58 protein-coding genes and 1 tRNA gene are annotated in these 55,638 nt (G+C 68.4%); 49 read left to right on the plus strand and 10 right to left on the minus strand.

Going from position 1 to position 55,638, the window contains the following annotated elements; genetic code table 11:
* Positions 1–28: 28 nt before the first annotated feature.
* Positions 29–1,255 carry a pyridoxal phosphate-dependent aminotransferase gene (locus ACIPUC_RS26560; protein ID WP_446592680.1) on the minus strand — a complete coding sequence of 409 codons (1,227 nt, stop codon included), beginning with the start codon at positions 1,253–1,255 and terminating at the stop codon, positions 29–31.
* 215 nt (positions 1,256–1,470) lie between these two features.
* Here ACIPUC_RS26560 and ACIPUC_RS26565 point away from each other — a divergent pair.
* The 9 genes from ACIPUC_RS26565 (at position 1,471) to ACIPUC_RS26605 (ending at position 14,012) form a co-directional block, all read left to right on the plus strand.
* Positions 1,471–1,543 (plus strand) — tRNA-Trp (locus ACIPUC_RS26565).
* A gap of 106 nt (positions 1,544–1,649) precedes the next feature.
* Positions 1,650–1,931: a preprotein translocase subunit SecE gene (gene secE / locus ACIPUC_RS26570; RefSeq protein WP_030298162.1), complete on the plus strand. Its 282-nt coding sequence runs from the start codon at positions 1,650–1,652 to the stop codon at positions 1,929–1,931.
* An 84-nt stretch (positions 1,932–2,015) separates the two neighbouring features.
* Positions 2,016–2,948, plus strand: a complete 933-nt coding sequence (gene nusG, locus ACIPUC_RS26575) for a transcription termination/antitermination protein NusG (RefSeq protein ID WP_446592686.1) — start codon at positions 2,016–2,018, stop codon at positions 2,946–2,948.
* Between the two features lie 165 nt (positions 2,949–3,113).
* Positions 3,114–3,548 carry a 50S ribosomal protein L11 gene (gene rplK / locus ACIPUC_RS26580; RefSeq protein WP_069921505.1) on the plus strand — a complete coding sequence of 145 codons (435 nt, stop codon included), beginning with the start codon at positions 3,114–3,116 and terminating at the stop codon, positions 3,546–3,548.
* An 85-nt stretch (positions 3,549–3,633) separates the two neighbouring features.
* The gene (gene rplA, locus ACIPUC_RS26585; RefSeq protein WP_446592687.1) at positions 3,634–4,362 is read left to right on the plus strand and encodes a 50S ribosomal protein L1; all 729 of its coding nucleotides are present in this window, start codon (positions 3,634–3,636) and stop codon (positions 4,360–4,362) included.
* Positions 4,363–4,911: 549 nt separating this feature from the next.
* Positions 4,912–5,442, plus strand: coding sequence for a 50S ribosomal protein L10 (gene rplJ, locus ACIPUC_RS26590; protein WP_215144029.1), 531 nt, complete (start codon positions 4,912–4,914; stop codon positions 5,440–5,442).
* Between the two features lie 110 nt (positions 5,443–5,552).
* Positions 5,553–5,936: a 50S ribosomal protein L7/L12 gene (gene rplL / locus ACIPUC_RS26595; protein WP_446592688.1), complete on the plus strand. Its 384-nt coding sequence runs from the start codon at positions 5,553–5,555 to the stop codon at positions 5,934–5,936.
* Positions 5,937–6,532: 596 nt separating this feature from the next.
* Positions 6,533–10,015, plus strand: coding sequence for a DNA-directed RNA polymerase subunit beta (rpoB, locus tag ACIPUC_RS26600; protein ID WP_446592690.1), 3,483 nt, complete (start codon positions 6,533–6,535; stop codon positions 10,013–10,015).
* A gap of 97 nt (positions 10,016–10,112) precedes the next feature.
* Positions 10,113–14,012 carry a DNA-directed RNA polymerase subunit beta' gene (locus tag ACIPUC_RS26605; RefSeq protein WP_446592691.1) on the plus strand — a complete coding sequence of 1,300 codons (3,900 nt, stop codon included), beginning with the start codon at positions 10,113–10,115 and terminating at the stop codon, positions 14,010–14,012.
* A gap of 76 nt (positions 14,013–14,088) precedes the next feature.
* On the opposite strand, the gene ACIPUC_RS26610 is transcribed toward ACIPUC_RS26605, so the two are convergent.
* The 7 genes from ACIPUC_RS26610 to ACIPUC_RS26640 all read right to left on the minus strand — a co-directional run bounded on the left by ACIPUC_RS26610 (position 14,089) and on the right by ACIPUC_RS26640 (position 23,563).
* Entirely contained in the window at positions 14,089–15,201 is a 1,113-nt protein-coding gene (locus ACIPUC_RS26610; protein ID WP_446592693.1) for a M48 family metalloprotease, read from the minus strand.
* 234 nt (positions 15,202–15,435) lie between these two features.
* Positions 15,436–15,951, minus strand: coding sequence for a Pycsar system effector family protein (locus ACIPUC_RS26615; RefSeq protein WP_446592695.1), 516 nt, complete (start codon positions 15,949–15,951; stop codon positions 15,436–15,438).
* Positions 15,948–17,276: a hypothetical protein gene (locus ACIPUC_RS26620; RefSeq protein ID WP_446592696.1), complete on the minus strand. Its 1,329-nt coding sequence runs from the start codon at positions 17,274–17,276 to the stop codon at positions 15,948–15,950. Before ACIPUC_RS26620 ends, ACIPUC_RS26615 begins: the two co-directional genes overlap by 4 nt.
* Before the next feature lie 19 nt (positions 17,277–17,295).
* Positions 17,296–19,401 carry a hypothetical protein gene (locus ACIPUC_RS26625; protein WP_446592698.1) on the minus strand — a complete coding sequence of 702 codons (2,106 nt, stop codon included), beginning with the start codon at positions 19,399–19,401 and terminating at the stop codon, positions 17,296–17,298.
* Positions 19,398–20,153 carry a hypothetical protein gene (locus tag ACIPUC_RS26630; RefSeq protein WP_446592699.1) on the minus strand — a complete coding sequence of 252 codons (756 nt, stop codon included), beginning with the start codon at positions 20,151–20,153 and terminating at the stop codon, positions 19,398–19,400. Before ACIPUC_RS26630 ends, ACIPUC_RS26625 begins: the two co-directional genes overlap by 4 nt.
* Before the next feature lie 125 nt (positions 20,154–20,278).
* Positions 20,279–20,998 carry a Crp/Fnr family transcriptional regulator gene (locus tag ACIPUC_RS26635; RefSeq protein WP_446592700.1) on the minus strand — a complete coding sequence of 240 codons (720 nt, stop codon included), beginning with the start codon at positions 20,996–20,998 and terminating at the stop codon, positions 20,279–20,281.
* 99 nt (positions 20,999–21,097) lie between these two features.
* Positions 21,098–23,563 carry a YfhO family protein gene (locus tag ACIPUC_RS26640; protein ID WP_446592702.1) on the minus strand — a complete coding sequence of 822 codons (2,466 nt, stop codon included), beginning with the start codon at positions 23,561–23,563 and terminating at the stop codon, positions 21,098–21,100.
* 524 nt (positions 23,564–24,087) lie between these two features.
* Between ACIPUC_RS26640 and rpsL the strand changes: the two genes are divergently transcribed.
* The 5 genes from rpsL (at position 24,088) to ACIPUC_RS26665 (ending at position 29,005) form a co-directional block, all read left to right on the plus strand.
* Complete coding sequence (rpsL, locus tag ACIPUC_RS26645) at positions 24,088–24,459, plus strand: 30S ribosomal protein S12 (protein ID WP_007265893.1); 372 nt, start codon at positions 24,088–24,090, stop codon at positions 24,457–24,459.
* Positions 24,460–24,461: 2 nt separating this feature from the next.
* Complete coding sequence (gene rpsG, locus ACIPUC_RS26650) at positions 24,462–24,932, plus strand: 30S ribosomal protein S7 (protein ID WP_007265894.1); 471 nt, start codon at positions 24,462–24,464, stop codon at positions 24,930–24,932.
* Positions 24,933–24,971: 39 nt separating this feature from the next.
* The gene (fusA, locus tag ACIPUC_RS26655; protein WP_446592704.1) at positions 24,972–27,104 is read left to right on the plus strand and encodes an elongation factor G; all 2,133 of its coding nucleotides are present in this window, start codon (positions 24,972–24,974) and stop codon (positions 27,102–27,104) included.
* Positions 27,105–27,251: 147 nt separating this feature from the next.
* The gene (gene tuf / locus ACIPUC_RS26660) at positions 27,252–28,445 is read left to right on the plus strand and encodes an elongation factor Tu (protein ID WP_362301459.1); all 1,194 of its coding nucleotides are present in this window, start codon (positions 27,252–27,254) and stop codon (positions 28,443–28,445) included.
* A gap of 194 nt (positions 28,446–28,639) precedes the next feature.
* Positions 28,640–29,005, plus strand: coding sequence for a hypothetical protein (locus ACIPUC_RS26665; protein WP_446592705.1), 366 nt, complete (start codon positions 28,640–28,642; stop codon positions 29,003–29,005).
* Positions 29,006–29,079: 74 nt separating this feature from the next.
* On the opposite strand, the gene rfbC is transcribed toward ACIPUC_RS26665, so the two are convergent.
* Complete coding sequence (gene rfbC / locus ACIPUC_RS26670; protein ID WP_446592706.1) at positions 29,080–29,679, minus strand: dTDP-4-dehydrorhamnose 3,5-epimerase; 600 nt, start codon at positions 29,677–29,679, stop codon at positions 29,080–29,082.
* Positions 29,676–30,551, minus strand: a complete 876-nt coding sequence (gene rfbA, locus ACIPUC_RS26675; protein WP_446592708.1) for a glucose-1-phosphate thymidylyltransferase RfbA — start codon at positions 30,549–30,551, stop codon at positions 29,676–29,678. The genes rfbC and rfbA overlap by 4 nt, the downstream gene beginning before the upstream one ends.
* Positions 30,552–30,632: 81 nt before the next feature.
* Between rfbA and rfbB the strand changes: the two genes are divergently transcribed.
* The 35 genes from rfbB to rpmJ all read left to right on the plus strand — a co-directional run bounded on the left by rfbB (position 30,633) and on the right by rpmJ (position 55,597).
* Entirely contained in the window at positions 30,633–31,610 is a 978-nt protein-coding gene (gene rfbB, locus ACIPUC_RS26680) for a dTDP-glucose 4,6-dehydratase (RefSeq protein ID WP_446592709.1), read from the plus strand.
* 47 nt (positions 31,611–31,657) lie between these two features.
* A complete protein-coding gene (gene rfbD / locus ACIPUC_RS26685) occupies positions 31,658–32,527 on the plus strand; it encodes a dTDP-4-dehydrorhamnose reductase (RefSeq protein WP_446593047.1) in 870 nt (289 codons plus the stop codon).
* Positions 32,524–33,858, plus strand: a complete 1,335-nt coding sequence (locus ACIPUC_RS26690) for a hypothetical protein (protein WP_446592711.1) — start codon at positions 32,524–32,526, stop codon at positions 33,856–33,858. The genes rfbD and ACIPUC_RS26690 overlap by 4 nt, the downstream gene beginning before the upstream one ends.
* A gap of 68 nt (positions 33,859–33,926) precedes the next feature.
* Positions 33,927–34,616: a glycosyltransferase family 2 protein gene (locus ACIPUC_RS26695; protein WP_446592712.1), complete on the plus strand. Its 690-nt coding sequence runs from the start codon at positions 33,927–33,929 to the stop codon at positions 34,614–34,616.
* On the plus strand, positions 34,613–35,029 hold the full coding sequence (locus ACIPUC_RS26700) for a DUF2304 family protein (protein ID WP_446592713.1): 417 nt from the start codon (positions 34,613–34,615) through the stop codon (positions 35,027–35,029). The genes ACIPUC_RS26695 and ACIPUC_RS26700 overlap by 4 nt, the downstream gene beginning before the upstream one ends.
* A gap of 6 nt (positions 35,030–35,035) precedes the next feature.
* A complete protein-coding gene (locus ACIPUC_RS26705) occupies positions 35,036–35,938 on the plus strand; it encodes a glycosyltransferase family 2 protein (protein ID WP_446592715.1) in 903 nt (300 codons plus the stop codon).
* A 45-nt stretch (positions 35,939–35,983) separates the two neighbouring features.
* Positions 35,984–37,822 (plus strand): hypothetical protein, encoded by a 1,839-nt coding sequence (locus tag ACIPUC_RS26710; RefSeq protein WP_446592716.1) that lies wholly within the window; start codon positions 35,984–35,986, stop codon positions 37,820–37,822.
* A 193-nt stretch (positions 37,823–38,015) separates the two neighbouring features.
* Positions 38,016–40,607, plus strand: a complete 2,592-nt coding sequence (locus tag ACIPUC_RS26715; RefSeq protein ID WP_446592718.1) for a peptidoglycan recognition protein family protein — start codon at positions 38,016–38,018, stop codon at positions 40,605–40,607.
* A gap of 122 nt (positions 40,608–40,729) precedes the next feature.
* Positions 40,730–41,824 (plus strand): hypothetical protein, encoded by a 1,095-nt coding sequence (locus tag ACIPUC_RS26720; protein ID WP_446592719.1) that lies wholly within the window; start codon positions 40,730–40,732, stop codon positions 41,822–41,824.
* Between the two features lie 468 nt (positions 41,825–42,292).
* Positions 42,293–42,601, plus strand: coding sequence for a 30S ribosomal protein S10 (rpsJ, locus tag ACIPUC_RS26725; RefSeq protein WP_003948644.1), 309 nt, complete (start codon positions 42,293–42,295; stop codon positions 42,599–42,601).
* A 14-nt stretch (positions 42,602–42,615) separates the two neighbouring features.
* On the plus strand, positions 42,616–43,260 hold the full coding sequence (gene rplC, locus ACIPUC_RS26730; protein WP_007265899.1) for a 50S ribosomal protein L3: 645 nt from the start codon (positions 42,616–42,618) through the stop codon (positions 43,258–43,260).
* A 4-nt stretch (positions 43,261–43,264) separates the two neighbouring features.
* The gene (gene rplD / locus ACIPUC_RS26735; protein ID WP_030298210.1) at positions 43,265–43,915 is read left to right on the plus strand and encodes a 50S ribosomal protein L4; all 651 of its coding nucleotides are present in this window, start codon (positions 43,265–43,267) and stop codon (positions 43,913–43,915) included.
* Complete coding sequence (rplW, locus tag ACIPUC_RS26740) at positions 43,915–44,238, plus strand: 50S ribosomal protein L23 (protein ID WP_007265901.1); 324 nt, start codon at positions 43,915–43,917, stop codon at positions 44,236–44,238. Before rplD ends, rplW begins: the two co-directional genes overlap by 1 nt.
* A 39-nt stretch (positions 44,239–44,277) precedes the next feature.
* Entirely contained in the window at positions 44,278–45,114 is an 837-nt protein-coding gene (rplB, locus tag ACIPUC_RS26745) for a 50S ribosomal protein L2 (RefSeq protein WP_030388860.1), read from the plus strand.
* A 12-nt stretch (positions 45,115–45,126) separates the two neighbouring features.
* A complete protein-coding gene (gene rpsS, locus ACIPUC_RS26750; protein ID WP_008739713.1) occupies positions 45,127–45,408 on the plus strand; it encodes a 30S ribosomal protein S19 in 282 nt (93 codons plus the stop codon).
* A 43-nt stretch (positions 45,409–45,451) separates the two neighbouring features.
* Positions 45,452–45,799 carry a 50S ribosomal protein L22 gene (gene rplV / locus ACIPUC_RS26755; RefSeq protein ID WP_007265904.1) on the plus strand — a complete coding sequence of 116 codons (348 nt, stop codon included), beginning with the start codon at positions 45,452–45,454 and terminating at the stop codon, positions 45,797–45,799.
* Entirely contained in the window at positions 45,799–46,638 is an 840-nt protein-coding gene (gene rpsC / locus ACIPUC_RS26760) for a 30S ribosomal protein S3 (protein ID WP_007265905.1), read from the plus strand. Before rplV ends, rpsC begins: the two co-directional genes overlap by 1 nt.
* A gap of 5 nt (positions 46,639–46,643) precedes the next feature.
* Positions 46,644–47,063: a 50S ribosomal protein L16 gene (gene rplP / locus ACIPUC_RS26765; protein WP_030026326.1), complete on the plus strand. Its 420-nt coding sequence runs from the start codon at positions 46,644–46,646 to the stop codon at positions 47,061–47,063.
* Positions 47,063–47,287: a 50S ribosomal protein L29 gene (rpmC, locus tag ACIPUC_RS26770; protein ID WP_008739703.1), complete on the plus strand. Its 225-nt coding sequence runs from the start codon at positions 47,063–47,065 to the stop codon at positions 47,285–47,287. The genes rplP and rpmC overlap by 1 nt, the downstream gene beginning before the upstream one ends.
* Positions 47,287–47,568 carry a 30S ribosomal protein S17 gene (gene rpsQ / locus ACIPUC_RS26775; protein WP_030008467.1) on the plus strand — a complete coding sequence of 94 codons (282 nt, stop codon included), beginning with the start codon at positions 47,287–47,289 and terminating at the stop codon, positions 47,566–47,568. Before rpmC ends, rpsQ begins: the two co-directional genes overlap by 1 nt.
* Before the next feature lie 108 nt (positions 47,569–47,676).
* On the plus strand, positions 47,677–48,045 hold the full coding sequence (gene rplN / locus ACIPUC_RS26780) for a 50S ribosomal protein L14 (protein ID WP_003956455.1): 369 nt from the start codon (positions 47,677–47,679) through the stop codon (positions 48,043–48,045).
* A 2-nt stretch (positions 48,046–48,047) separates the two neighbouring features.
* Complete coding sequence (gene rplX, locus ACIPUC_RS26785) at positions 48,048–48,359, plus strand: 50S ribosomal protein L24 (protein WP_150258782.1); 312 nt, start codon at positions 48,048–48,050, stop codon at positions 48,357–48,359.
* Entirely contained in the window at positions 48,359–48,910 is a 552-nt protein-coding gene (rplE, locus tag ACIPUC_RS26790; protein ID WP_030154702.1) for a 50S ribosomal protein L5, read from the plus strand. Before rplX ends, rplE begins: the two co-directional genes overlap by 1 nt.
* Before the next feature lie 5 nt (positions 48,911–48,915).
* Positions 48,916–49,101: a type Z 30S ribosomal protein S14 gene (locus ACIPUC_RS26795; RefSeq protein WP_003956452.1), complete on the plus strand. Its 186-nt coding sequence runs from the start codon at positions 48,916–48,918 to the stop codon at positions 49,099–49,101.
* Between the two features lie 220 nt (positions 49,102–49,321).
* Entirely contained in the window at positions 49,322–49,720 is a 399-nt protein-coding gene (gene rpsH, locus ACIPUC_RS26800; RefSeq protein ID WP_007265911.1) for a 30S ribosomal protein S8, read from the plus strand.
* A gap of 20 nt (positions 49,721–49,740) precedes the next feature.
* Positions 49,741–50,280, plus strand: coding sequence for a 50S ribosomal protein L6 (gene rplF, locus ACIPUC_RS26805; protein ID WP_446592724.1), 540 nt, complete (start codon positions 49,741–49,743; stop codon positions 50,278–50,280).
* 2 nt (positions 50,281–50,282) lie between these two features.
* On the plus strand, positions 50,283–50,666 hold the full coding sequence (gene rplR / locus ACIPUC_RS26810) for a 50S ribosomal protein L18 (protein WP_030026334.1): 384 nt from the start codon (positions 50,283–50,285) through the stop codon (positions 50,664–50,666).
* A gap of 45 nt (positions 50,667–50,711) precedes the next feature.
* Positions 50,712–51,314 carry a 30S ribosomal protein S5 gene (gene rpsE / locus ACIPUC_RS26815; RefSeq protein WP_030864431.1) on the plus strand — a complete coding sequence of 201 codons (603 nt, stop codon included), beginning with the start codon at positions 50,712–50,714 and terminating at the stop codon, positions 51,312–51,314.
* Positions 51,314–51,496 carry a 50S ribosomal protein L30 gene (gene rpmD, locus ACIPUC_RS26820; protein WP_005313525.1) on the plus strand — a complete coding sequence of 61 codons (183 nt, stop codon included), beginning with the start codon at positions 51,314–51,316 and terminating at the stop codon, positions 51,494–51,496. Before rpsE ends, rpmD begins: the two co-directional genes overlap by 1 nt.
* A gap of 2 nt (positions 51,497–51,498) precedes the next feature.
* A complete protein-coding gene (rplO, locus tag ACIPUC_RS26825) occupies positions 51,499–51,954 on the plus strand; it encodes a 50S ribosomal protein L15 (RefSeq protein WP_030008473.1) in 456 nt (151 codons plus the stop codon).
* 187 nt (positions 51,955–52,141) lie between these two features.
* Positions 52,142–53,455: a preprotein translocase subunit SecY gene (gene secY / locus ACIPUC_RS26830; RefSeq protein WP_446592726.1), complete on the plus strand. Its 1,314-nt coding sequence runs from the start codon at positions 52,142–52,144 to the stop codon at positions 53,453–53,455.
* Positions 53,455–54,102 (plus strand): adenylate kinase, encoded by a 648-nt coding sequence (locus ACIPUC_RS26835; protein WP_446592727.1) that lies wholly within the window; start codon positions 53,455–53,457, stop codon positions 54,100–54,102. The genes secY and ACIPUC_RS26835 overlap by 1 nt, the downstream gene beginning before the upstream one ends.
* 95 nt (positions 54,103–54,197) lie before the next feature.
* Positions 54,198–55,049, plus strand: coding sequence for a type I methionyl aminopeptidase (gene map / locus ACIPUC_RS26840; protein WP_446592728.1), 852 nt, complete (start codon positions 54,198–54,200; stop codon positions 55,047–55,049).
* Between the two features lie 138 nt (positions 55,050–55,187).
* Positions 55,188–55,409: a translation initiation factor IF-1 gene (gene infA, locus ACIPUC_RS26845; protein WP_003956442.1), complete on the plus strand. Its 222-nt coding sequence runs from the start codon at positions 55,188–55,190 to the stop codon at positions 55,407–55,409.
* 74 nt (positions 55,410–55,483) lie between these two features.
* Complete coding sequence (gene rpmJ, locus ACIPUC_RS26850; RefSeq protein ID WP_003956441.1) at positions 55,484–55,597, plus strand: 50S ribosomal protein L36; 114 nt, start codon at positions 55,484–55,486, stop codon at positions 55,595–55,597.
* Positions 55,598–55,638 lie beyond the last annotated feature (41 nt).

The following is a 55,638-nucleotide window of genomic DNA, read 5'->3' on the forward strand; positions in this document are numbered from 1 at the left end:
GGGGGGGGGGCCGCCGCTCAGGGGTGTCCTAGGCCTTGGCCTCGGAGAGGAGCTTCTGGACGCGGGAGATGCCCTCCACCAGGTCCTCGTCGCCCAGGGCGTAGGACAGGCGCAGGTAGCCCGGGGTGCCGAAGGCCTCGCCGGGGACGACCGCGACCTCGACCTCGTCCAGGATCAGGGCGGCGAGCTCGACGGAGGTCTGCGGGCGCTTGCCGCGGATCTCCTTGCCGAGGAGCGCCTTGACCGAGGGGTACACGTAGAACGCGCCCTCGGGGGTGGGGCAGAGCACGCCCTCGATCTCGTTGAGCATCCGCACGATCGTCTGGCGGCGGCGGTCGAAGGCGCGCCCCATGTCCGCGACCGCGTCCAGGCTGCCCGAGACGGCCGCGAGCGCGGCCACCTGCGCCACGTTGCTCACGTTGGACGTGGCGTGCGACTGCAGGTTGGTCGCGGCCTTCACCACGTCCTTCGGGCCGATGATCCACCCCACGCGCCAGCCGGTCATCGCGTACGTCTTGGCGACGCCGTTGACCACGATGCACTTGTCGCGCAGCTCGGGCAGGACCGCCGGGAGCGAGGCGGCGGACGCGCCGCCGTAGACCAGGTGCTCGTAGATCTCGTCCGTCAGCACCCACAGGCCGTGCTCGACGGCCCAGCGGCCGATCGCCTCGGTCTCGGCCTCGCTGTAGACAGCGCCCGTCGGGTTGGACGGGGAGACGAACAGGACGACCTTCGTGCGCTCGGTGCGGGCCGCTTCGAGCTGGTCGACGGAGACCCGGTAACCGGTGGTCTCGTCGGCGACGACCTCGACCGGGACACCGCCGGCGAGACGGATGGACTCCGGGTAGGTGGTCCAGTACGGAGCCGGGACGATGACCTCGTCGCCCGGGTCCAGGATCGCCGCGAACGCCTCGTAGATCGCCTGCTTGCCACCGTTGGTCACCAGTACCTGCGACGCGTCGACCTCGTAGCCGGAGTCGCGCAGGGTCTTGGCGGCGATCGCGGCCTTGAGCTCGGGCAGACCGCCGGCCGGCGTGTAGCGGTGGTACTTCGGGTTGCGGCAGGCCTCGACCGCGGCCTCGACGATGTAGTCCGGGGTCGGGAAGTCGGGCTCGCCCGCGCCGAAGCCGATCACCGGGCGTCCGGCGGCCTTGAGGGCCTTGGCCTTGGCGTCCACGGCGAGGGTGGCGGACTCGGAAATGGCGCCGATACGGGCGGACACCCGGCGCTCGGAAGAAGGCGTTGCAGAGGTCATGCGGGCAATCGTCCCAGACGGCAAAGAGCTGCCGCACAACGTTTCAGTTACCGGACCGGGGGACGGCCCGCGGTCGGCTCAGGGCCGGCCGGATGGGATCCTGTTCGACGTCAGGGCGTGGTTCACGTACACTCACCTGTCGTTGGACCTCGCCGACCGCCCAAAGCGTGAGCACTCCGTGCACTCGCTCGGATGCGGTAGGTTGGGGGACGCAAAGGGTCGTAGCTCAATTGGTAGAGCACTGGTCTCCAAAACCAGCGGTTGGGGGTTCGAGTCCCTCCGGCCCTGCTCCACACTCCTTCTCGGATGTGTGTGCGCAGGTACGTACTTCGATGCAACGCCGTGCGGCGCAACCGGGCGCGGTACGGCCACGACCCGGATTCAGGTGAGAGACGTGACGGACGCCCTGGGCTCCATCGACATGCCTGACGCCGAGGACGACACCCGCGAGAAGAAGGCCCGCAAGGGCGGCAAGCGCGGCAAGAAGGGTCCTCTGGGCCGGCTCGCGCTGTTCTACCGCCAGATTGTCGCGGAACTCCGCAAGGTTGTATGGCCCACTCGCAACCAGCTCACGACGTACACCACCGTGGTGATTGTCTTCGTGGTCATCATGATCGGTCTGGTGACCGTGATTGACTATGGGTTCCAGGAAGCCATCAAGTTCGTCTTCGGCTGATCCCCGCGGAGGGCGGCGCCTTGATGGGTGCCGCCCGTTTTCGCATGTTCCACCACCTTTTGTATCCAGGAAGAAGCAGCCACCGTGTCTGACCCGAACCTGAACGCGAGCCACGACTCCGTCGAGTCCGTCGAGGACGCGCTCGACATCGTCGAGGCGGCGGACGCTGTGGACCCCGATGAGGCCGAGCGCGCCGACGCCAAGGCGGGTGTCGCCGCCGAGGAGGCCGCGCTGCACGTCCAGGACGAGGTCGACGCTGACGCCGAGATCGAGGACGACGCCGAGGTCGAGGCGGCTGCCGACGACGCCGAGGAAGAGGGCGACGCCGGGGAAGAGGGCGACGCCGAGGTCGCGGCCGAGGCCGGCGAGGAGGCCGAAGAGGCCGCCGAGGCCGAGCCCGTCGACCCCATCCAGGCCCTGCGCGAGGAGCTGCGCCTCCTGCCCGGCGAGTGGTACGTGATCCACACCTACGCCGGTTACGAGAAGCGCGTGAAGGCCAACCTGGAGCAGCGCGCCGTCTCGCTGAACGTCGAGGAGTTCATCTACCAGGCAGAGGTGCCCGAGGAAGAGATCGTCCAGATCAAGAACGGCGAGCGCAAGAACGTCCGGCAGAACAAGCTGCCCGGTTACGTTCTCGTCCGCATGGATCTGACGAACGAGTCCTGGGGTGTCGTCCGCAACACGCCTGGCGTCACCGGCTTCGTCGGCAACGCGTACGACCCGTACCCGCTGACGCTGGACGAGATCGTCAAGATGCTCGCCCCGGAGGCGCAGGAGAAGGCCGCCAAGGCCGCCGCGGAAGAGGCCGGCCTGCCGGCGCCCGCCGTCAAGCGCACCATCGAGGTCCTGGACTTCGAGGTCGGCGACTCGGTCACCGTCACCGACGGTCCGTTCGCCACGCTCCAGGCGACGATCAACGAGATCAACCCGGACTCGAAGAAGGTCAAGGGCCTCGTCGAGATCTTCGGCCGCGAGACCCCGGTCGAGCTCAGCTTCGACCAGATCCAGAAGAACTGATCTTCTGAGCGAAAGCTTCCGGACAGGTCAGATCGCCCCGTAAAGGGCGGTCTGACCTGCTCGGTTTTTAGCCCCGCACCGATACCCGTTATCGTGGTGCGGTATGCCTCCATCCGGATGACCGGATCGGCGGCTGAAAACTCTCACTAGGACCCGGAGAGAGCAATGCCTCCCAAGAAGAAGAAGGTCACGGGGCTTATCAAGCTCCAGATCAAGGCCGGTGCGGCCAACCCGGCTCCGCCGGTCGGCCCCGCGCTCGGTCAGCACGGCGTCAACATCATGGAGTTCTGCAAGGCCTACAACGCCGCGACCGAGTCGCAGCGTGGCATGGTCGTGCCGGTGGAGATCACGGTCTACGAGGACCGCTCCTTCACCTTCATCACCAAGACTCCGCCGGCCGCGCGCCTCATCCTGAAGCACGCGGGCGTGGAGAAGGGCTCCGGCGAGCCCCACAAGACCAAGGTCGCCAAGCTCACGGCTGCCCAGGTCAAGGAGATCGCCGAGCTGAAGATGCCCGACCTGAACGCCAACGACATCGACGCCGCCGTGAAGATCATTTCCGGCACCGCGCGTTCGATGGGCATCACCGTCGAAGGCTGATCCAGCCCCCTCCAGCACCACCAGTGGTAGGGCCAAGCGCTGGTCCGCACCACGACTCCACGCCTGAAACAACACAGGAGCAGAAGTGAAGCGCAGCAAGACTCTCCGCGCTGCGGACGCCAAGGTCGACCGGGAGAAGCTGTACGCCCCGCTCGAGGCCGTCCGTCTCGCCAAGGAGACCTCCGCGACCAAGTTCGACGGCACCGTCGAGGTCGCCTTCCGCCTGGGTGTAGACCCGCGCAAGGCCGACCAGATGGTCCGTGGCACCGTGAACCTCCCGCACGGCACCGGCAAGACCGCCCGGGTCCTGGTCTTCGCGACCGGTGACCGTGCTGCGGCCGCGGAAGCCGCCGGCGCCGACATCGTCGGCGACGACGAGCTGATCAACGAGATCGCCAAGGGCAACCGCCTGAACGAGTTCGACGCGGTTGTCGCCACGCCGGACCTCATGGGCAAGGTCGGCCGCCTCGGCCGCGTGCTCGGTCCCCGTGGCCTCATGCCGAACCCGAAGACCGGCACCGTCACCATGGACGTCGCCAAGGCTGTCACCGAGATCAAGGGTGGCAAGATCGAGTTCCGCGTCGACAAGCACTCGAACCTGCACTTCATCATCGGCAAGGTCTCCTTCTCCGATGAGCAGCTGGTCGAGAACTACGGCGCGGCCCTGGACGAGATCCTGCGTCTGAAGCCGTCCGCCGCGAAGGGCCGCTACATCAAGAAGGCCGCCCTGAGCACCACGATGGGCCCCGGCATCCAGCTGGACTCGAACCGCACCCGGAACCTCCTCGTCGAGGAAGACCCGGCCGCGGTCTGATCGGGCTGAGCCCCACCGGCTCACCGAGTGGCTGAACGGGCCCCTCGCCCCCCTCACGGGGTGGCGAGGGGCCCGTTTTTTTCCGGCCGGAACCCGGCCGACACGGCCGACGGCCTGAGCGCCGCCAAGGACCCCGCCAAGGACCCCGAGAAGGTCGGCGAGAAGGTCGGCGAGGAGGCCGTCGACGGCCAGAGGACGACGCACCTCGGCACCGTCACGGTCGACGGGCTGCGGGCCGCCAGTGCCTCCTCCGCCCCCGGGGCCCGAGCGCCGGAGCAAGACCAGCAAGGCTTCGCAGGAGCGATTTGCCTTCGGTCCACCGCTTCACGTACGCTTCCCCAGAAGCCAAAGACCGCTGGTCGTTGCCGTGCCCGCAAGAGCGCGGCGGCCGAAGGATCCGTTGAATGCGGACGTCCTGCGCAGGTGTTCGTGGACAAGCTCCCGGAGTGATTCGGTCGAGCTTACGCCCCGTGCGCTTGCGCCGGGGCGTTTCGTTTTGTTCAGCCCCTTCTGAGCGGTCCTCATCACCCGGAAGGAGGCCGACGCTCTATGGCAAGGCCCGACAAGGCTGCCGCGGTAGCCGAGCTCACGGACCAGTTCCAGAGCTCGAACGCCGCCGTGCTGACCGAGTACCGGGGTCTCACCGTTGCGCAGCTCAAGACGCTGCGTCGTTCGCTCGGTGAGAACGCCCAGTACGCCGTGGTGAAGAACACGCTGACCAAGATTGCGGCCAACCAGGCCGGGATCACCGCGCTGGACGAGCACTTCGCTGGTCCGACCGCGGTCGCCTTCATCACCGGTGACCCGGTGGAGTCGGCGAAGAGCCTGCGTGACTTCGCCAAGGAGAACCCGAATCTCATCATCAAGGCGGGTGTCCTTGATGGTAAGGCGCTCACCGCCGATGAGATCAAGAAGCTTGCGGACCTCGAGTCCCGCGAGGTTCTGCTCAGCAAGCTGGCCGGCGCGTTCAAGGGCAAGCAGTCTCAGGCTGCCTCGCTCTTCCAGGCGCTGCCGTCGAAGTTCGTCCGCACCGCGGAAGCGCTTCGCGTCAAGCTCGCCGAGCAGGGCGGTGCCGAGTAATTCGGCTCGCGCACTGATCCACGCCGCCTAGTGCGTGGGTCGTAGCGGGCCGTTACGCCCGCCTCTATATACATCCGGCACCTGCCGATTTAGTGGAAGGATCGCCCATCATGGCGAAGCTCTCTCAGGACGACCTCCTCGCCCAGTTCGAGGAGATGACCCTCATCGAGCTCTCCGAGTTCGTGAAGGCCTTCGAGGAGAAGTTCGACGTCACCGCCGCCGCGGCCGTCGCCGTTGCCGGCCCCGCCCAGGGTGGCGCCGCCCCCGAGGCCGAGGAGGAGAAGGACGAGTTCGACGTCATCCTCACCGGTGCGGGCGACAAGAAGATCCAGGTCATCAAGGTCGTGCGTGAGCTGACCTCCCTGGGCCTCAAGGAGGCCAAGGACCTCGTGGACGGCGCTCCGAAGCCGGTCCTCGAGAAGGTCGCCAAGGACGCCGCCGAGAAGGCCGCCGAGGCCCTCAAGGGCGCCGGTGCGGCCGTCGAGGTCAAGTAACACCTCTGGGGCCTCTTCGAGGCCCCAACCAAGGGCGATCACCCGTAAGGGTGGTCGCCCTTTGGCGTACCGGCAGTGCCTGACTTGCCCTGGTCTCGTTGGGGAGTAGGGTGATCTTCGTTGCCTCGAAGCTGGGTCCGGAGATGATCCGCTCGGAGCAGGGGGCCTTGACGAACGGGACGCGGCGCGCAATTCTCAGTCCCGTCGCCAGCTCGAATCGGCTCGGTCCAGTGCGATCCGGCTCGATCCGAGATCCGAGGCATGGATCGGCTACGAAGAGGGCAGTACTCATACGCGCTCTGTGTTCGAGGGCCGCGGCGTTGGATGTGCAGTGTTGTTTTGAAGAGACGTGGGGAAGGCCTGTTGCCGGTTTCCGGAAACCTGGTCTGGACATCAGTGAGCCAAGTGGCTACACTGACCCTTTGCGCTGCCTGTTAGCTGTCCCCTGCCCGTCGCCAGGGGCATGCCCACGCTCGAGCACACTTGATTGATACGCCCTGACCTGGTCTTTCGGCCAGTTCGGGAGGGGTCTGTCTTCTGTGTCGGCTGGGACCGGTACGCGCGTAGTGAGTCCGAGCCCTCGGAAGGACCCCCTCTTGGCCGCCTCGCGCAACGCCTCGACCAATACGAACAACGGTGCCAGCACCGCCCCGCTGCGCATCTCCTTTGCAAAGATCAAGGAGCCCCTCGAGGTTCCGAACCTCCTGGCGCTGCAGACCGAGAGCTTTGACTGGCTGCTCGGCAATGCCGCCTGGAAGGCTCGCGTCGAGTCGGCGCTTGAGAGTGGACAGGACGTCCCCACCAAGTCCGGTCTGGAAGAGATCTTCGAGGAGATCTCGCCGATCGAGGACTTCTCCGGGTCGATGTCGCTGACCTTCCGCGACCACCGTTTCGAGCCGGCGAAGAACTCTGTCGACGAGTGCAAGGAGCGCGACTTCACGTACGCGGCTCCGCTGTTCGTTACTGCCGAGTTCACGAACAACGAGACCGGAGAGATCAAGTCTCAGACGGTCTTCATGGGCGATTTCCCGCTCATGACCAACAAGGGCACCTTCGTCATCAACGGCACCGAGCGTGTCGTCGTGTCGCAGCTTGTCCGCTCCCCTGGTGTCTACTTCGACTCCTCCATCGACAAGACGTCCGACAAGGACATCTTCTCCGCCAAGATCATCCCGTCCCGGGGTGCCTGGCTGGAGATGGAGATCGACAAGCGCGACATGGTCGGTGTCCGCATCGACCGCAAGCGCAAGCAGTCCGTCACCGTCCTCCTGAAGGCTCTCGGCTGGACCACCGAGCAGATCCTCGAGGAGTTCGGCGAGTACGAGTCCATGCGCGCCACCCTGGAGAAGGACCACACCCAGGGCCAGGACGACGCGCTGCTCGACATCTACCGCAAGCTGCGCCCGGGCGAGCCGCCGACCCGCGAGGCCGCTCAGACGCTGCTCGAGAACCTCTACTTCAACCCGAAGCGCTACGACCTCGCGAAGGTCGGCCGCTACAAGGTGAACAAGAAGCTCGGCGCCGACGAGCCGCTCGACGCCGGTGTGCTCACCACCGACGACATCATCGCGACGATCAAGTACCTCGTGAAGCTGCACGCCGGTGAGACCGAGACGGTCGGCGAGTCGGGCCGGGAGATCGTCGTCGAGACCGACGACATCGACCACTTCGGCAACCGTCGTATCCGCAACGTCGGCGAGCTCATCCAGAACCAGGTCCGTACGGGTCTCGCCCGTATGGAGCGCGTCGTGCGCGAGCGCATGACGACCCAGGACGTCGAGGCGATCACGCCGCAGACCCTGATCAACATCCGGCCGGTCGTCGCCTCCATCAAGGAGTTCTTCGGCACCAGCCAGCTGTCGCAGTTCATGGACCAGAACAACCCGCTGTCGGGGCTGACGCACAAGCGTCGTCTGAACGCCCTCGGCCCGGGTGGTCTGTCCCGTGAGCGGGCCGGCTTCGAGGTCCGTGACGTCCACCCGTCGCACTACGGCCGCATGTGCCCCATCGAGACCCCTGAAGGCCCGAACATCGGTCTGATCGGCTCGCTGGCCTCCTACGGCCGCATCAACCCCTTCGGCTTCATCGAGACCCCGTACCGCAAGGTCATCGAGGGTGTCGTCACCGACGAGGTCGACTACCTGACGGCCGACGAGGAAGACCGCTTCGTCATCGCCCAGGCGAACGCCCGCCTGAACGACGAGATGCGCTTCACCGAGAACCGCGTGCTGGTGCGCCGTCGTGGCGGCGAGATCGACTACATCGCCGGCGACGACGTCGACTACATGGACGTCTCCCCGCGCCAGATGGTGTCCGTCGCGACCGCGATGATCCCCTTCCTGGAGCACGACGACGCCAACCGTGCCCTCATGGGCGCGAACATGATGCGCCAGGCCGTTCCGCTCATCAAGGCGGAGGCCCCGCTCGTCGGCACCGGCATGGAGTACCGCTGTGCGGTCGACGCCGGCGACTCGATCCGTGCGGAGAAGGACGGTGTCGTCCAGGAGGTCTCGGCCGACTACATCACCGTCGCCAACGACGACGGCACGTACACCACGTACCGCGTCTCCAAGTTCTCCCGCTCGAACCAGGGCACCTCGGTCAACCAGAAGGTGATCGTCAACGAGGGCGACCGGATCGTCGAGGACCAGGTCCTCGCCGACGGCCCGGCCACCGAAGAGGGCGAGATGGCCCTCGGCAAGAACCTGCTCGTCGCGTTCATGCCGTGGGAAGGCCACAACTACGAGGACGCGATCATCCTGTCGCAGCGCCTCGTGCAGGACGACGTCCTCTCCTCGATCCACATCGAGGAGCACGAGGTCGACGCCCGTGACACCAAGCTGGGCCCCGAGGAGATCACCCGGGACATCCCGAACGTCTCCGAAGAGGTCCTGGCGGACCTCGACGAGCGCGGCATCATCCGCATCGGTGCGGACGTGGTCGCCGGCGACATCCTGGTCGGCAAGGTCACGCCCAAGGGTGAGACCGAGCTGACCCCGGAGGAGCGCCTGCTCCGCGCGATCTTCGGTGAGAAGGCCCGCGAGGTGCGTGACACCTCGCTCAAGGTCCCTCACGGTGAGATCGGCAAGGTCATCGGTGTCCGCGTCTTCGACCGCGAGGAGGGCGACGAGCTTCCCCCGGGCGTGAACCAGCTGGTCCGCGTCTACGTCGCCCAGAAGCGCAAGATCACCGACGGTGACAAGCTCGCCGGCCGTCACGGCAACAAGGGTGTTATCTCGAAGATCCTTCCGATCGAGGACATGCCGTTCCTCGAGGACGGAACTCCGGTCGACATCATCCTGAACCCGCTGGGTGTCCCGTCCCGAATGAACCCGGGACAGGTCCTGGAGATCCACCTCGGCTGGCTCGCCAGCCGCGGCTGGGACGTCTCCGGCCTGGCGGACGAGTGGGCGCAGCGCCTCCAGGCGATCGGCGCCGACCAGGTCGCTCCCGGTACCAACGTCGCCACCCCGGTGTTCGACGGTGCCCGCGAGGACGAGCTGGCCGGCCTGCTGCAGCACACCATCCCGAACCGCGACGGCGAGCGCATGGTGCTCCCGACCGGCAAGGCGCGTCTGTTCGACGGCCGCTCCGGTGAGCCGTTCCCGGACCCGATCTCGATCGGGTACATGTACATCCTCAAGCTCCACCACCTGGTCGACGACAAGCTCCACGCTCGGTCGACCGGTCCGTACTCGATGATCACGCAGCAGCCGCTGGGTGGTAAGGCGCAGTTCGGTGGCCAGCGCTTCGGTGAGATGGAGGTGTGGGCGCTCGAGGCTTATGGCGCCGCTTACGCCCTCCAGGAGCTGCTGACCATCAAGTCCGACGACGTGACCGGCCGCGTGAAGGTCTACGAGGCCATCGTCAAGGGCGAGAACATCCCCGAGCCGGGCATTCCCGAGTCCTTCAAGGTGCTCATCAAGGAAATGCAGTCGCTCTGCCTCAACGTGGAGGTGCTGTCCTCGGACGGCATGTCCATCGAGATGCGCGACACCGACGAGGACGTCTTCCGCGCGGCGGAGGAGCTCGGTATCGACCTGTCCCGGCGCGAGCCGAGCAGCGTCGAAGAGGTCTGACGGGCCTGACGGGGGGCTCGCTCAAGAGCCCCCCGTCATCCCCGGGACCGTTCAGACCATGATTGAGACTCGACCCCGAAAGAGGGATTGACGCACAGTGCTCGACGTCAACTTCTTCGACGAGCTGCGGATCGGCCTTGCCACCGCGGACGACATCCGAACCTGGTCCCACGGCGAGGTCAAGAAGCCGGAGACCATCAACTACCGCACCCTCAAGCCCGAGAAGGACGGACTCTTCTGCGAGAAGATCTTCGGTCCGACCCGGGACTGGGAGTGCTACTGCGGCAAGTACAAGCGTGTCCGCTTCAAGGGCATCATCTGTGAGCGCTGTGGCGTCGAGGTCACGCGCGCCAAGGTGCGCCGTGAGCGGATGGGCCACATCGAGCTTGCCGCTCCCGTTACCCACATCTGGTACTTCAAGGGCGTCCCGTCGCGCCTCGGATACCTGCTGGACCTCGCGCCGAAGGACCTCGAAAAGGTCATCTACTTCGCCGCGTACATGATCACGTTCGTGGACGACGAGCGCCGCACCCGCGACCTCCCGTCCCTGGAGGCGCACGTCTCCGTCGAGCGCCAGCAGATCGAGAACCGACGCGACTCGGACCTCGAAGGCCGTGCGAAGAAGCTCGAGACCGACCTGGCCGAGCTCGAGGCCGAGGGCGCCAAGGCCGACGTGCGCCGCAAGGTGCGCGAAGGCGCCGAGCGCGAGATGAAGCAGCTCCGTGACCGCGCCCAGCGCGAGATCGACCGCCTCGACGAGGTGTGGACCCGCTTCAAGAACCTCAAGGTCCAGGACCTCGAGGGCGACGAGCTGCTCTACCGCGAGCTGCGCGACCGCTTCGGTACGTACTTCGACGGTTCGATGGGTGCCGCGGCGCTGCAGAAGCGCCTGGAGTCCTTCGACCTCGAGGAGGAGGCCGAGCGCCTCCGCGAGATCATCCGTACCGGCAAGGGCCAGAAGAAGACCCGTGCGCTCAAGCGCCTCAAGGTCGTCTCCGCGTTCCTGCAGACCAGCAACAGCCCCAAGGGCATGGTGCTGGACTGCGTGCCGGTGATCCCGCCGGACCTGCGTCCGATGGTGCAGCTGGACGGTGGCCGCTTCGCGACCTCCGACCTGAACGACCTGTACCGCCGCGTGATCAACCGCAACAACCGTCTGAAGCGGCTCCTTGACCTCGGCGCGCCCGAGATCATCGTGAACAACGAGAAGCGCATGCTTCAGGAGGCCGTGGACGCCCTCTTCGACAACGGTCGTCGTGGTCGTCCGGTGACCGGTCCCGGCAACCGTCCCCTGAAGTCCCTCAGCGACATGCTGAAGGGCAAGCAGGGTCGATTCCGCCAGAACCTTCTCGGCAAGCGCGTGGACTACTCCGCGCGTTCCGTGATCGTCGTCGGTCCGCAGCTGAAGCTGCACCAGTGCGGTCTGCCCAAGGCCATGGCGCTGGAGCTCTTCAAGCCGTTCGTGATGAAGCGCCTGGTCGACCTGAACCACGCGCAGAACATCAAGTCGGCGAAGCGCATGGTCGAGCGCGGCCGCACGGTCGTGTACGACGTGCTCGAAGAGGTCATCGCCGAGCACCCGGTCCTGCTGAACCGTGCGCCCACGCTGCACCGCCTCGGCATCCAGGCCTTCGAGCCCCAGCTGGTCGAAGGCAAGGCCATCCAGATCCACCCGCTCGTCTGCACCGCGTTCAACGCGGACTTCGACGGTGACCAGATGGCCGTGCACCTGCCGCTCTCCGCGGAGGCGCAGGCCGAGGCCCGCATCCTGATGCTGTCCTCGAACAACATCCTCAAGCCGGCCGACGGCCGTCCGGTCACGATGCCGACCCAGGACATGGTCCTCGGTCTGTTCTTCCTGACCACCGACGGTGAGCTCCGCGACACCAAGGGCGAGGGCCGTGCGTTCGGCTCCACGGCCGAGGCGATCATGGCGTTCGACGCCGGCGAGCTCGCGCTGCAGTCGTCCGTCGACATCCGCTTCCCGGTGGGCACCATCCCGCCGCGCGGCTGGGTGCCGCCGGTCGCCGAAGAGGGCGAGCAGGAGTTCCAGCCGGGCGACAGCTTCCGTCTGCGCACCTCGCTGGGCCGCGCGCTCTTCAACGAGCTGCTGCCCGAGGACTACCCGTTCGTCGACTACTCGGTGGGCAAGAAGCAGCTCTCCGAGATCGTCAACGACCTGGCGGAGCGCTACCCCAAGGTCATCGTGGCGGCGACGCTCGACAACCTGAAGGCGGCCGGCTTCCACTGGGCGACCCGTTCGGGCGTCACCGTGGCCATCTCCGACGTCGTCGTGCCCGAGGCCAAGAAGGCCATCGTCGCGGGCTACGAGGCGATGGACGAGAAGGTCCAGAAGCAGTACGAGCGCGGTCTGATCACCAAGGACGAGCGCACGCAGGAGCTCATCGCGATCTGGACCAAGGCGACCAACGAGGTTGCCGAGGCGATGAACGCGAACTTCCCCAAGACGAACCCCATCTTCATGATGGTTGACTCGGGTGCCCGAGGAAACATGATGCAGATGCGACAGATCGCCGGTATGCGTGGTCTGGTGTCGAACGCGAAGAACGAGACCATCCCGCGTCCGATCAAGGCGTCCTTCCGTGAGGGCCTCACCGTTCTGGAGTACTTCATCTCCACGCACGGTGCCCGTAAGGGTCTGGCGGACACCGCCCTGCGTACCGCCGACTCGGGTTACCTGACCCGTCGTCTGGTGGACGTCTCGCAGGACGTGATCATCCGCGAGGAGGACTGCGGCACCGAGCGCGGCCTGAAGCTGAAGATCGCCGTTCGCGGCGAGGACGGCGTGCTGCGCAAGGCCGACGACGTCGAGACCTCGATCTACGCCCGCATGCTGGCCGAGGACGTCGTCATCGACGGCAAGGTCATCGCGCCGGCCAACGTCGACCTCGGCGACGTGCTCATCGACGCCCTGGTCGCCAACGGCGTCGAGGAGGTCAAGACCCGCTCGGTCCTGACCTGTGAGTCCGCGGTCGGCACCTGTGCCTTCTGCTACGGACGCTCGCTCGCCACCGGCAAGCTGGTCGACATCGGTGAGGCGGTCGGCATCATCGCCGCCCAGTCCATCGGTGAGCCCGGTACCCAGCTGACGATGCGTACCTTCCACACCGGTGGTGTGGCCGGTGACGACATCACGCAGGGTCTGCCGCGTGTCGTCGAGCTCTTCGAGGCCCGTACCCCGAAGGGCGTCGCCCCGATCTCCGAGGCCGCCGGCCGCGTGCGGATCGAGGAGACCGAGAAGACGAAGAAGATCGTCATCACGCCCGACGACGGCAGCGAGGAGACGGCGTTCCCGATCTCCAAGCGCGCCAAGGTCATCGTGCACGAGGGCGACCACGTCGAGGTGGGCCAGAAGCTCACCATGGGTGCCACCAACCCGCACGACGTGCTGCGCATCCTCGGCCAGCGTGCCGTCCAGGTCCACCTGGTCGGCGAAGTCCAGAAGGTCTACAACTCGCAGGGCGTGTCGATCCACGACAAGCACATCGAGATCATCATCCGGCAGATGCTGCGCCGCGTGACGATCATCGAGTCCGGCGACGCGGAGCTCCTGCCGGGCGAGCTGGTCGAGCGGTCGAAGTTCGAGACCGAGAACCGTCGTGTGGTCACCGAGGGCGGTCACCCCGCCTCCGGCCGTCCGCAGCTGATGGGTATCACCAAGGCCTCGCTGGCGACGGAGTCCTGGCTGTCGGCCGCCTCCTTCCAGGAGACGACCCGAGTCCTGACGGATGCGGCGATCAACGCCAAGTCCGACAGCCTCATCGGCCTCAAGGAGAACGTCATCATCGGTAAGCTCATCCCGGCCGGTACGGGCCTCGCCCGCTACCGCAACATCCGGGTGGAGCCCACCGAGGAGGCCAAGGCCGCGATGTACTCGGCCGTCGGCTACGACGACATCGACTACTCGCCCTTCGGCACCGGCTCCGGCCAGGCTGTCCCGCTGGAGGACTACGACTACGGCCCGTACAACGGCTGAGTCGGACCAGAGCAGTAACCGCAGGGCGGTCACCCGAGAGGGTGGCCGCCCTGCGGCGCGTCGTAGATCGGATGCGTCAGCGGGCGGGGTGCAGGTACGGCTGGAGGTGGTGCAGCCGGGTGCGGTGGTCGGGGTGGGTGGAGAGCAGCCGGTTCAGGGCGCCGGGCTCGGTGAACGGCTTCCCGGTCGCGGCGAGCGCCGCCTGCTTCTCCTGTTCCTCCGCGGCCATCACCCCGTGCAGCATCTGGGCGAGCATCGGCGCGAAGCCGAGGGCGGCGGCGTGCTGGTCGGCGCGGAGTTCGGCCCGCCGGCCCACGGCCGCCATCAGGTAGGGCATCACGAGCAGGATCAGCGGCAGCCCGTAGGTGGCGGTGATCGTCGCGAAGCTGACCACGGCGACGACGATGACGAGGATGCCGGTGGCCACGTAGGAGAAGAAGCTCGTGATGCTGATGAGGACGACGGTCACCGCCCGGATCACCCGCCAGGCGATCCGGCCGGGCAGGGCGTACCACCAGCCCAGCAGTCCGGACCATGCGTGGCCGCCGGTGTGGTGGCCCAGCTCGTGAGCGAGTACGGCGGCCAGCTGGGACCGGGGCAGCCTGTCAAGGGCGTAGCGGGTCACGCCGACGATGTGCCCGGCGGCCGCGTAGGCGTTGAGGTGGTCGCTGTCCTCGATCCACAGCTCGTAACGGCCGCCGTCGACGCCGGCGCGGGCCGTGACCTCGCGCCACACAGGGGCGAGCGCGGCCAGCTCGTGGGGGAGCGGCCGTTGCAGGCGCAGCAGGTGACGGGCGAAGAAGTCCTCGCTGGGGCGGTGGAAGACGAGGGCGCCGGAGGCGGCCCAGAGGAGGGTCACGATCCAGTAGGGCAGGCCGGTCAGGGCCTCCAGGATGGTGGCGGCCAGCAGCACCACGATCAGGCTCATCAGGAACCCGGGGACGTGCAGGGCGAGCTGGCCGAACGCGGTGGCGTCGGCGCTGCGCTGCTGCGCCTTGAGGTGGACGCGGGTGCCGGGGGCGATCTGGTAGTCCAGGTCGTCCAGGGGCGCGGGCGGAGCGGGCCGCGCGGGAGCGGGTAACGGGGCCGGCGGCTGGGCCGTAGCCGGCTGGTGAGCGGGGTACGCGGGCGGCTGGGGCTGCGGGTGGGCCGTGGGGTAGGCCGGGGGCGGTGGGCTCTGCGGGTACACGGGCGGCTGCGGCTGCGGGTGCGCCGTCGGGTACGGCGGAGGTGGTGGGCTCTGCGGGTACGCAGGTGGTTGGGGCTGCGGGTGCGCCGTGGGGTACGGCGGAGGCGGCGGGCTCTGCGGGTGCTGGGGGGCCTGAGGAGGGTACGGCGGCGGGTTCTGCCCGTGCTGTGGGTACTGGGGGTTCTGCGGGTACTCGGGTGGCTGGTTCATCGTGATCCTTCGTGTTCGGGGACGTCAGCCGATGAGCAGGGCGGCGGGCAGCAGGACGGCGGCGGTGCAGAACGCGAACAGGCCGGTCCTGATCCACTGGTGCTTGCGGGCGGCGATCCGGCTGTTCTCCGCGAGCGCCGCCATGAGCGAGGCTGCGGGGTCGCGGTCGGTATCGGCGAGGGCCTCGGCGAGACGGCCCTGGCGGACCGCCGAGCGGATGTCGCCGAAGTACGAGAGCGGGGTGCCGGGATGCCACTCGGCGGCGCGGTAGCGGGGCAGCACCGCGAGCAGCAGGGCGGGCAGGGCCAGGGCCAGGGCGGTGGCCCCCGCCCACCAGACGGCCGTGCCCGGGGTGGAGAGCGAGTCCGGCCGCCAGCCCTTCCCGGCGAGGAGCGCGCTGATCACCCCGGCGGTCATCCCGAGGGCGCCGACGAGCACCGAGGCCTTGCTGTCGGCCCGGGCTATCTCGCCGCGCAGGTCGGTGAGCAGCCGGGTTGCGGCCTCCCCGCCGGGCGGGGTCGGGAGCGGGGGAGCGGTCATGGCTGCGGCCTTCCTTCGCCGGTCTCGGTCTCGGTCCCGGCCTCGGGGGCCGGTGGCGGCGGCTGTACGGGAGCGGTCCCGTACCCGGGCGGCGGCTCCCACTGGGAGAAGGTCGGCGGCGGCCCGAACTGCCCGGCCGGCGCCGGGGCCGGCTGCGCCGGAGGTCCTGCCGGGGGCTGGGCCCGGGGTACGCCCGGCGGCGGGCCCTGGGGTGCGAGCTGGCCCGGGTACTGGGGAGGGGCCGGCGGGGCCGGGTCGTGGGGCACGCCCGGGAGGCGCTGGTTCAGGATGTCGTTCATGGCCCGCAGTGCCAGCTGCTTGGGTCCCTGCAGCTCGTGCCGCTCGGCGCCGCCGTCGGCGAGCACCTGGCTGACCAGGCCCATCTGGTCCCGGATCATCTGGAGCTGGTCCTCGCGCATGGTCCGCATGACGAGGGCCGAGTCCTCGGGGTGCTGGGCCAGGTGCAGGGCCCACCCGTGCACCCCGCCCTGCTCCAGGTGCCACTGGTAGAAGGCGATCTTCTCGGCCTCGACGCGCTGGAGCTCGGCTTGCTGGCGGCTGAGCTCCATGCGCTGCTGGTGCTCCCACTGCTGCTGCTGGAGGGCGAGCTGGTGCTGCTGCCCGCCGTAGGCCAGCGCCCGTCCCGTCGTGAGCTCGTCCTGCAGGCGGGCCCGCTGGTCGAGCTGGACGTCGTACCGCATGCCGAGTTCCTCGGTGAGGATCTGCTCGGCGGTGCCGTGCTGGATGGCCTGCAGGCGCAGCTGGTGGTCGATGTTCTCCTGGTCGCGGCGCAGCCGGACGGTCCAGGAGGTCTGCAGCCCGCAGTCCCCGCCGAGCGGGCGGGCCTCGGGGAGCACCCGCAGCAGTTCCACCTCGGCCTGCGCGCTGTCGGCGATGGCGAAGCGCCGGGCGACTGGCCGCGCGGCCTGCTCCAGCTCGCCCAGCAGCAGCCGGGGCACGTCGCGCCGGCCGCTCGCCACGAACAGGGCGGGATCCGCCACCCGCCAGCTGATCTCCACGGCCACCACGAACTGGAGGGCGTCGTTGTCGCTGGGCAGTTCGATGTCCGCGCGGACGTGGTGGACTCCCGTGTCGACCTCGTACACCGCCGTGTAGCCCCGGGTGGAGCCGGGCCGGTGCGGAGGCAGGAAGGCGACGTACCCGCCCTTGGCGGTCGAGAAGACCAGGGCGTGGTCGATACGGGTCTGCAGCTTGCGGAACACCTCGAACCGCCCGAGCTGCTGGACGGTGATCACGGGGTCGATCAGCTGGGTGTGCCGGTCGGCGGGCTGTTCCCAGTCCGGGCGGCGGCGGGGATCGGACATCGTGCGGCTTCTCCTCGGTTCAGTGGGTCGGCAGAACGGTCAGCAGCCGCTCGGAGACGGCGGGTACCTCGCCGTGGACCCCGTGGCGCAGCAGGTGGGACAGCCGGTCCCGCTCGTTGGCAGAGGTGGCCAGGGCGGGCAGCAGAGCGGCGAGCGCCCATTCGGTGTCGCGGTCGCGGTCGGCGGCCACCACCCAGCCGTGCAGCAGGTCGAGGGCGTCGTCCCGGCCCCCGGGGCGGTCGAGGGCGGCCCGCCACAGGACGGCGATGCCCCGGGCGGACTCGGGCCTGGCCGTGGCGGCGCGGGCGTACCAGTCCAGGACCAGCGGGCGGCCGTGGGGCTCGTCCTCCTCGGTGTGCCCGCACGCGCGCAGGAAGCCGTCGAGCGCCAGGTCGATGGCGGCCCGGTCGTCGTCGCGGGTGCGCAGCAGCTCGTCGAGGACCTCGTCGCGCGCGTCGGAGAGCAGCAGCAGTTCGACGGACTGGGCGACTTCGGCCGGTGTCTCGTCGTCGTCCGCTTCGAGCGAGCGCACGGCCGCGCGCAGTGCCTCGACCGTCTCCGCCGGCCGCTCGTCGCCGATCAGGCCGTGGACGCGGATCGCGGCCCAGCGCAGCCGCGGGTGGCTCGTACCGTCGGCGCACCAGCGGTCGGTGATCCGCGGGATGTTCGGGGTGCCGATGACGTGGGCGAGCGCGAGGGCGTTGACGGCGCCGATCCGCAGCCACGGCCGGTCGGACAGGGCCCACTCCTCGATGACGAGGGCCATGGCGGAGGGCAGGTCGTGCAGGGCGAGGACGGCGACGGTGGACGCGGCCCGGGTGCGGACGAAGGACCGTCCGTCGGCGGCGAGCAGCCGCAGCCAGCCGACCAGCGCCGGGCGGGCGGAGGGGTGGCCGGTCCACACCTCGCGGAGCAGGACCGCCGCCGCGCGGTCGTCCTGGAAGGCCGCCATCGACTGGGTGACCGGACCCCACTCGGTCTGCTCCTCCTTCGGGTAGCGGACGGCGCGGGCCAGCTGGAGCCGCTTGGCGGGGTTGGTGCCGAAGACGGGGACGGCCGCCGGCCGGCCCGGGTCCTCGGTGCGCTGCAGGAGGCCGAACAGGAGGTCGCTGAGTTCGGCGGTGAGGGCGTACGGCCCCTTGTGGAAGGCGGCGAGGGCGACGAGGAAGGCCTTCTCCCGCAGGTGCAGGATCCCGTCCTGGTCCTCGAGCCACTCCTGGACCTGCTGCTCCAGGGCGCGCAGGGAGAAGGACTCGATCTCCGACGCGTCGCTGCCGGGGAGGGAGTGGCGCCCCAGTACGCCGGCGAACCGTGCGGCCTCGCGGAGCTGGGGGTGGCGGCTCAGGAAGTCGGTGACGGCCGGCAGGGCCATCAGCCGCCGCACCTCTTCCCCGTCCTCCACCCGGGCCCGCAGCGAGGAGCGCAGCACGGCCTCGGCGCCGGGCGGCTGCCACGGGTGGCCCGCGACGCCCTCCAGACGGGTGTGCGGACCGGCGGTGATCACCAGGAAGCTCTGCTCGTCGAGCTTGTCCCGGGCCGCCAGCAGGTGGGTGTCGCGCAGCGGCTGGTTCCGGGCGGTGATCGGGTCGCACAGCACGTACCCGCGCGCCTTCTCGCCGCCGAGCCGGTCGGCCAGCTCCTCGGGTGTCGTGCTCCGGTCCAGCGCGTGGACCGAAGGGGTGCGCAGGCGCTCCAGCAGCATGAGCGCGGCGGTGCGCCGACCGGTGGAGCGGGGTCCGGTGAGGACCAGGACGCGCTCCTTGCGGAGCCGGCCCAGCAGCTCCTGGAAGTTGCTGCCTTCGTCGGCGAATGCCTGGTCGAGGCCGGTGAGGGTGGCTCTGGGGACCTCGCCCGAGGCGTGCGCGGCGCCGCCGGGCGACAGGTTGTTCACGGTGATGCCGCCGTGGAAGGTGCCGCCGCTGATGCCGTGGTTGACGCCGCCGAAGACCCCGCCGCCGACGCCGCCCCGCATGGCGTCGGGGATGCCGCGCAGCAGGTCCCGGCGGGCGTCGTACGCGCTCTGGGGCTGCGCCTCCTCGGGAGCCGCGGCCGCCGGCTCGGCCGGGGTCTCCGCCGGGTCCGCCCCCTCGACCGGACCCGGGGCGTCCGACACCGGGGTGCTCATCGGCGGTCACCGCCGCCCAGCCGGATGTCGCCGTGGAAGGTGCCGCCGCTGATGCCGTGGTTGACGCCGCCGAACTGTCCGCCGTTGATCACCTGCGCAGGCCGGGCCGGGGCATCCGCCCCCGCCCCGGGCCCTGTCCCGGCGCCGGAGTTCCCCCCGGGCTCCGGCGCCAGGCCCCCCGCCGGCAGTGGTCCGTACAGCCACGCGGCCAGTGGGCCGTTCTTGCTGGGCATGGTGACCGGGCTGAATTCCTCGGCCGGGATGCCGGTGTGGTTGTGCCGCACGATGCCCGCGTACACCGGCTCCGAGACGCAGAGCGCGTAGTCGTCCGTGCGCTCGCGCAGGGCCTGCTTCAAGGGTTCGCCGTCCAGCAGGCGGCAGGCGTGGTTGAGGTCCGAGCCCACCCAGCCGTCGTACGCGTCGATCGCGACGTACCCGGTGGCGAGGACCGCCCGCAGCCGGATCTGCGCCGAAGCGGACGCCAGCCGGTTCACGGCGCGCAGTTGGGCGGGCACCTCGGTCAGCAAGGTCCGCAGCAGCGTGGTGAGCGGCGCGTTCGGGTCGATCAGCTCCATGATCGCGTCACCCCGGTCGGCGCGCAGCCGTAACGTCTGGTCGATCCCGGCGGCCAGCAGGGTCCGGTCGACGACGTCGTACAGCATCCGCCGGAGGAAGGCCTGCTGGACGTCGTCGCGGTCGCTGTACCGCTCGGTGTCGACCAGAAGGATGGTGCGGGGGAGTGGGTCGCTCATGATCGCCTCTCGTGGTGGATCCCTGCTGTGACAAGAGAGTGGGGCAGGCGGGCGCGGAGCCGTGAGGGCGGATGACGCACCCGGAGTGTGACGCCGTGCACTGAAGGACGGGCCGGAGGGCGCGCTCAGCCCTGGGCGGGCGGCAGAGCCTGGGCGATCCGCCGCAGGACGTCCGGCCGGACGATCACCAGGGTGCGGCGGCCCGTGATCACGACCCCGCGTTCGCGGAGCTCCCTGAGCTCGCGCTGGACCATCTCGCGGGAGGCCCCGACGGCTCCGGCGAGCTCTTCCTTGGTGAGCGGAACGGACAGCTCGACCCCGGTCGGGCCGGGGCGGCCGTGGGTGCGGGACAGGTCCAGGAGCAGGACCGCGAGGCGCTCGCGCACGCTCAACGAGGCGAACTCCAGGCGGCGCTGGTCGGCGGCCCGGGTGCGGTCGGAGGTGAGGGCGAGCAGCTGGAGGGCGGCCGCGGGACAGGCGGCGAGGAACGCGCGGAAGGAGTCGTGGTCGACGGCCACGGCCCGGACCGGCTCCAGCGCGGTCACGGTGGCGGACCGGACGCGCCGGGTCAGGGCGGCCGACTCGCCGAGGATGTCGCCGGGCCCGCGCAGGGCCAGCAGCGCCTGGTAGCCGTTGGGGGCGACGGCCGTCACCTTGGTCCAGCCGTGCAGGACCAGCAGGATGTGCGACGAGGGTTCGTGCTGGTGCATGAGCCGGTCGCGCGGTGCGAAGGCCAGCTCGCGGCCGAGCGCCCGTAACGCCGTGCCGTCCTCGTTCTCCAGCCGGGCCAGGAAGGGGACGCGGTCGTCCAGCCCTCCGTGGCCCGGGAGGTCTTGCCCTGCCATGCGGCCCCCCGATCCATCCGGGCGGTCAATGTACTGACCGGGGGCCCCACGTAGATCCGGAACCACGGGATTGATGCCGGATGAACACGGACAGTGCCGCTACGAGCTGGCTCCGCGGCGGCGCAGGCCGGTCACCGTGACGCCGATGAGGAGCATCAGGCCGAGCGCGCCGCCCGCCAGGCCCGGGGTGAGGCCCTTCGGGGTGAAGGTGCAGGAGACCTTGTCCGTGCCGGGGGACAGGGGGAGGGCTACCAGACCGTGGAAGTCGCGGACCGGGGCGGAGCACCGCCAGCCGGGGACGTCCGTCATCGCGAAGACCGCGGTGCCGGCGGCGCCCTGCGGCAGGGTGGCCTCGATGGTGTGGCCGCCGGCCTTGACCTCGGTGGCGCCGGTGGCCTTCAGACGGGCGACGGCCTGGTCGAGCGCGGCGCGGTCCAGGCAGCCGAGCGGGTGCTCGCCGGCGGTGGCGCCCTCGGTACGGGTCCTCACGGTGACGTCGACCCGGCCCGAGGCGGGCACCTTGCCCAGCGGGACCACCCCCGTCATCTGGTCCTCGAGGGGCCTGTCCGTACCGCCGGAGGCGAGGGTGCCGTAGAGCGCCGGGGAGTACCAGTAGGCCTCGGAGCCGGGGGTGCAGGTGGCGGCGTACGTCTGCTCGACGGCGCTGCCCCCGCGGGCGACCGGCGGGACCTGGTAGACGGTGGCGCCCAGGACGTTCTCCTGGCGGGCGTAGACGCTGTCCGCCGGGTGGGGCGAGGTGTACGGGGTGCTGCGCACCGTGACCAGGGGCGGCGCCGGGAACCTCGAGCCCGTCCAGGTGCCCGGGGCGGCGCCCGGGCGGACCCGCGCGCCGATCGAGAAGATCGCGTCGAGCACCGGGTTGTCGGCGCCGAAGAAGGTCCGGCCGTCGTTCTTGAAGCCGTAGCCGAGCGGCTCCAGCGCCCGGTACGTCGCCTCGGGGAGGTAGCTGCTGTAGTACTGCGGGCCCTCCGACCGGAGGGCGAGGGCGTCGTTGTACGAGGTCTGCGGCGCACCGGAGTCGGTCCGGTACGCGGGCCAGCCGTCCACCTCCCGGACGGCGGCGACGTGCTCGTTGATCGACTTGCTGGAGGTCGCCGCCGGCTTCGCCCAGCGCTCGCGGGCCCGGCGGGCGTCCGCGTTGGCCGCGGCCGCCGTGGACTCGGCGAAGACGACGCCGACCATCAGGACGGCCGCCACGGGCAGGAGCACGCGGCGCTTCTCGCCCAGCGCGAGCAGGATCAGGGCCAGCAGGGACACGGCCCCGCCGCCGAGCACGGCCGGCCAGGTCCAGCCGCCGAAGTCGTCGGTGTGCCGCAGCAGGAAGGTGGCCGCCACCAGCAGCGCGGCGGCCAGGGCCAAGTGCAGCGGGCGCGGCCGGGCGGCCAGCGCCAGCCAGGCCAGGACGACGACCATCCCGCTGAAGACGAAGGCCTCGCGGTACGGGTTGCCGTTCGGCACCGCCAGCCCGTGCCACGCGTACTGCGTGGGCGGGAACTGGAACGAGACGGCGACGAGCAGGGTCGCGGCCGCCCACACCAGGCGGGTCTTCTTCGCGATGGCGGTGTTGAACAGGAAGGTGCCGGCCAGGATCAGGCCGAGCGAGGCGACGTAGAGGCGCGGGCGGCCGCCCCACAGGTGGGTGGCCGGGAGCAGGCCCGCGAGGAAGATCTCGATCCGGACCGGGTCGAAGGCGGCGGCCCGGGTGGGCTGCGCCGAGCCGCTGGACAGGAAGGACGGCAGCAGCAGGGGGAGCGTGAGCAGGATGCCGGTGGCGGCGGCCGTCGCCGCCCGCCACAGCGCGCGCAGCCGCTGCGCGCCCGTCATGTCGAAGGTGATCAGGCGGATGGCGAGCAGCACGCAGGCGGCCATCGTCGCCATCATCGCGGTGTAGAAGTTGCCGTACCAGGCGAGCGCGACGAGCAGGGCCGCGCCCGGCCAGCGGCGCCCCTCCAGACACCACTCCACGGCGATGCCGAGCATCGGGAGGGCGACCAGGCCCCACAGCCACATGGGGATGTACGAGGCGTCGCTGAGCGCCCAGCCGCACAGGCCGTAGCAGGCGCCGAGGACGCCGCGCTGCCACCAGGGGCCGGGGTGCAGCCTGCCGAGGTACACCGTCATCAGGGCGGCGGCGGTGCCCATCGTGATCGGGGTGACCGCGAAGACCGCGAGGTCGACGTGGGCGCGCGGGACCAGGACGGCCAGCCACGAGAAGGGGTTGCCGAGGTAGGTGTGGTAGTCGGACAGGAACTGCTGTCCGAAGCCGCCGCGCCAGGTGAAGAGCAGGTCCCCGGCGGCCTGCCCGTGGACCAGGTCCCACAGGGCGCGGTGGAAGGGCACGTACTGGTTGGCCTGGTCGTTGATGGCCCGGCCGGTGTTGCCGAAGGGGAAGGTGCCGCGCGCCACCCAGGCCGCGCAGCAGGCTCCCGAGGCGATGAGGAAGGCGAGCAGCGGCCCGTACAGCCGGGTGAGGCGGGGACGCCCGCGGCGGCGGGGCGAGGAGAGGTCGTGGCCACTGTCGTGGGGCGGGCTGTCCGCCGTCATCGGCTCCGAGGTGACCGTCCCCAATGTCCCGCTCCCTGGTGGTCGTGCCGTTTGGGATGAATCGCTCGGCAGTTTAGTTCGCCGGACCGGTGGCGGGCCGCCGGTGGGATGCCGGGCCGGGATCCCCGCCGGCCGCGCGCCGGGTCCCGCGCCGGGTTTCGCGGAGCCGCTCGTACGGGCCTGACCTGGCCGTCCGTACCACGCGCCTACCACATCCGCGAGTCGGCAGCGCCGCGCGGGGGTGTCGCCCATGCGGCGCACGGGTCGTGCGGATCTACGGGCCCGCGCGCCCGGGCTTTTGTTTTGACCGGAGTGGATGCGGTAGGTACGCTCAGACCTTGTGCCTGGGGTGTGCCTGGGCTCCCGTGCGTGTCCATCAACCGCGCAGGAGCCGAATCAGCCACCGCGATCCATGCGTTTCCGTGCTTGCGCGGAGGTCCGCCGGATCCGACACACCCGACCGCGTGGGTCGGCAAATGTTCCAGGTTAGCTTCACTACACGGCACACAGAAACCGGAGAAGTAGTGCCTACGATCCAGCAGCTGGTCCGTAAGGGCCGGCAGGACAAGGTCGAGAAGACAAAGACCCCCGCGCTTGAGGCTTCGCCCCAGCGTCGCGGCGTCTGCACACGTGTGTTCACGACCACCCCGAAGAAGCCGAACTCGGCGCTGCGTAAGGTCGCGCGTGTGCGTCTGACCTCTGGCATCGAGGTCACCGCTTACATTCCGGGTGAGGGACACAACCTGCAGGAGCACTCGATCGTGCTCGTGCGTGGTGGCCGTGTGAAGGACCTGCCGGGTGTTCGTTACAAGATCATCCGCGGTGCGCTTGACACCCAGGCTGTCAAGAACCGCAAGCAGGCCCGCAGCCGCTACGGCGCCAAGAAGGAGAAGTAAGAATGCCTCGTAAGGGCCCCGCCCCGAAGCGCCCGGTCATCATCGACCCGGTCTACGCATCTCCTCTGGTGACGTCGCTCATCAACAAGATCCTGCTGAACGGCAAGCGCTCCACCGCCGAGCGCATCGTCTACGGCGCCATGGAAGGCCTCCGCGAGAAGACCGGCAACGACCCGGTCATCACGCTGAAGCGCGCGCTGGAGAACGTCAAGCCGTCCCTCGAGGTCAAGTCCCGCCGTGTCGGTGGCGCGACCTACCAGGTCCCCGTCGAGGTCAAGCCGGGTCGCCAGTCGACCCTGGCCCTCCGCTGGCTCGTGGGTTACTCCCGCGCCCGCCGTGAGAAGACCATGACCGAGCGCCTCATGAACGAGCTGCTCGACGCCTCCAACGGTCTTGGCGCTGCTGTCAAGAAGCGCGAGGACACGCACAAGATGGCCGAGTCCAACAAGGCCTTCGCGCACTACCGCTGGTAGTCCCAACCCACATCGAGACCGAGAGAAGACTGAGCCGATATGGCTACCACTTCGCTTGACCTGGCCAAGGTGCGCAACATCGGCATCATGGCTCACATCGACGCGGGCAAGACGACCACCACCGAGCGCATCCTGTTCTACACCGGTGTGTCTTACAAGATCGGTGAAGTCCACGACGGCGCTGCCACGATGGACTGGATGGAGCAGGAGCAGGAGCGCGGCATCACGATCACGTCCGCCGCGACGACCTGCCACTGGCCGCTCGAGGACGTCGACCACACCATCAACATCATCGACACCCCGGGTCACGTTGACTTCACGGTCGAGGTGGAGCGTTCGCTCCGCGTCCTCGACGGTGCCGTCACCGTGTTCGACGGTGTCGCCGGTGTGGAGCCGCAGTCCGAGACCGTTTGGCGTCAGGCGGACCGCTACGGCGTCCCGCGCATCTGCTTCGTCAACAAGCTGGACCGCACCGGCGCCGAGTTCCACCGCTGCGTCGACATGATCAAGGACCGCCTCGGCGCGGTTCCGATCGTCATGCAGCTCCCGATCGGCGCCGAGATGGACTTCCAGGGCGTTGTCGACCTGGTCACCATGAAGGCGTTCGTCTGGTCCGCCGAGGCGACCAAGGGCGAGATGTACGACATCGTCGACATCCCGGCCACGCACACCGAGGCTGCTGAAGAGTGGCGCGGCAAGCTGGTCGAGACCGTCGCCGAGAACGACGACGAGATCATGGAGCTGTTCCTGGAGGGCAACGAGCCCTCCGTCGAGCAGCTGCACGCCGCCGTCCGTCGCATCATCCTCGGCTCCGGCAAGGGCAAGGGCGAGCCCACGATCACCGCGGTGTTCTGTGGCACGGCGTTCAAGAACAAGGGCGTTCAGCCCCTGCTCGACGCCGTCGTCCGCTACCTGCCGTCGCCGCTGGACATCGAGGCCATCGAGGGCCACGACGTCCGCGACGCCGAGGTGGTCGTGAAGCGCAAGCCGTCCGACGAGGAGCCCCTCGCCGCGCTCGCGTTCAAGATCATGAGCGACCCGCACCTCGGCAAGCTCACCTTCGTCCGGGTTTATTCGGGCCGCCTGGAGGCCGGCACTGCGGTGCTGAACTCCGTCAAGGGCAAGAAGGAGCGCATCGGCAAGATCTACCGCATGCACGCGAACAAGCGTGAGGAGATCGCGTCGGTGGGCGCCGGTGACATCGTCGCCGTCATGGGCCTGAAGCAGACCACCACCGGTGAGACGCTGTGTGACGACAAGGCACCCGTGATCCTGGAGTCCATGGACTTCCCGGCTCCGGTCATCCAGGTCGCCATCGAGCCCAAGTCCAAGGGTGACCAGGAGAAGCTGGGTGTCGCCATCCAGCGTCTCGCGGAGGAGGACCCCTCCTTCCACGTTCACTCGGACGAGGAGACCGGCCAGACCATCCTCGGCGGTATGGGCGAGCTGCACCTCGAGGTGCTGGTCGACCGTATGAAGCGCGAGTTCAAGGTCGAGGCCAACGTCGGCAAGCCGCAGGTCGCGTACCGCGAGACGATCCGCAAGGCCGTCGAGCGTCACGACTACACCCACAAGAAGCAGACCGGTGGTACCGGTCAGTTCGCCAAGGTGCAGATCGCGATCGAGCCCATCACCGAGACCGACGGTCCGGCGTACGAGTTCGTGAACAAGGTCACCGGTGGACGCGTCCCGAAGGAGTACATCCCTTCGGTCGACGCCGGTGCGCAGGAGGCCATGCAGTTCGGCATCCTGGCCGGCTACGAGATGACGGGCGTTCGCGTCACGCTTCTCGACGGTGGCTACCACGAGGTCGACTCCTCCGAGCTCGCGTTCAAGATCGCCGGTTCGCAGGCCTTCAAGGAGGCCGCGCGCAAGGCTTCTCCCGTGCTCCTTGAGCCGATGATGGCCGTCGAGGTCACCACGCCCGAGGACTACATGGGTGACGTCATCGGCGACATCAACTCCCGCCGTGGCCAGATCCAGGCCATGGAGGAGCGTCACGGCGCTCGCGTCGTCAAGGGCCTCGTGCCGCTTTCGGAGATGTTCGGCTACGTCGGAGACCTCCGCAGCAAGACCTCGGGTCGCGCCAGCTACTCGATGCAGTTCGACTCCTACGCCGAGGTTCCCCGGAACGTCGCCGAGGAGATCATCGCGAAGGCCAAGGGCGAGTAACTCTTCCGAGTTCACGCTTTAGGCTTGCCACCGGAACCTCGGGGCAGCAGGAGTACCCCTCCTGCTGCCCCGGGGGACCGGCTATCCAGCAAAGATCACCTGGCGCCGATCTGTAAGGCGTACAGAACCACTCTCAGGAGGACCCCCGTGGCGAAGGCGAAGTTCGAGCGGACTAAGCCGCACGTCAACATCGGCACCATCGGTCACATTGACCACGGTAAGACGACCCTCACGGCCGCCATTACCAAGGTGCTGCACGACAAGTACCCGGACCTGAACGCGGCCTCGGCCTTCGATCAGATCGACAAGGCTCCTGAGGAGCGCCAGCGCGGTATCACCATCTCGATCGCGCACGTCGAGTACCAGACCGAGGCGCGTCACTACGCCCACGTCGACTGCCCGGGTCACGCGGACTACATCAAGAACATGATCACCGGTGCCGCGCAGATGGACGGCGCGATCCTCGTGGTCGCCGCCACCGACGGCCCGATGCCGCAGACCAAGGAGCACGTGCTCCTGGCCCGCCAGGTCGGCGTTCCGTACATCGTCGTCGCCCTGAACAAGGCCGACATGGTGGACGACGAGGAGATCCTGGAGCTCGTCGAGCTCGAGGTCCGTGAGCTCCTCTCCGAGTACGACTTCCCGGGCGACGACCTGCCGGTCGTCCGCGTCTCCGCGCTGAAGGCGCTCGAGGGCGACAAGGAGTGGGGCGACAAGCTCATCGGCCTCATGGACGCCGTCGACGAGGCCATCCCGACCCCGCCGCGTGACACCGAGATGCCGTTCCTCATGCCCGTCGAGGACGTCTTCACGATCACCGGTCGCGGTACGGTCGTCACCGGCCGTATCGAGCGTGGTGTCCTGAAGGTCAACGAGACCGTCGACATCATCGGTATCAAGGAAGAGAAGACCACCACCACGGTCACCGGTATCGAGATGTTCCGCAAGCTCCTCGACGAGGGCCAGGCGGGCGAGAACGTCGGTCTGCTCCTCCGTGGCATCAAGCGCGAGGACGTCGAGCGCGGCCAGGTCATCATCAAGCCCGGTTCGGTCACCCCGCACACCGAGTTCGAGGCCCAGGCCTACATCCTGTCGAAGGACGAGGGTGGCCGTCACACCCCCTTCTTCAACAACTACCGTCCGCAGTTCTACTTCCGTACCACGGACGTCACGGGTGTCGTCACCCTGCCGGCCGGCACGGAGATGGTCATGCCGGGCGACAACACCGAGATGACGGTCGCGCTGATCCAGCCGGTCGCCATGGAGGAGGGCCTGAAGTTCGCCATCCGTGAGGGTGGTCGTACCGTGGGCGCCGGCCAGGTCACCAAGATCACGAAGTAATTCGTGCTCTGACCTGGTAGCTCGCTGAAGCGGGCACCAAGTTGCACTGAAGGGCCCCGTCCCACCGCTCCGGCGGAGGGACGGGGCCCTTCGGCGTTCATCCCTTCGGGCGCGCACCGGATGCCTTCCGGTCCGCGACGGGCGAGGCTGCGGTCAAGGCAGATACCGACGAACGCACAGACGAGGACCGAGCCATGTTCGAACGAGGCGGCGCCCAGCTCCGGCATGCCGGCGTCATCACCGGGGCGGCCCTGCTGCTCGCGGCCACGGCCACGGCCTGTTCGGCCGGCAAGACCACCACGGGCACGCTCGCGTTCCGCGCCCACGACTCCCCGATCGAGGTGACGTACTCGAACACTCCCGTCCAGGGCTGCCACGAGATCCGTCTGCCGCACGGCGCGGCCCATGTGGAGAACAACAGCCTGGTCGACGTGATCATGTACCGGACACCGAAGTGCCAGAAGGTCGACGGAGCCGACGGGATCTACATCCCGGTCCGCACGTCGAACGTGACGGCGCCCAGGAGCCTGCCCTGGCGCAGCTTCTCCGTCGTCCACTGAACGCTTCCGCCGCGGGACGACCGAGGGCCGCACCCCGGAAACGGGGTGCGGCCCTCAGTGGCAGAGGCGCCGGGTCAGCTCACGCGGAGCGACTCGGTGAACTCCTTGCAGACGGCGTAGTCGGGCAGCAGCCCGGACGCGATCGCGTCGGCCAGCGACGGGGCGGCCTCGTCGCGGGCCGACAGCAGCGGGACGTCGGCCGGCCACTCGATGCCGAGGTCGGCGTCGAGCGGGTGAACCGAGTGCTCGCCGGTCGGGTTGTACGTCTCCGAGCAGAGGTACGAAAGCGTGGCGTCGTCGCTCAGCGCGCAGAAGCCGTGGCCCAGGCCCTCGGGGATGTAGACCGCGCGGCGGTCCACGTCGTCGAGGCGGACGCCTTCCCACTTCCCGAAGGTGGGGGAGCCGACCCGCAGGTCGACGATGACGTCGAGCACGGCGCCGCGCACGCAGGTCACGTACTTGGCCTGGCCGCGCGGGACGTCGGCGAAGTGGATGCCGCGGACGACGCCCGCGGAGGAGACCGACATGTTCGCCTGCGCCAGGTTCAGCGGGTGGCCGACCACCTCGGCGAGCCGGTCGAAGCGGTACCACTCGGTGAACAGGCCGCGGGGGTCGCCGTGCAGCTGCGGGGTGACCTCGAAGGCGCCCTCGATGGAGAGCTCGCGGAACTTCATCGCGCGGCCTCCTCGTCGAGCAGGGCCAGCAGGTAGGTGCCGTAACCGCTCTTGGTGAGGGGCTCCGCGAGCGCGCGCAGCTGCGCGGAATCGATCAGGCCGGCCCGCCAGGCCGCCTCCTCGATGCAGCCGATCTTGAAGCCCTGGCGCTCCTCGATGACCCGGACGAACTCGGAGGCCTGCACCATCGACACGAAGGTGCCGGTGTCCAGCCACGCGGTGCCCCGGTCGAGGATGGTGACGTTCAGTTCGCCGGCCTGGAGGTACGCGTCGTTGACCGCGGTGATCTCCAGCTCGCCGCGGGCGCTGGGCTTCAGGCCGCGGGCGATCTCGACGACCTGGTTGTCGTAGAAGTACAGGCCCGGCACCGCGTAGCGGGACTTGGGCTTGACCGGCTTCTCCTCGATGGAGATGGCCTGGCCCTTCTCGTCGAACTCCACCACGCCGTACGCCGTCGGGTCCGCCACCGGGTACGCGAACACCCGGCCGCCCTTGGCGTCGGTGTGCTGGGCCAGGCGCGTGCCGAGGCCGCTGCCGTGGAAGATGTTGTCGCCGAGGATGAGCGCGACGGACTCGTCGCCGATGAAGTCGGCGCCGAGGACGAAGGCCTGGGCGATGCCCTCGGGACGCTCCTGGACGGCGTACTCCAGCCGCAGGCCGAACTGCGAACCGTCGCCGAGCAGCCGCTCGAACTGGTCGCGGTCTTCCGGAGTGGTGATGATCAGAATTTCGCTGATACCCGCCATCACCAGGGTGGAGAGGGGGTAATAGATCATCGGCTTGTCGAAGACGGGCAGCAGCTGCTTCGAAACGGCCCGGGTCAACGGCCAGAGTCGCGATCCGGTGCCACCGGCCAAAAGGATTCCACGCATGGGTGAACCCTATGCGAGAGCGTGCGGGGGAGCCGAGCCAAGGGAATGTGACGTTCGGCGGGCCGCTAGACTCTTCGTATTATGCGCATCCTCGTGACCGGCGGCGCCGGCTTCATCGGTTCAGAATTCGTCCGCCAGCAGCTCGGTGCAGATGCCTCGGCGCAGATCACTGTCTTCGACAAGCTGACGTACTCGGGCGTAGAGGCCAACCTCGCCCCGGTCGCGGACCACCCCGGATACACCTTCGTCAAGGGCGACATCTGCGACGCCGAGGCCGTCGACCAGGTGATGGCCGGCCACGACGTCGTCGTGCACTTCGCCGCCGAGTCCCACGTGGACCGCTCGATCGCCGGTGCGGGCCCCTTCGTGCTGACCAACGTGGTGGGCACCCAGGTCCTGCTGGACGCCGCGCGCAAGCACGGCGTCGGCCGCTTCGTCCACATCTCCACGGACGAGGTCTACGGCTCGATCACCGAGGGCTCCTGGACGGAGGAGTGGCCGCTGGTGCCGAACTCCCCGTACTCCGCCTCCAAGGCGTCGTCCGACCTGCTGGCGCTGGCCTACCACCGCACCCACGGCATGGACGTGGTGGTCACCCGCTGCTCCAACAACTACGGGCACTACCAGTTCCCGGAGAAGGTCATCCCGCTGTTCGTCTCCAACCTGATGGACGGCACGAAGGTCCCGCTGTACGGCAACGGCGGCAACGTGCGCGACTGGCTGCACGTCTCCGACCACTGCCGCGGCATCGACCTGGCCATGCGCAAGGGCCGCGCCGGCGAGGTCTACAACATCGGCGGCGGCACCGAGCTCACCAACAAGGAGCTCACCGGCGTCCTGCTCGAGGCCGCGGGCCTCGGCTGGGACATGGTCGAGCACGTCGAGGACCGCAAGGGCCACGACCTGCGCTACTCCATCGACATCAGCAAGATCGGCGCCGAGCTCGGCTACGCCCCGCAGGTCACCTTCGAGGACGGCATCAAGGCCACGATCGAGTGGTACCGCGAGAACCGTGCCTGGTGGGAGCCCCTCAAGGTGAAGGCAGCCCTGCAGAAGTGACCGCCTACCCCGTGGCCACGCGCTGGCTCGTCACCGGCGCCGCCGGGATGCTCGGCCAGGACGTCCTGGCCGTCCTGAAGCGCTCCGGCATCGAGGCCGTCGGCCTGGGCCGGGCCGACCTCGACATCACCGACCCGGCAGCCGTCCGGGCCGCCGTCGAGGGCGCCTCCGTGGTCGTCAACTGCGCCGCCTGGACCGACGTGGACGGCGCGGAGACGGCCGAAGAGGCCGCCACCGCCGTCAACGGCACCGGCGTACGCGTCCTCGCCGAGGCCTGCGCCGCGGCCCACGTCCGCCTGCTGCACGTGTCCACCGACTACGTGCTGCCCGGCGACGCCGCGCAGCCGTACCGCGAGGACGCCGAGACCGGCCCGGTCAACGCGTACGGACGCACCAAGCTGGTCGGCGAGCAGGCCGTCGCCGAGCTGCTGCCGCAGGACGGCTACGTCGTGCGCACCGCGTGGCTGTACGGGGAGCACGGCCCGAACTTCGTCGCCACCATGCTGAAGCTGGCCGCGCAGCGCGACACCCTGGACGTCGTCGACGACCAGCACGGCCAGCCCACCTGGTCGTACGCGCTCGCCCGCCGCCTCGTCGAGCTGGGCCAGGCCGCGCTGAAGGGCCACGCCATGGGCGGCGTCTACCACGGCACCGCCAGCGGCCGGACCACCTGGATGGGGCTGGCCCGCGAGGCCTACCGGCTCAGCGGCCTCGACCCGGAGCGGATCCGTCCGACCACCTCCGAGGCCTTCGTGCGCCCCGCCGTCCGCCCGGCCTTCAGCGTGCTCGCGCACGACCGCTGGGCCGAAGCGGGCCTGGCGCCCCTCGCCGACTGGCGGGAACAGCTCGCCGAGGCCCTCGGCACTCCGGTCTTCACCGCACTGGCCGCCCAGGCCCGGGACGGCCGAGCGGGATGAGAACCCTGCTGACCAAGCTGACCGCGGCGCTGCCGCCGGGCACCGTCGCGGTGGCCGGCGGCACCGTCGTGCTCGGCGCGGCCTCCTACGTCCACCTGGGCGTGGCCGGTCACAGCCTGTCCGAGGCGGGCTATGCGAACGTGTCGGTGCTCTGGACGATCGTGATGTCCATCGGCATCGGGGTGTTCTTCCCCATGGAGCAGGAGCTCACCCGGATCGTCTCCGCCCGTGTGGTCCTGGGCCAGGGCGCGGCCCCGGTGCTGCGCCGGGCCGCCCTGCTCACCGCGGGCATCCTCGGCGTGACCCTGCTCCTCCTCGGTCTCGGCACCCGTCCCATCGCGGACCTGCTGTTCCACGGCGACCGAGGCCTGGTGGCCGCGCTCGGCGGTGCCTTCACGGGCATGGCCGTCTGCTACCTCACCCGCGGCGTGCTGGCCGGCCTCGGCCGGTTCGGTGCGTACGGAACCCAGCTCGCCGTCGACGGCGGCCTGCGGATCGTGCTCGCCTTCGGCTGCGCGGTGTCCGGGCTGCAGTCGGCGCTGGCGTTCAGCCTCATCCTGGCCGTCGCGCCGATCGTCGCGACCCTGGTGACGCTGCCCGCCCTGCTGCGCGCGGTCGGGCCCGGCGAGCCGATCGCCTGGCGGGACGTGTGCAACGGGCTGGGCCTGCTGGTCTGCGCGACCCTGCTGTCCCAGGTGGTCGTCAACGCGGCCGTCATGAGCACCAAGTTGCTGGCACCCGCCGACAGCGCGCTGATCGCGTCGCTGATGAGCGCGACGGTTCTGGCGCGGGTGCCGCTCTTCGTCTTCGGCTCGCTCCAGGCCTCGCTGCTCAGCGGCCTGACCGCCGCCTTCACAGCCGGCGACCGGGTCGCCTTCTGGGCGATGCTGCGCCGGATCGGCATGGTCGTCGGAGCGCTCGGACTGCTCGGCGGCGTCCCCGCCACCCTCCTCGGCCCCTGGCTCATCGAGGTGCTCTTCGGCATCGAGGAACCGGTGCTGGGCAGCCTCGACTTCTTCCTGCTGTCCGCCGGCACCGTGGCGTACATGTTCGCGATGGTTCTCGGACAGGCGCTCATGGTATTCAAGCGGCACAACCTGCAGCTGCTCTGCTGGGTCCTCGGTACCGCGGTCCTGGCGGGCATCACGCTGGTCCCCGGCGACGTGGACGTACGCGTGATCGTTGCCTACGCACTCGGCTCCCTGGCCACCGTGCTCGCTATGCTGGCAGCGCTGAGGCTGAGCTTCCCCGGCGCGGCCGCGGCCGCCACCGAAGGTGCCGGGCAGGGGGCCGACACAGGCAGCCTGGGCGTAGGTGCGGTCGGAAGATAGCCATGCCTGCCCACGACGTCACACCGATCACCGAGCACTCGTTTGTGCCCCGTTCCGCTGGAGCTACCGTGTCCGATTACGACGATGTCTGGCTGGTCATACCGGCCTATAACGAGGGCCAGGTGATCGCCGACGTGGTCGAGGGGGCCCGCAAGACGTTCCCCAACATCGTCGTCGTCGACGACGGCAGTACGGACGACTCGGCCAAGCACATCGCCACGACCGGCGCGCACCTGGTGCGCCACCCGGTCAACCTCGGCCAGGGCGCGGCCCTGCAGACCGGCCTCACCTACGCGCTCGCCCAGCCCGGCGCCCGCTACTTCGCCACCTTCGACGCCGACGGTCAGCACCAGACCAAGGACGTCGAGACGATGGTCGCGGTGCTGCGCCGCGACGAGGCCGATGTCGTCCTCGGCTCCCGCTTCATCGAGCAGAACGGCCAAGTGCCGTGGATCAAGCAGGTGGTGCTGCGTACGGCCGCCGCGGTCAGCCCGACCGCCCGCAAGCTCAAGCTCACCGACGCGCACAACGGTCTACGCGTCCTGGGCCGTGAAGCCGCCGAGCAGCTGAACATCACCATGAACGGCATGGCGCACGCGTCCGAGCTCGTCGGTTTCCTGGCCGGCTCCGACCTGCGGGTCACCGAGGTTCCGGTGGACATCCTCTACACCGATTACTCACGCGCCAAGGGTCAGTCCCTGATCAACGGCGTCAACATCCTTTTTGACATTTCGCTGCGGGAGCGTGGGCGTCGATGAAGTACTTCTGGATCCAGCTGCTGCTGATCCTCGGCTCGGTGTCCATGGCACTCATGTTCATCCGGACCTGGGGCCAGGCGAAGAACCGCGCGTGGAAGCGCATAGCGTTCTCCGTGTTCGTGGTCGTCAACGTCTACGCGGTGCTCCGCCCGACGGACGTCACCTGGCTCGCCCAGCAGCTCGGCGTCGGCCGAGGCACCGACCTGGTGCTCTACGTGATGGTGCTCGCGATGGGCTTCCTCACGCTCAACACCTTCCTGCGCTTCCGGTCGCTGGAGAAGAAGATCACCGACCTGGCGCGGACCGTGGCCATCAACGAGGGCGTCCGGCACAACGACGAGCGCCTCGGGCAGGACGCCGTCGCGGGCTCCGCGTCCGGCGCCGATGCCGACTCCGACTCCGTGAAGGCCTGACGCTCCATGGTGACCTTCGACTTCATGCTCCCCTACTACGGGGACGTGCAGCTGATGCAGGACGCCGTGCGCAGCGTCCTGGCGCAGACCGACCGGGACTTCCGGCTCGTCGTCATCGACGACGGCAAGGAGCCGGACGTACCCGGCTGGTTCGAGCAGCTCGGCGACGAGCGGGTCCACTACACCCGCAACGAGCGGAACCTCGGCATCACCAAGAACTTCCAGAAGTGCGTGGAGCTCTCCGAGGCCGACTACGCGGTCATCATGGGCTGCGACGACATCCTGCACCCGCACTACCTGGAGACCGTCCGCGCGGTCATCGGCGCCCACCCGGGCACCGGCATGGTCCAGCCCGGCGTCGAGGTCATCGACGGCTCGGGCCGGGTCATGCAGGGCGGCCTGGCGGACAACACCAAGAAGCGGCTGTACGCGCCGCAGGTGAAGGACCGCCGGCTGATGGGCGGAGAGGAGCTGGCCGCCAGCGTGCTGCGCGGGAACTGGCTGTACTTCCCCTCCATCGCCTGGCGCGGCGAGGCGCTGCGCAAGGTGAACTTCCGCGACGACTACTCGGTGATCCAGGACCTCGCGCTGGTCGTCGACCTGCTGGAGGCCGGTGAGGAGATGGTGATCGACAACTCGACCACCGTCTTCCAGTACCGCCGCCACGCGGTCAGCGAGTCCTCGCTGCAGGCCTTCTCCGGCACCCGCTTCGCCGAGGCCGAGCGGTACTTCGCCGCGGTCGCCGCGCGCATGGACGCCCGCGGCTGGCCCAAGGCCGCCCGCGCGGCACGCTTCCACAGCGCCTCCCGCCTGCACGCGCTCACCATGCTCCCCGGCGCACTGCGCCGCGGGCACCGGGAGGGCGCCCGGACCCTGGCGAAGCACGCTTTCACCTCCGGCCAGAACTGAGCCGAGAGCCGACAGCCGACACCGCACTCCACGAAACGGACTGAGATGACACACCTGGCCCCCGAGGAGGTCGGTGAGGCCGGCGCCCCGGCGCCCCGCCCCGCCCCGACAGCGGAAGGAACGAGCCGGCTGTCCCCCTCACGGAGCCGGGCGTGGCTCTCCCGGCGGTGGGTGCTCCCGCTGGCCGAGGTCGTCGTCAGTCTCGTGGCAGCCCTCGGGTTCGCGCTGCTCAGTACGCACATCAGCGTGAACCCGCTCGTCCGCATCGGCCAGGTCAGCGGTCTCGCCAAGCTCCAGCAGTACGTGGCCGTCCTCGGCCTGCCGCTGCTCGCGGTCCTGCTGTACACCGCCTACCGCGGCGGGCTCGCCCGCCACCAGCTGGTGAAGCGCCTGGTGTGCGCCGCCCTGGCGGGGCTCGCCACCGGCGTGGTCGCGGGCGGCGTGGTCGTCGCCCTGCGCGGGACGCCCTGGGGGCTCGGCGGCCAGGAGGGGGACCCGGGCGCCCTGATCGACATGGCCAACTCCTTCCTGCACGGGGAGGGCATGTCGGGCATCTACCCGCCCCTCTTCCCCGGCCTGATGGCCGTCTGGGCGAAGATCCGCTACGACGTCCCCGGCGGCACCGGGTTCGCCCTCAAGGACTTCCAGATCTTCTTCACCGCCATCGCGGGCCCGCTGACGTACCTGGCCTGGCGGCTGCTGCTCCGGCCGTTCTGGGCGCTGCTGATCGCCGTGCCCTCGGCCGTGCTCTTCATCGACCCGATCCGTCCGTACAGCCACGGCAGCATGCTCGTGCTGCTGCCGCTGCTCGGCTACTGCCTGCGCGAGATGCGCCGCTCCGGCGAACGGCCGCTGCGCCGGTCGCTGCTCCGCGGCGCGCTCCTCGGCCTCGTCTTCGGCGTGGTCTTCCTCTGGTACTCCGGCTGGTACGTCTGGGCCGCGCCGGGCGTGGGCCTGCTGGCGCTGTTCCTCTTCCCGTGGCGCGCCGGCGCGACGGTGGTCAAGCGGGCTGCCGCGTTCGTCGGGATCACCCTGCTGACGGCCGGTGTCGTCGGCGCACCCCTCGTCTACCAGATGGCCCGCCTCGGTTCCCAGCACCCGGACCGCTACGGCTTCCTGGCCGTGTACGTGGATCCGACCTACGTCCTGGGCTGGGTCTCCGACCGGTCCGGGCAGCTGGAGTACCAGACGTGGCCGGTGGCCGGCGAGATGGCGGGCCAGAGCGGCTTCGCCCTGCTGCTGCTGTTCGCCGTGGGTCTGGGCGTGGGTCTGGCGCTGCGCAACATCATGGTCCTGACCGCGGCCGCCACGCTGGCGGGCGCCTGGCTGGCCCGCTTCTGGTTCGCCTCGCACATGGCGAGCGCCAAGGCCGTGCAGCTCTACCCGCGCACCACCTGGATCATCATGTACTGCCTGATGATCCTGGCCGTCCTCGGCATGATGGCCGTGATCCAGCGGGGCTCGGGCTGGGCCGAGCGCACGCTGCGGCCGAGCGGCGCCGCGCCGGGCGCCCGGGTCGTCCCCCGGCGCGTGGTCGCACAGCTCGCCGCCGGCATGGTGTGCGCCATCGCGCTGTTCGCCACGATGGGCGCGTCCTGGTCGGTCAACCGGTACATGCCGCAGTCCGACGCGATGTCGATGGGCATCGACGCCTACCGGGCCCAGAACACCAAGAAGGCGGACGGCACCTGCCCGCGCTACGCGCCCGACAAGAAGAAGTGCGCGGACATCGTCACCAACGACTGGCGGCAGCGGCCCGACCCCGGCGGCCTGTGGTGTGGCGGTGTCAATCCGCTGAACTGGCCCGCCATCTGCGGCCGCAAGGCGCCGCCGGAGGAGCTGGCGACGGTGCAGCCGAAGGAGAAGGAGGAGGCGAAGAAGTAACCTTCGCCCCATATGAGGACCCCTGGACCGCGGTTGGCCGCGGACCGGGGGTCCTCGCGCATCCGCACCTGTGTTCCCCCAACACCCACCCCCCTGTTCGAGTCGTCACCCGGGGCCAGTAGCATCCGGCCGGTCAGGCATGTCTTCTGGCGGACTCACAACAGGGGTTGGGGACAACTTGAAACTAGGTCGTGTGCGCGGGACGGCTCTGGCCGCCGCGCTCGGTGTCGTGGCGGTTCTCGGCATCCAGGGCGTCGCCAACGGGATCGACGCCGGCGACGGCGAGGTTTCGCCGTACAGCGCGGGCGCCCGTGAGAAGGGTCCGGTCGAGGGGGAGCTGCACAAGCTCGCCCTGAAGCCCAAGGGCAAGGGCGAGGCCGTCCTCTCCCAGCAGGACACCGAGCCCTTCGGGCTCCTCGGCGTCTCCTGGACCGACCCCGAGGCCGAGGTGAAGGGCAAGATCGAGGCCCGCACCCGGGACGCCGACACCGGCAAGTGGTCGAAGTGGAAGCTGCTGGAGCAGGCCGAGTCCGGCCTCGACGGCAAGCGCCCGGGCCTGCGCGGCGCCACCGAGCCCGTCTGGGTCGGTCCGTCCGACGGAGCCGAGGTGCGGGTGGGCGGCGGCACCGCCGAGCTGCCCGCCGGCATGGAACTGAACCTGGTGGACCCGGGCGCCGCCGGCGTGAAGGCCAAGAAGAAGGGCGGCAGCCTGGGCCTCGCGCCGGTCTCCTACGCCCTTCCCGCGGTGGACCCCGCCCCGACGACGCCGGGACCCGAGTCGACCGCCCCGCGGCCGGACGTGGTCTCGCGCGTGCAGTGGGGCGCCGACGAGGCCCTGAACAACGAGGGCCCGGTCTACCTCCCCGGCGCGAAGGTCAAGGCGCTCTTCGTCCACCACACCGCGTCCACCGCGCCGTACGAGTGCTCCGAGTCCGCGGCGATCGTGCGCAGCCTGCACGTCTACCACGTGAAGAGCAACGGCTGGCGGGACCTCGGCTACAACTTCCTGGTCGACAAGTGCGGCACCCTCTTCGAGGGCCGTCAGGGCGGTGTGGACCAGCCCGTCATGGGCGCGCACACCTACGGCTGGAACTCGGAGTCGACGAGCGTCGCCGTACTCGGTGACTACACGACCGCCGGGGCCTCGGCCGCCGCGCTCGAAGGCATCTCCAAGGTCGCGGCGTACAAGCTGGGCCAGTACGACGGCGACATGAACGGCACCACGACGCTGACCGCCGGCGTCACCCAGACCAACTTCTTCGGTACCACCTTCACCGAGAAGCAGCAGTACACCTTCAAGACCGTCTCGGGTCACCGCGACGGCTTCAACACCCAGTGCCCCGGAAACCAGCTCTACCCGCAGCTGGACTCGATCCGGAAGTCGGGCCCCGCGGCCCAGCTGAAGATCGCCTCGGTGAACGGGGCGGCGGCCACGCCGGGCGCTACCCTGCCCAGCGGCGCGGCCCTGACCGTCGACTGGACCACCAGCACGGCGAGCGGCCTGGTGAGCAAGTTCGAGGTGCTGGTCGACGGCGAGTCCGTCGCGGTCACCGACGGGTCGGCCCGCAAGGCGATGGCGGCCGTGACCGACGGCAAGCACGAGGTCCGGGTCAAGGCGACCGCCGCGAACGGCAAGGTCTCCACGAGCCTCGCGGTCACCGTCGAGGCGGTGGTCAAGCCCGCCAAGTTCGTGCCCCTGACCCCGAAGCGCCTGATGGACACCCGTACGGGTCTGGGCGTTGCGGCCGGTCCGGTCGGTGCGGGCGGTGTGGTCACCCTGCCGGTGGCCGCCGCCACCGGTGGTACGCCCACCGCGGTGGTGCTGAACGTGACGGCGACGAACCCGACGCAGCCGAGCTTCGTGTCCGTCTACCCGGGCGGTACGACCCGCTCCAGCGCGTCGAACCTGAACTTCACCCCGGGCCAGACCATCCCGAACCTGGTGGTCGTGCCGGTCATCAACGGGACCGTCAGCTTCTACAACAACCAGGGCACCGTCGACCTCATCGCCGACATCACCGGCTACTTCACCTCGAACGGTGAGGGCGCCACGCAGACCAACTTCGGCCCGAAGCGTCTGATGGACACCCGTACGGGCCTGGGCGTCGCGGCCGGTCCGGTCGGTACCGGCGGCGTGGTCACCCTGCCCGTTGCGGGCGTCGACGGCATCCCGGCCACCGGCGTCAAGGCCGTGGTGCTGAACGTGACGGCGACGAACCCGACGCAGCCGAGCTTCGTGTCCGTCTACCCGAGCGGTACCACCCGCTCCAGCGCGTCGAACCTGAACTTCACCCCGGGCCAGACGATCCCCAACCTGGTGGTCGTGCCGGTCGTGGACGGGAAGGTCAGCTTCTACAACAACCAGGGCACCGTCGACCTCATCGCCGACATCACGGGCTACTTCTCGGACAGCGCCACCGGCGCCATGCACGCGAACTTCGGCCCGAAGCGTCTGATGGACACCCGTACGGGCCTGGGCGTCCGCCAGGGTGCGGTGGCCGGCGGCAGCGTCGTCACGCTGCCCGTGGCGGGCGTCGGCGGCATCCCGGCCTCCGGTGTGAAGGCCGTGGTGCTGAACGTGACGGCGACGAACCCGACCGAGGCGAGCTTCGTGTCGGTGTTCCCGAGCGGTACGACCCGTACGAGCGCCTCGAACCTGAACTTCACCGCCGGTCTCACGATCCCCAACCTGGTGGTCGTGCCGGTCGTGGACGGGAAGGTCAGCTTCTACAACAACTCGGGATCCGTGGATCTCATCGCCGACATCACGGGCTATTTCAGCTAGTGGCCTGAGCTTGTCTTTCCGCACGTGAGAGGCTCCGCACCCGCAGGGTGCGGGGCCTCTCACGCATGGCGGGGCAGGGCACGCAGGGCACGCAGGACACGCAGGGGACAGGGAACAGGGGCATGGGGAAGAACGACGACGGCAGACCGGGCGTCTCCGACGAGGAATGGGCCCGGTTCATGGCGCAGGCCGCCGCGGGTGCCGGGGAGGCGCCGAAGGAGCCGTCCGCGCGGCAGCGGATGGTCACCGAGCGCCTGCGGAACGAGCAGCCGCCGCCGGGGTGGCGCACCGCCCCCGCGCGGCGGCAGCGCAGGAGCAGGCGCGGCCTCAAGGCCGCCGCGGGCATCGTCCTCGTCGCCGGGCTCGCGCTGATCGCCGTACGGCCCGAACTGGTCATCGACCGCCTCACGGGCAGGTCCGAGGCGCGGCAGGAGGCCGAGAACCCGGCCCCGCTGCCCGCCGAGTCCGTACGGCCGACCGCGCCGCCCCCTTCGGCGGCCCCGGACGGGCCGACGCTGCAGGAGCCCTTCCGCGGCTCCCCGGCGGCGCAGTGGGCCGACGGCGCCGCGGGCATCGAGGTCCCCGCGGCCGAGGCCGTCGGCGGGATGACCAAGGAGCAGGTCGCGGACGCGCTGGCGAAGACCAGGCAGTTCCTGATCGCGGCCAACCTCGACCCGGCCGTCCTGCGGGGGGAGCGGCCCGCCGCCGCCCTGGCGATCCTGGATCCCCGGCAGCCGGAGGTCCCGCAGCGGCTGGAGCAGTACCTGGCGAAGTCCACCGCGGAGGACACCCCGGTGCTGCTGTTCACCCGCTTCGACCCGGCCGAGGTCAAGCCGGTCGGTGAGATCGTCAAGGTGCGCGGCAGCATGCACACGGAGCAGGGGCGGCCCGGGGAGCTGCTCGTGGTGACGGACTACACCTTCGTCCATCCCACGACGAAGGGCGGCACGAGCGTGCAGCGGACCATCGTGCGCCGGCAGGTCACCCTGGCCCTGCTCGACCCGGCGCGCTGGGAGACCACCCGGGGCCGGCTGCAGGTGCGCCGGTACTTCTCGGAGTGGTCGAACGTCGCGTGCGAGGCGGCCGACGGCTTCCTGCACCCGCAGTTCCCGCTCGACTCGCCGACCGGTCCGGCGCCCACCGGGCCCGCCGTGGACCCCTACGACCGCAGCCAGGAAGTCCAGCGCGACGGGTGCGGGACCATCACCCGGTCCTGACCGGGGGATACCCCGCCGAGAGACCTGGGTGCGCCGGTTTGACCACTCAGCGTGGCGGGGTATTCTCTTCCGCCCGATTGGCCAGGTACGTGCCTCGTATGGCAGACTACTCAAGTTGCTCGGCTGAGTGCCGATGCTGCGCGCCTCCCGCCGGGAGGACCGGAAGCGAGTCCCACAGTACTCGTCGTCCTTAATCTGCCTTCCGGGGCAGCAATGGGGACGGACGTACGGGAATCTTCTGGGAAGTGTCAGCACGGTGCGCACCAGGCGCTCGGTGGGTGTTTCTCCCCCGAAACGCGGTCACAGGGACCGCACCCCCTTGGACGAGGGAATTTCCGTATGGGAATTTTCTGTAGAGGGAGTGCGACACGCCCGACCGCGTGGGTCGGAGAGAAGCGGTGGGATTCCGTCCCGCAGCCGACCGAGGGCCAGAGCGTTTCCACATAGAGACAGGACTACGGAGTAGCCATGGCGGGACAGAAGATCCGCATCCGGCTCAAGGCCTACGACCACGAGGTCATCGACTCCTCGGCGAAGAAGATCGTCGAGACGGTGACCCGCACTGGTGCGTCGGTCGCAGGCCCGGTGCCGCTGCCCACTGAGAAGAACGTGTACTGCGTCATCAAGTCGCCGCACAAGTACAAGGACTCGCGCGAGCACTTCGAGATGCGCACGCACAAGCGCCTGATCGACATCCTCGACCCGACGCCCAAGACCGTTGACTCGCTGATGCGCCTGGACCTTCCGGCCGGCGTTGACATCGAGATCAAGCTCTGAGAGGCGTCGAGAAGATGGCAAAGCAGATCAAGGGCGTCCTGGGCGAGAAGCTCGGCATGACCCAGGTCTGGGACGAGAACAACCGTGTCGTCCCGGTGACCGTTGTCAAGGCCGGGCCCTGCGTCGTTACCCAGGTCCGTACGAACGACATCGACGGCTACGAGTCGGTCCAGATCGCCTTCGGCGAGATCGACCCGCGCAAGGTGAACAAGCCCCTCAAGGGCCACTTCGCCAAGGCCGACGTGACCCCCCGCCGCCACCTGGTGGAGCTCCGCACCTCCGACGCCAGCGAGTACACGCTCGGCCAGGAGATCACTGCTGAGGTGTTCGAGTCCGGCGTCAAGGTTGACGTCACGGGCAACAGCAAGGGCAAGGGCTTCGCCGGTGTCATGAAGCGGCACAACTTCCGGGGCCTCGGCGCCGGTCACGGTGTGCAGCGCAAGCACCGCTCCCCCGGTTCGATCGGTGGCTGTGCCACCCCTGGGCGTGTCTTCAAGGGCATGCGCATGGCCGGTCGCATGGGTAACGAGCGCGTCACCACCCAGAACCTGACCATCCACGCGGTTGACGCGGAGAAGGGTCTGCTCCTCATCAAGGGTGCGGTCCCCGGTCCGAACGGCGGCCTCGTCCTGGTCCGTACCGCGGCCAAGGGGGCTTGAGGTAATGAGCACCATTGACATCCTTTCGCCGGCAGGCGACAAGGCCGGTACCGTCGAGCTCCCCGCGGAGATCTTCGACGCCAAGACCAGCGTTCCGCTGATCCACCAGGTCGTTGTCGCTCAGCTGGCTGCTGCCCGTCAGGGCACGCACAAGACCAAGACCCGTGGCGAAGTCCGTGGTGGTGGCCGCAAGCCGTACCGCCAGAAGGGCACCGGCCGCGCCCGTCAGGGTTCGACCCGCGCTCCGCAGTTCGCAGGCGGTGGCGTCGTCCACGGCCCGCAGCCGCGTGACTACTCGCAGCGGACCCCCAAGAAGATGAAGGTCGCCGCCCTCCGCGGTGCCCTCTCGGACCGTGCGCGTCACTCCCGCATCCACGTCGTCACCGGCGTGGTCGAGGGTGCCGTCTCCACGAAGGCCGCCAAGACGCTGTTCGGCAAGATCTCGGAGCGCAAGAACCTGCTCCTGGTCGTCGAGCGCGCCGACGAGGCCGCGTGGCTGTCCGCCCGCAACCTGCCCCAGGTTCACATCCTGGAGCCGGGCCAGCTGAACACGTACGACGTGATCGTCTCTGACGACGTGGTCTTCACTCAGGCCGCGCTCGAGTCCTTCGTGTCTGGCCCCAAGGCCGATGAGACCGAAGGGAGCGACGCCTGATGTCTGAGGCGACCGTTACCAGCAAGACCTTCACCGACCCGCGCGACCTGCTGATCAAGCCGGTTGTCTCGGAGAAGAGCTACGCGCTGCTGGACGAGAACAAGTACACGTTCATCGTCGCGCCCGGCGCCAACAAGACCCAGATCAAGCAGGCCGTGGAAGCGGTCTTCTCGGTCAAGGTCACCGGGGTCAACACGATCAACCGTCAGGGTAAGCGCAAGCGCACCAAGACCGGTTTCGGCAAGCGTGCCAACACCAAGCGCGCCATCGTGACCCTTGCCGAGGGCAACCGTATCGACATCTTCGGCGGCCAGGCCTCCTAACGGAGGTCTAGTCGTCCGGAATCGGACGAGGACTGAGAAATGGGTATCCGCAAGTACAAGCCGACGACCCCGGGCCGTCGTGGCTCCAGCGTCGCCGACTTTGTCGAGATCACGCGGTCCACGCCGGAGAAGTCGCTGGTTCGCCCTCTGCACAGCAAGGGCGGCCGTAACAACACCGGCCGGATCACCGTTCGCCACCAGGGTGGCGGACACAAGCGCGCCTACCGCGTGATCGACTTCCGTCGTCACGACAAGGACGGCGTGCCGGCCAAGGTCGCGCACATCGAGTACGACCCCAACCGCACCGCGCGCATCGCGCTGCTGCACTACGCCGACGGCGAGAAGCGCTACATCATCGCGCCGCGCGGTCTGCAGCAGGGTGACCGGATTGAGAACGGCCCGACGGCCGACATCAAGCCCGGCAACAACCTGGCGCTCCGCAACATCCCGGTCGGTACCACGATCCACGCGATCGAGCTCCGTCCCGGTGGCGGTGCGAAGTTCGCCCGCTCCGCTGGTGCCTCCGTGCAGCTGCTCGCGAAGGAGGGCGTCATGGCCCACCTCCGCATGCCGTCCGGCGAGATCCGTCTCGTCGACGCGCGCTGCCGCGCCACGGTCGGCGAGGTCGGCAACGCCGAGCAGTCGAACATCAACTGGGGCAAGGCCGGCCGCATGCGCTGGAAGGGCGTTCGCCCGTCCGTCCGCGGTGTCGCGATGAACCCGGTTGACCACCCGCACGGTGGTGGTGAGGGCAAGACCAGTGGTGGTCGCCACCCGGTCTCCCCGTGGGGTCAGAAGGAGGGTCGTACTCGCTCGCCGAAGAAGGCTTCGAGCAAGTACATCGTCCGCCGCCGCAAGACGAACAAGAAGCGCTAGGAGCGGGTTTAGATGCCGCGCAGTCTCAAGAAGGGGCCCTTCGTCGACGACCACCTCGTAAAGAAGGTGGACGTCCAGAACGAAGCCGGCACCAAGAACGTCATCAAGACCTGGTCCCGTCGCTCGATGATCATCCCCAGCATGCTGGGTCACACCATCGCGGTGCACAACGGCAAGACCCACGTCCCGGTGTTCGTCACCGAGTCGATGGTCGGCCACAAGCTCGGCGAGTTCTCGCCGACTCGCACCTTCCGCGGCCACGTCAAGGACGACCGGAAGTCGAAGCGCCGCTAAAGGCGGGGTGGTTACGACTATGACTTACACCGAAGGGACAACCATGGAAGCCAGGGCCCAGGCGCGGTACATCCGCGTCACGCCCATGAAGGCCCGCCGAGTGGTGGACCTTATCCGTGGCATGGATGCCACGGAGGCTCAGGCGGTCCTGCGTTTCGCCCCGCAGGCCGCGAGCGTGCCGGTCGGCAAGGTGCTGGACAGCGCCATTGCCAACGCCGCACACAACTACAACCACCCGGACGCCTCCACGCTGGTCATCAGCGAGGCGTACGTGGACGAGGGCCCGACCCTGAAGCGGTTCCGTCCGCGTGCGCAGGGCCGTGCCTACCGGATCCGCAAGCGGACCAGCCACATCACCGTGGTCGTCAGCAGCAAGGAAGGTTCCCGGTAATGGGCCAGAAGGTAAACCCGCACGGGTTCCGGCTCGGCATCACCACCGACTTCAAGTCGCGTTGGTACGCCGACAAGCTGTACAAGGACTACGTCAAGGAAGACGTCGCCATCCGTCGGATGATGACGTCCGGCATGGAGCGCGCCGGCATCTCGAAGGTTGAGATCGAGCGCACCCGTGACCGCGTGCGTGTGGACATCCACACCGCTCGTCCGGGCATCGTCATCGGCCGCCGTGGCGCCGAGGCCGACCGCATCCGCGGTGACCTCGAGAAGCTCACGGGCAAGCAGGTCCAGCTGAACATCCTCGAGGTCAAGAACCCCGAGCTTGACGCTCAGCTGGTTGCCCAGGCCGTTGCCGAGCAGCTCTCCTCCCGCGTCTCCTTCCGTCGCGCCATGCGTAAGAGCATGCAGGGCACGATGAAGGCCGGCGCCAAGGGCATCAAGATCCAGTGTGGCGGCCGTCTCGGCGGCGCCGAGATGTCCCGCTCCGAGTTCTACCGCGAGGGTCGTGTGCCGCTGCACACGCTGCGCGCGAACGTGGACTACGGCTTCTTCGAGGCCAAGACCACCTTCGGCCGTATCGGTGTGAAGGTCTGGATCTACAAGGGCGACGTCAAGAACATCGCCGAGGTTCGCGCCGAGAACGCTGCGGCCCGTGCGGGTAACCGCCCGGCCCGTGGTGCCGGCGCTGGCGACCGTCCCGCCGGCCGTGGTGGCCGTGGTGGCGAGCGCGGCGGCCGTGGTGGCCGCAAGCCGCAGCAGGCTGCTGGTGCCGAGGCCCCCAAGGCCGACGCTCCCGCCGCCGCTCCGGCTGAGAGCACCGGAACGGAGGCCTGACCAACATGCTGATCCCTCGTAGGGTCAAGCACCGTAAGCAGCACCACCCGAAGCGCCGCGGTATGGCCAAGGGCGGTACTGAGGTCTCGTTCGGCGAGTACGGCATCCAGGCGCTTACCCCCGCCTACGTGACGAACCGCCAGATCGAGGCGGCTCGTATCGCGATGACCCGCCACATCAAGCGTGGCGGCAAGGTCTGGATCAACATCTACCCGGACCGCCCGCTCACGAAGAAGCCTGCCGAGACCCGCATGGGTTCCGGTAAGGGTTCTCCCGAGTGGTGGATCGCCAACGTGCACCCGGGTCGGGTCATGTTCGAGCTGTCCTACCCGAACGAGAAGATTGCTCGTGAGGCGCTCACCCGCGCTGCTCACAAGCTTCCGATGAAGTGCCGGATTGTTCGGCGCGAGGCAGGTGAGTCGTGATGGCGACGGGAACCAAGGCGTCCGAGCTGCGTGAGCTCGGCAACGAGGAGCTCGTTGGCAAGCTGCGCGAGGCCAAGGAGGAGCTGTTCAAGCTCCGCTTCCAGGCGGCCACGGGTCAGCTGGAGAACAACGGCCGGCTCAAGTCCGTCCGTAAGGACATCGCTCGCATCTACACCCTGATGCACGAGCGTGAGCTCGGTATCGAGACGGTGGAGAGCGCCTGATGAGCGAGAACAACGTGACTGAGAAGACCGAGCGCGGTTTCCGCAAGACCCGTGAGGGTCTGGTCGTCAGCGACAAGATGGACAAGACCGTCGTCGTCGCCGTCGAGGACCGCGTCAAGCACGCCCTGTACGGCAAGGTCATCCGCCGTACGAACAAGCTCAAGGCTCACGACGAGCAGAACGCTGCCGGTGTCGGCGACCGCGTCCTCATCATGGAGACGCGTCCGCTGTCGGCGAGCAAGCGCTGGCGCATCGTCGAGATCCTCGAGAAGGCCAAGTAATTACTTGAGGGGTTTCCCTCAAGTTCGTTCCGCCAGGCTCGGTGGGGGCCGCCGCTCTTCGGAGTGTGGGGCCCCCGCCGGGAACCGGCAGACAATCAGGAGATAGACGTGATCCAGCAGGAGTCGCGACTGCGTGTCGCCGACAACACTGGTGCCAAGGAAATCCTTTGCATCCGTGTTCTCGGTGGCTCCGGTCGCCGCTACGCGGGCATCGGTGACGTCATCGTCGCCACCGTCAAGGACGCGATCCCCGGTGGCAACGTGAAGAAGGGTGACGTCGTCAAGGCGGTCATCGTTCGCACCGTCAAGGAGCGCCGCCGCCAGGACGGCTCGTACATCCGCTTCGACGAGAACGCCGCCGTCATTCTGAAGAACGACGGCGACCCTCGCGGCACCCGTATCTTCGGCCCCGTCGGCCGTGAGCTGCGCGAGAAGAAGTTCATGAAGATCATCTCGCTCGCGCCGGAGGTGCTGTAAGCATGAAGATCAAGAAGGGCGACCTGGTCCAGGTCATCACCGGTAAGGACAAGGGCAAGCAGGGCAAGGTCATCGTTGCCTTCCCCGCTGAGAACCGTGTCCTCGTCGAGGGTGTCAACCGGGTCAAGAAGCACACCAAGGCCGCGCAGAACCAGGCCGGTGGCATCGTGATCACCGAGGCCCCGGTCCACGTGAGCAACGTTCAGCTGGTTGTGGAGAAGGACGGCAAGAAGGTCGTCACCCGCGTCGGCTACCGCTTCGACGACGAGGGCAACAAGATCCGCGTTGCCAAGCGGACGGGTGAGGACATCTGATGGCTACCACTCCGCGTCTCAAGACGAAGTACCGCGAGGACATCGCGGGCAAGCTGCGTGAGGAGTTCTCCTACGAGAACGTCATGCAGATCCCCGGTCTCGTCAAGATCGTCGTGAACATGGGTGTCGGCGACGCCGCCCGTGACTCGAAGCTGATCGACGGCGCCATCCGCGACCTGACGACGATCACCGGTCAGAAGCCGGCCGTCACGAAGGCCCGCAAGTCCATCGCGCAGTTCAAGCTGCGCGAGGGTCAGCCGATCGGCTGCCACGTCACCCTCCGTGGTGACCGCATGTGGGAGTTCCTGGACCGTACGCTGTCGCTCGCGCTGCCGCGTATCCGTGACTTCCGTGGTCTGTCGCCGAAGCAGTTCGACGGCCGCGGCAACTACACCTTCGGTCTCACGGAGCAGGTCATGTTCCACGAGATCGACCAGGACAAGATCGACCGTACCCGGGGTATGGACATCACCGTGGTCACCACGGCGACCAACGACGCTGAGGGCCGCGCGCTCCTTCGTCACCTCGGCTTCCCCTTCAAGGAGGCGTAAGCGAGATGGCGAAGAAGGCTCTCATCGCGAAGGCTGCCCGCAAGCCCAAGTTCGGTGTGCGTGCGTACACCCGCTGCCAGCGCTGCGGTCGTCCCCACTCCGTGTACCGCAAGTTCGGCCTGTGCCGCGTGTGCCTTCGTGAGATGGCTCACCGTGGCGAGCTGCCGGGCGTGACCAAGAGCTCCTGGTAACCCTCCCGCCCTTTGGGTGTTGAGGTTTTCCAGACGCTCTCGGTAAGCATCAGGTCGGCGGACCGCTCTGCCCGCATGCCGTAGGCTTGTGGGGTTGGGCGTCCGCCGCCCTATCGACTTACTACGCCGTAGGTCCCCGCACCGCACCCGTCCCGCCACTGAGTGGGGAGAGGGATGGCGCATACAGGAAACCCCGGCGAGAGAGGCCGAAGGCCACTTCATGACCATGACTGACCCGATCGCAGACATGCTCACGCGTCTGCGTAACGCTAACTCGGCGTACCACGACACCGTCGTGATGCCGCACAGCAAGATCAAGTCGCACATCGCAGAGATCCTCAAGCAGGAGGGTTTCATCACCGGCTGGAAGGTCGAGGACGCCGAGGTCGGCAAGAACCTCGTCCTCGAGCTGAAGTTCGGGCCGAACCGCGAGCGCTCCATTGCGGGCATCAAGCGGATCTCGAAGCCCGGTCTGCGCGTGTACGCGAAGTCCACCAACCTGCCGAAGGTCCTCGGCGGCCTGGGCGTGGCGATCATCTCCACGTCCCACGGTCTCCTGACCGGCCAGCAGGCAGGCAAGAAGGGCGTAGGTGGGGAAGTCCTCGCCTACGTCTGGTAGTCGGGAACGGAGGAAAAGCAATGTCGCGAATCGGCAAGCTCCCCATCCAGGTTCCCGCCGGTGTGGACGTCACCATCGACGGCCAGGCGGTCGCTGTGAAGGGCCCCAAGGGTTCCCTCGCGCTGACCGTCAAGGCGCCGATCGAGATCGTCAAGGGTGAGGACGGCGTTCTGAACGTCACCCGCCCCAACGACGAGCGTCAGAACAAGGCCCTGCACGGCCTGTCCCGCACGCTGGTGGCGAACATGATCACCGGTGTGACCACGGGATACGTCAAGGCTCTCGAGATCAGCGGTGTCGGTTACCGCGTCGCCGCGAAGGGCTCCAGCCTGGAGTTCCAGCTTGGTTACAGCCACCCGATCCTGATCGAGGCGCCCGAGGGCATCTCCTTCAAGGTCGAGTCGCCGACCAAGTTCTCGGTCGAGGGCATCGACAAGCAGAAGGTCGGCGAGGTCGCCGCCAACATCCGCAAGCTGCGGAAGCCCGACCCGTACAAGGCCAAGGGTGTCAAGTACGCCGGCGAAGTCATCCGCCGCAAGGTCGGAAAGGCTGGTAAGTAGCCATGGCATACGGTGTGAAGATCGCCAAGGGCGACGCGTACAAGCGCGCGGCCAAGGCTCGCCGCCACATCCGCATCCGCAAGAACGTCTCGGGTACGGCGGAGCGTCCGCGCCTCGTCGTGACGCGTTCCAACCGCAACATCGTTGCTCAGGTCATCGACGACCTCCAGGGTCACACCCTGGCGTCGGCGTCGACCCTGGACGCTTCGATCCGCGGTGGCGAAGGCGACAAGAGCGCCCAGGCCCAGGCTGTCGGCGCACTCGTCGCCGAGCGTGCCAAGGCTGCGGGTGTCGAGACCGTCGTGTTCGACCGCGGTGGCAACCGATACGCCGGGCGCATTGCCGCTCTGGCTGACGCCGCCCGCGAAGCCGGGCTGAAGTTCTAAGCCCCGGTTCCGGGACTCACGGACGTAACAGAGAGAGGTAATCCAATGGCTGGACCCCAGCGCCGCGGAAGCGGTGCCGGTGGCGGCGAGCGGCGGGACCGGAAGGGTCGCGACGGTGGCCCTGCCGCCGAGAAGACCGCTTACGTTGAGCGCGTTGTCGCGATCAACCGCGTCGCCAAGGTTGTCAAGGGTGGTCGCCGCTTCAGCTTCACCGCGCTGGTCGTGGTGGGCGACGGTGACGGCACTGTAGGTGTCGGTTACGGCAAGGCCAAGGAAGTTCCCGCGGCCATTGCCAAGGGTGTCGAGGAAGCCAAGAAGAACTTCTTCAAGGTTCCGCGCATCCAGGGCACCATCCCTCACCCGATCCAGGGCGAGAAGGCTGCGGGCGTCGTCCTGCTGAAGCCTGCTTCCCCCGGTACCGGTGTGATCGCCGGTGGCCCGGTGCGCGCCGTTCTGGAGTGCGCCGGCGTTCACGACATCCTGTCGAAGTCGCTCGGCTCCGACAACGCGATCAACATCGTGCACGCGACCGTGGCGGCCCTCAAGGGCCTGCAGCGTCCCGAGGAGATCGCGGCTCGCCGTGGTCTGCCCCTCGAGGACGTCGCCCCCGCGGCTCTGCTTCGTGCGCGTGCTGGGGCGGGTGTGTGATGGCCCGCCTCAAGATCACGCAGACGAAGTCGTACATCGGCAGCAAGCAGAACCACCGCGACACTCTGCGTTCGCTCGGGCTCAAGCGCCTGAACGACGTGGTCGTCAAGGAGGACCGCCCCGAGTTCCGCGGAATGGTGCACACCGTCCGCCACCTCGTGACGGTTGAGGAGGTTGACTAATCATGGCTGAGAACAGCCCGCTGAAGGCCCACAACCTCCGTCCCGCCCCCGGCGCCAAGACCGCGAAGACCCGTGTCGGTCGTGGTGAGGCGTCGAAGGGTAAGACGGCCGGTCGTGGTACGAAGGGCCAGAAGGCCCGTTACCAGATCCCGCAGCGCTTCGAGGGCGGGCAGATGCCCCTCCACATGCGTCTGCCGAAGCTCAAGGGCTTCAAGAACCCGTTCCGCACCGAGTTCCAGGTCGTGAACCTGGACAAGCTCGGCGCTCTCTACCCCGAGGGTGGAGAGGTCACGGTGGCCGACCTGGTCGCCAAGGGCGCGGTGCGCAAGAACAGCCTCGTCAAGGTCCTGGGCCAGGGCGAGATCTCCGTGGCGCTGCAGGTTTCGGTTGACGCCGTCTCCGCCTCCGCCAAGGAGAAGATTGCCGCTGCCGGCGGCACTGTCACCGAGCTCGTCTAAGACGAATTCAGTGGCTAAATAGCTCGAAACCCTACCGGGGATGCCTCACATATGGGGCATCCCCGGTTGGTCGTTCCACGGGAGGCACACTCGCCGGTAAGGTGGCGTGCACCTTTGCTTTGTCGTATACGTCGATCCCTCAGACCGTCACCTCTGACGCAGTAGCGCGGGGGTCGCAGGAGGCACCGTGCTCACCGCGTTCGCCCGGGCGTTCAAGACGCCCGACCTGCGCAAGAAGCTGCTCTTCACGCTCGCCATCATCGTGCTGTTCAGGCTCGGGTCCCACATCCCGGTGCCCGGCGTGAGCTACAAGAACGTTCAGATCTGTGTCGACCAGGCAGGCAGCAGCAACGGGCTGTTCGGTCTCGTCAACATGTTCAGCGGCGGTGCGCTGCTGCAGATCACGATCTTCGCGCTCGGCATCATGCCGTACATCACGGCGAGCATCATCCTGCAGCTGCTGACCGTGGTCATCCCGAAGCTGGAGAACCTCAAAAAAGAGGGACAGTCCGGCACGGCGAAGATCACTCAGTACACGCGCTATCTGACGGTCGCACTCGCGATCCTGCAGGGCACGGGCCTCGTGGCCACTGCCCGCACCGGTGCCCTCTTCCAGGGCTGCCAGGTCGCCAGCCAGATCGTCCCCAACCGTTCGATCTTCACCACCGTCGTCATGGTCGTCACCATGACCGCCGGTACCTGTGTCGTCATGTGGCTCGGCGAGCTCATCACGGACCGCGGTATCGGCAACGGCATGTCGATCCTCATGTTCATCTCGATCGCCGCCGGCTTCATCGGCGCCCTGTGGGCCATCAAGGAGCAGGGCAAGATCGCCGACGGCTGGGTCGAGTTCGGCGTCGTCATGCTGGTCGGCCTCGCGATGGTGGGCCTGGTGGTCTTCGTCGAGCAGGCGCAGCGCCGGATCCCGGTCCAGTACGCGAAGCGCATGATCGGCCGCCGTGCGTACGGCGGCACCTCGACCTACATCCCGCTCAAGGTGAACCAGGCGGGCATCATCCCCGTCATCTTCGCCTCGTCGCTGCTGTACATCCCGGCGCTGGTCGTGCAGTTCAGCGGGTCCACCGCGGGCTGGGCGACGTGGATCCAGAAGCACTTCGTCAAGGGCGACCACCCGTACTACATCGCGGTCTACTTCCTCTTGATCGTCTTCTTCGCGTTCTTCTACGTGGCGATCTCGTTCAACCCCGAGGAAGTTGCAGACAACATGAAGAAGTATGGTGGGTTCATCCCGGGTATTCGTGCCGGTCGACCCACCGCCGAGTACCTGAGCTACGTGCTCAACCGGATCACTTGGCCGGGGTCGCTGTACCTGGGTCTCATCGCTCTTGTGCCGACGATGGCGTTGGCCGGCTTCGGAGCGAACCAGAACTTCCCGTTCGGCGGGACGAGCATCCTGATCATCGTGGGTGTGGGTCTGGAAACCGTGAAGCAGATCGAGAGCCAGCTCCAGCAGCGTAATTACGAAGGGTTCCTCCGCTGATGCGAATCGTCCTCGTCGGACCGCCCGGTGCGGGCAAGGGAACGCAGGCCGCGTTCCTTGCCAAGAACCTGTCGATCCCGCACATCTCCACGGGCGACCTGTTCCGGGCAAACATCAGCCAGGGCACCGAGCTCGGGAAGCAGGCCAAGGCGTTCATGGACGCCGGCGACCTGGTGCCCGACGAGGTCACCATCGCCATGGCCAAGGACCGCATGGAGAAGCCGGACGCCGTGAACGGCTTCCTGCTCGATGGTTTCCCGCGCAACGTGTCGCAGGCCGAGGCCCTCGACGAGATGCTCCAGGCCGCGGCCATGAAGCTCGACGCCGTTCTCGACCTGGAGGTCGAGGAGGACGAGGTCGTCAAGCGGATCGCCGGTCGCCGGATCTGCCGCAACGACTCCGCGCACGTTTTCCACGTCACGTACGCCCCGCCGAAGGCCGAGGGTGTCTGCGACACCTGCGGCGGCGAGCTGTACCAGCGCGGGGACGACTCCGAGGACACGGTCCGCAACCGGCTCGAGGTCTACCACACGCAGACCGAGCCGATCATCGACTACTACAAGGCCCAGGGCCTGCTCGTGACGATCCCCGCCCTCGGTGAGGTCGCGGACGTGACGAAGCGCGCGATGGATGCGCTGAAGAAGTAGTCACCCTTTGTTGTGCAGGTACGGCCGCGGTGTCCCCAGGGCATCGCGGCCGTACTGTTGAGAAGACCCGTACCGAAGCTGGAAGGCTGTTCCACATGGTCCAGATCAAGACCCCCGAGCAGATCGCGAAGATGCGCGAGGCAGGGCTGGTCGTCGCCGCGATCCACGCGGCGACCCGTGAGGCGGCCGTACCGGGCGCCACGACACGGGATCTGGACATGGTGGCCCGCAAGGTGATCGCGGACGCCGGCGCCACGTCGAACTTCCTCGGCTACGGCGGTTTCCCCGCGACCATCTGCACCTCGGTGAACGAGGTCGTCGTCCACGGCATCCCGGACGACAAGACGGTCCTCAAGGACGGCGACATCATCTCGATCGACGCCGGCGCGATCGTCGACGGCTGGCACGGCGACGCGGCGTACACCGCCTTCGTGGGCACTGGGCACGCCCCTGAGCTCGTGGAGCTCTCCCGGGTGACCGAGGAGTCCATGTGGGCCGGGATCGCCGCCATGAGGCTCGGCAACCGGCTCGTGGACATCTCGAAGGCGATCGAGACGTACATCAAGCGCCAGCCGCGGCCCGCCACCGGTGAGCACAGCCTCGGCAAGTTCGGGATCATCGAGGACTACGGCGGCCACGGCATCGGGTCCGAGATGCACATGGACCCCCACCTGCTGAACTACGTCTCGCGCAAGCGGGGCAAGGGGATCAAGCTGGTCCCGGGCCTCTGCCTGGCCATCGAGCCGATGGTCTCCCTGGGCACGGCCCAGACCGAGGTCCTGGCGGACGACTGGACGGTCATCACCACGGACGGCACCTGGTCCTCGCACTGGGAGCACTCCATCGCGCTGACCGAGGCCGGCCCCATCGTCCTGACCAGCCCGGACTGCGGCAAGGCGAAACTGGCCGAGTACGGGGTCACCACGGCCCCGGACCCGCTCGGTTAATGATCTACACTCTGGGGCAAACTTTCCGGATTCGTCTTTCTGGGTGCCCTGACGTAGACTGACTCGTCGGCTCTCGTGCACTTCCATGCCTGCATGGGGCGCGGAGCCGATCAAGGTAGCCGATTCGAAGGGCGAAGCGTGGCCAAGAAGCAAGGTGCCATCGAAATCGAGGGCACCGTGATCGAGTCCCTCCCGAACGCGATGTTCAAGGTGGAACTGCAGAACGGTCACAAGGTCCTCGCGCACATCAGCGGCAAGATGCGCATGCACTACATCCGCATCCTCCCGGATGACCGGGTCGTCGTGGAGCTGTCTCCGTACGACCTCACGCGTGGCCGGATCGTCTACCGATACAAGTAGATCTTGTCCTCACTCCTGCCTGGGCGACTTGTCCCGGTGCGGGTGGTGGCACTGACCCGGAGAACCTCACCAACATGAAGGTCAAGCCGAGCGTCAAGAAGATCTGCGACAAGTGCAAGGTGATCCGCCGTCACGGCCGGGTCATGGTCATCTGCGACAACCTGCGCCACAAGCAGCGCCAGGGCTGACGCACGCCGACCGACCTGCCTTCCGCAGTTCTTCGCGCGAC

This window comes from Streptomyces sp. LARHCF249 (assembly GCF_052871255.1).

What these genes read in the sequence shown, in the direction of transcription:
- ACIPUC_RS26560 (WP_446592680.1), bottom strand. Translation starts at nt 1,255, where the DNA reads ATGACCTCTGCAACGCCTTCTTCCGAGCGCCGGGTGTCCGCCCGTATC.
- rplK (WP_069921505.1), top strand. Translation starts at nt 3,114, where the DNA reads ATGCCTCCCAAGAAGAAGAAGGTCACGGGGCTTATCAAGCTCCAGATC.
- rplJ (WP_215144029.1), top strand. Translation starts at nt 4,912, where the DNA reads ATGGCAAGGCCCGACAAGGCTGCCGCGGTAGCCGAGCTCACGGACCAG.
- rplL (WP_446592688.1), top strand. Translation starts at nt 5,553, where the DNA reads ATGGCGAAGCTCTCTCAGGACGACCTCCTCGCCCAGTTCGAGGAGATG.
- ACIPUC_RS26615 (WP_446592695.1), bottom strand. Translation starts at nt 15,951, where the DNA reads ATGACCGCTCCCCCGCTCCCGACCCCGCCCGGCGGGGAGGCCGCAACC.
- ACIPUC_RS26620 (WP_446592696.1), bottom strand. Translation starts at nt 17,276, where the DNA reads ATGTCCGATCCCCGCCGCCGCCCGGACTGGGAACAGCCCGCCGACCGG.
- ACIPUC_RS26625 (WP_446592698.1), bottom strand. Translation starts at nt 19,401, where the DNA reads ATGAGCACCCCGGTGTCGGACGCCCCGGGTCCGGTCGAGGGGGCGGAC.
- ACIPUC_RS26630 (WP_446592699.1), bottom strand. Translation starts at nt 20,153, where the DNA reads ATGAGCGACCCACTCCCCCGCACCATCCTTCTGGTCGACACCGAGCGG.
- ACIPUC_RS26635 (WP_446592700.1), bottom strand. Translation starts at nt 20,998, where the DNA reads ATGGCAGGGCAAGACCTCCCGGGCCACGGAGGGCTGGACGACCGCGTC.
- ACIPUC_RS26640 (WP_446592702.1), bottom strand. Translation starts at nt 23,563, where the DNA reads ATGACGGCGGACAGCCCGCCCCACGACAGTGGCCACGACCTCTCCTCG.
- rpsG (WP_007265894.1), top strand. Translation starts at nt 24,462, where the DNA reads ATGCCTCGTAAGGGCCCCGCCCCGAAGCGCCCGGTCATCATCGACCCG.
- fusA (WP_446592704.1), top strand. Translation starts at nt 24,972, where the DNA reads ATGGCTACCACTTCGCTTGACCTGGCCAAGGTGCGCAACATCGGCATC.
- ACIPUC_RS26665 (WP_446592705.1), top strand. Translation starts at nt 28,640, where the DNA reads ATGTTCGAACGAGGCGGCGCCCAGCTCCGGCATGCCGGCGTCATCACC.
- rfbC (WP_446592706.1), bottom strand. Translation starts at nt 29,679, where the DNA reads ATGAAGTTCCGCGAGCTCTCCATCGAGGGCGCCTTCGAGGTCACCCCG.
- rfbA (WP_446592708.1), bottom strand. Translation starts at nt 30,551, where the DNA reads ATGCGTGGAATCCTTTTGGCCGGTGGCACCGGATCGCGACTCTGGCCG.
- rfbB (WP_446592709.1), top strand. Translation starts at nt 30,633, where the DNA reads ATGCGCATCCTCGTGACCGGCGGCGCCGGCTTCATCGGTTCAGAATTC.
- rfbD (WP_446593047.1), top strand. Translation starts at nt 31,658, where the DNA reads ATGCTCGGCCAGGACGTCCTGGCCGTCCTGAAGCGCTCCGGCATCGAG.
- ACIPUC_RS26690 (WP_446592711.1), top strand. Translation starts at nt 32,524, where the DNA reads ATGAGAACCCTGCTGACCAAGCTGACCGCGGCGCTGCCGCCGGGCACC.
- ACIPUC_RS26700 (WP_446592713.1), top strand. Translation starts at nt 34,613, where the DNA reads ATGAAGTACTTCTGGATCCAGCTGCTGCTGATCCTCGGCTCGGTGTCC.
- ACIPUC_RS26705 (WP_446592715.1), top strand. Translation starts at nt 35,036, where the DNA reads ATGGTGACCTTCGACTTCATGCTCCCCTACTACGGGGACGTGCAGCTG.
- ACIPUC_RS26710 (WP_446592716.1), top strand. Translation starts at nt 35,984, where the DNA reads ATGACACACCTGGCCCCCGAGGAGGTCGGTGAGGCCGGCGCCCCGGCG.
- ACIPUC_RS26720 (WP_446592719.1), top strand. Translation starts at nt 40,730, where the DNA reads ATGGGGAAGAACGACGACGGCAGACCGGGCGTCTCCGACGAGGAATGG.
- rpsJ (WP_003948644.1), top strand. Translation starts at nt 42,293, where the DNA reads ATGGCGGGACAGAAGATCCGCATCCGGCTCAAGGCCTACGACCACGAG.
- rplC (WP_007265899.1), top strand. Translation starts at nt 42,616, where the DNA reads ATGGCAAAGCAGATCAAGGGCGTCCTGGGCGAGAAGCTCGGCATGACC.
- rplD (WP_030298210.1), top strand. Translation starts at nt 43,265, where the DNA reads ATGAGCACCATTGACATCCTTTCGCCGGCAGGCGACAAGGCCGGTACC.
- rplW (WP_007265901.1), top strand. Translation starts at nt 43,915, where the DNA reads ATGTCTGAGGCGACCGTTACCAGCAAGACCTTCACCGACCCGCGCGAC.
- rplB (WP_030388860.1), top strand. Translation starts at nt 44,278, where the DNA reads ATGGGTATCCGCAAGTACAAGCCGACGACCCCGGGCCGTCGTGGCTCC.
- rpsS (WP_008739713.1), top strand. Translation starts at nt 45,127, where the DNA reads ATGCCGCGCAGTCTCAAGAAGGGGCCCTTCGTCGACGACCACCTCGTA.
- rplV (WP_007265904.1), top strand. Translation starts at nt 45,452, where the DNA reads ATGGAAGCCAGGGCCCAGGCGCGGTACATCCGCGTCACGCCCATGAAG.
- rpsC (WP_007265905.1), top strand. Translation starts at nt 45,799, where the DNA reads ATGGGCCAGAAGGTAAACCCGCACGGGTTCCGGCTCGGCATCACCACC.
- rplP (WP_030026326.1), top strand. Translation starts at nt 46,644, where the DNA reads ATGCTGATCCCTCGTAGGGTCAAGCACCGTAAGCAGCACCACCCGAAG.
- rpmC (WP_008739703.1), top strand. Translation starts at nt 47,063, where the DNA reads ATGGCGACGGGAACCAAGGCGTCCGAGCTGCGTGAGCTCGGCAACGAG.
- rpsQ (WP_030008467.1), top strand. Translation starts at nt 47,287, where the DNA reads ATGAGCGAGAACAACGTGACTGAGAAGACCGAGCGCGGTTTCCGCAAG.
- rplX (WP_150258782.1), top strand. Translation starts at nt 48,048, where the DNA reads ATGAAGATCAAGAAGGGCGACCTGGTCCAGGTCATCACCGGTAAGGAC.
- rplE (WP_030154702.1), top strand. Translation starts at nt 48,359, where the DNA reads ATGGCTACCACTCCGCGTCTCAAGACGAAGTACCGCGAGGACATCGCG.
- ACIPUC_RS26795 (WP_003956452.1), top strand. Translation starts at nt 48,916, where the DNA reads ATGGCGAAGAAGGCTCTCATCGCGAAGGCTGCCCGCAAGCCCAAGTTC.
- rpsH (WP_007265911.1), top strand. Translation starts at nt 49,322, where the DNA reads ATGACCATGACTGACCCGATCGCAGACATGCTCACGCGTCTGCGTAAC.
- rplF (WP_446592724.1), top strand. Translation starts at nt 49,741, where the DNA reads ATGTCGCGAATCGGCAAGCTCCCCATCCAGGTTCCCGCCGGTGTGGAC.
- rplR (WP_030026334.1), top strand. Translation starts at nt 50,283, where the DNA reads ATGGCATACGGTGTGAAGATCGCCAAGGGCGACGCGTACAAGCGCGCG.
- rpsE (WP_030864431.1), top strand. Translation starts at nt 50,712, where the DNA reads ATGGCTGGACCCCAGCGCCGCGGAAGCGGTGCCGGTGGCGGCGAGCGG.
- rpmD (WP_005313525.1), top strand. Translation starts at nt 51,314, where the DNA reads ATGGCCCGCCTCAAGATCACGCAGACGAAGTCGTACATCGGCAGCAAG.
- rplO (WP_030008473.1), top strand. Translation starts at nt 51,499, where the DNA reads ATGGCTGAGAACAGCCCGCTGAAGGCCCACAACCTCCGTCCCGCCCCC.
- ACIPUC_RS26835 (WP_446592727.1), top strand. Translation starts at nt 53,455, where the DNA reads ATGCGAATCGTCCTCGTCGGACCGCCCGGTGCGGGCAAGGGAACGCAG.
- map (WP_446592728.1), top strand. Translation starts at nt 54,198, where the DNA reads ATGGTCCAGATCAAGACCCCCGAGCAGATCGCGAAGATGCGCGAGGCA.
- rpmJ (WP_003956441.1), top strand. Translation starts at nt 55,484, where the DNA reads ATGAAGGTCAAGCCGAGCGTCAAGAAGATCTGCGACAAGTGCAAGGTG.